The sequence below is a fragment of the Amycolatopsis sp. NPDC049868 genome, assembly GCF_044461365.1.
Classification (GTDB): Bacteria; Actinomycetota; Actinomycetes; order Mycobacteriales; family Pseudonocardiaceae; genus Amycolatopsis.
Window position 1 is genome coordinate 950207 of record NZ_JBITKV010000001.1, and the last position, 57671, is coordinate 1007877.

The following is a 57671-nucleotide window of genomic DNA, read 5'->3' on the forward strand; positions in this document are numbered from 1 at the left end:
TGTTCGGCAGCTCGTTCGTCGGGTTCGGACTCCTCGCGGAGTTCCGCTCGGGCGTGGTCGAACGCCTGCGGGTCACCCCAGTGAGCCGGGTGGCGTTGTTGCTGGGCAAGGTGCTCGCCAACGCGCTGCAGACCGTCGTCCAGGCCTTGCTCATCATCGCGCTGGCGTATCTGGTCTTCGACCTGAACGCGCCGTTCAGCGGTGTCGTGCTCAGCCTGGTGATCGTCTTCCTTCTGTCGGTCACGTTGGCGTCGTGCTCGTACGCGCTGGCGCTGACCCTCAAGAGCGAAGACGCCTTCCCGGCTTTGCTCAACGCGGTTCTCATGCCGCTGCTGCTGCTTTCCGGAATCCTGATCCCGATCACCGCGGGCTCGGCGCCGGATTGGCTGTACACGATTTCCCGCATCAATCCGTTCCGGCATGTGGTGGATGTCGAGCGGAACAGTTTCCGCGGAGACTTCTCGATGGACGCGCTGTTCACGGGGAGCGTCGTGGTGCTGGTCATGGCCGTTCTGGCCATCTGGTGGGGCTCGCGGACCTTCCAACGCGAAAACGCCTGAGACACGCTGTACCGAAAGGTCACCTTGCGGCCGCTCCGCGGACGTATGGTGACCTTTCGGTCGTACTGGGGCGAAATTCGAGGCAGGTGGGTTCGATAGATCCGGAAGGCGAGCACGGCGTCACCCTGTCCCACCGTGAGACGGTGACGGACTGGGCGGCGGTGCGCGGCGCCGACATCCGGTTCGCGTCGGTCACCATCACCGAAAACACCAACTGGCGGGACGCCGCGGCGGAACGCAATCTGACCGGCGCGCAGCACGCCGGTATCCACACCGGCGCGCGGCACTACGCACGCCCTGGCGCCGTCCATGACCAAGCCGACCATTTCGTGCGGACGGCGAGCGCGCTCGGTGCCTTCGCACCCGGCTCTCTCGCGCCCGCGCTCGAAGTGGAGGCACCCAGCGTCGACGACCGGTTCATCAAGGCTTGGATCAAACACGTCAGGAACGCGGCGCGCGTCGAACGCGTCCTGGTGTACGCGGGGCTCGACTGCTGGACGAACCGGTTGAGGCCGGACAAGTGGGCGGACAGCGAAGTGGTGCTGTGGCTGGTCAGGCACAACGAAATCCCAGGAAGACCGGGATGGTTCCACTCGCGGCTGGGATTGCATCAGCACGGTTTCGGCGCCGGGCTGCCCGGTGTGGACGGGCCGATCGCGCAGGACGCGGTGGTCTATCCCTTCAAACTGACCGACGTGCTTTTGTAGTTTTCGCTGCGTGACGAGGGATGTGCACGACGTGACCAGGTGGTCGCGGATCTCACTTTCCGGCGGGCGCGGGTTGCGTTTCCGGCCACTCGAACGGCGACAATGTCGCGTGCGGTTGATGTGCCGGAAGCTGCGGACCGACGCCGGGCCCGAAGGGGCGCTGGCGGTCCTCGGTGCACGCGCTGAGAAGCTCGGGCTCGCACCGCCCGCCGCGCTTTGCGGAGAGTGGTTCTCGTCGCGCGCCGTCATCGCGCTGAGCGCTTCCCTGACCCCGGTCCGTGAGGTGACAGAAGCGTTCTCGATCCCCACCCGGATGCCTGCCGTTCGTGACGCGGTGCCCGGTGCGGTCGGCGGCGGCTGGTTCGGTTACCTGGGTTACGACCTGACCGATCCCTCGGGCCGTTCCGGAGCGCTTCCGCCCGCCGCGTGGGGCTGGGTCGACCGGGTTCTCCGGCTGGACGCGGACGGGTCGTGGTGGTTCGAAGCCCTGGTTCCCGACGGCGGTCCGGATCCGGTCGATGAGATGTCCGCGGTGGAAGCCGCGCTCGCCGAACTTCCCGAGGCGACGACCTGGAGTTCCGGTCCGTTGTCACGGCCGCTGCCTTCGGAGCACTACGACGCCGTCAAGGCGTGTGTGCACGCGATCGAAGCCGGTGAGCTTTTCCAGGCGAACATCTGCGCCCGCTTCGGCGGCAGGTTCACGGGCGATCCGATCGCGTTGTTCGCCGAAGGCGTGCGTCGCCTGGGAGCCCGCCGAGCGGCGTTCCTCGCCGGAGACTGGGGCTCGGTCGTCTCGTTCTCCCCTGAGCTTTTCCTTGCCAGGCAAGGGCGACGCGTCCGGTCGACGCCGATCAAGGGCACCCTGCCGCGGCGGAACGCCGCTGACGAACACCTCGCGCGACGGCTTCGGGAATCCACCAAGGACGTCGCCGAGAACGTGATGATCACCGATCTCGTCCGCAACGATCTAGGCCGGGTGTGCGCCACCGGCAGTGTGCGTGTCCCCGAACTGCTCGCGGTCCGGCCCGCGCCGGGGGTCTGGCATCTGGAGTCCACTGTGGAGGGATCGCTCGCCGACGGGATCGACGACGCGGCACTGCTCTCGGCCACGTTCCCGCCAGGTTCGGTGACAGGCGCGCCGAAGATCCGGGCGCTGGACCTGATCGCCGAGCTGGAGCCCACCGCGCGCGGCGTCTACACCGGCGCGATCGGGCTCGCTTCGCCGATCGCCGGCCTGGAACTGAACGTCGCGATCAGAACCTTCGAGATCCACGAAGGCACGATCGAGCTCGGAGTCGGCGGCGGGATCACCGCCGACTCCGACAGCGACGCGGAATGGCAGGAATGCCTGCACAAGTCCGCTCCGCTGGAGCGCCTGCTCGGCTAGCTACTTGGCGGGGTCCAGCAGGAGTTTGCCCATCGTGCCGCGCGAGCGCAGGGCCTCGTGGGCGACGCGCGCGTCGGACAGCGCGTACTCGCCCCCGGCGACAGCGCGGATCCGGCCGGCGAGGGCCAGCTCGAAAAGCTCGTCGAGTGCGCGGCCGAAGACGTTGCCGGGAAGTTTGAACGCGTGCGGCAACCACATCCCGACCACGGCGGTGCTGTGCCCGAGGAGGTTGCGGGCTTCGATCGGCTTCGGGCTCTTGCGGCTGGCCATGCCGTAGAACGCGAGACGGCCGAACGGCGCGAGGGCCGCGATGCTCTGGTCCGTGACCGTGCCGCCGGTCATGTCGAGCACGATGTCGACGCGTTTGCCGCCGTTCGCCTCGCGGAGGGCGTCGGTCATGTTCTCGGCTCGGGAATCGATGGCGACGTCGGCGCCCAGTTCGAGGGCGAGGGCGCGCTTTTCGTCGCTGCTGGCGGTCGCGATGACCCGGCCCGCTCCCCAGGCTTTCGCGAGCTGGACGGCGATGGAACCGACCCCGCCCGCGGCCGCGTGCACGACGACGGATTCGCCGGGTTCGAGATGCGCGTTCTTGCGCAGCAGGAGCGAGGCGGTGGTGCCCTGGACGATGAAGGAAAGCGCGGTCAGGTCGTCGACGCCGTCGGGAACGTCGAAGCTGGTGACGTCGTCTGCCACCGCACGCTCGGCATAGCCGCCACCGCCGTTGAGCAGCGCGACCACCCGCTTGCCGTCGGCGGTGCGGCCGACGACCTCTCCACCCGGGACGAGCGGGAGCTTGCTCGGCGCGAGGTACGAGTTTTCGGCCTGATGCGTGTCGGCGTAGTTGATGCCGATCCGGTCGACCTCGACCAGCCGCTGACCTGGGCCGGGGACGGGTTCGGGAAGGTCGACGAGGTTGAGCACCTCGGGTCCGCCGAACTCGGTCACCTGTACTGCGCGCATCCGCATCCTCCTCGTCGGGATGAGACATTCTTGCATATGTCTCATGCATGAGACATCGCCTGATATGTTTCACGCATCGAAACCGCACTCGAACGCCAGTTGACTTCGCCGCGCCCGGACGCCCTGCGCGCGTTCACGATCGCGCGCGCCCGCTTTTTGGAAGGGCGCCGGGTGGACATGGGCGAACTGGCGAACGAGCTGGGGATCAGCCGGGCGACCCTGCACCGCTGGGTCGGCGGCCGGGATCAGCTACTCGGCGAGATCCTGTGGTCGATGACCGTCGAGGTCTTCGAAGCGCGGTCTTCCGGCAAGCTCGGACGCGGCGCGGAAGGGATCGCGGAACTCGTCGGCACGTTCGTCCGGACCGTGAACGGCTCGAAACCGTTCCGGGAGTTCCTGCGCAACGAGCCCGAGCGGGCGTTGCGGATCCTGACGACGAAGGCCAGCGTGGTGCAGAGCCGCGCGATCGCGAAGATGCGCGAGTTCCTGGACGAAGAGGTCGAGGCCGGGCGGCTCACTCCACCACTGCCGGTCGAAGACCTGGCTTATCTGCTGGTGCGGATCGGCGAGTCCTTCATCTACACCGATGTCATCACCGGCGACGAACCCGACGCCGGGAAGGCGCACGCGGCCGTGACCGCCTTGCTGTCCTAGCGCTTGCGGGAAGCGAGAACAGCGTCGTAGAGCTCCTTCTTCGACACCCCTGCCGCCTCGGCCACCTCGGCGGCGGCGGACTTGAGGCGTTCACCCGCCGAGACCCGCGAAGAGACCTCCGAGACCAGGTCCTCGACGCTCACCGAGCGCGGCGGCGCACCCGCCAGAACGACGGTGATCTCGCCCTTGACCCCCTCGGCGGCCCAAGCGGCCAAATCCGGCAGATTGCCGCGTTTGACCTCTTCGTAGGTTTTGGTCAGTTCGCGGCAGACGGCGGCACGACGCTCGGGGCCCAGGACGTCGGCGGCGTCGGCGAGCGTGCTCGCGAGGCGATGCGGAGACTCGAAGAACACGGCTGTGCGGGGCTCGTCCTTCAACGAACCGAGCCATTTCGCCCGTTCACCGGGCTTGCGCGGAGCGAAACCTTCGAAACAGAAACGGTCGCAGGGCAGGCCGGACAACGCGAGGGCCGTGGTCACCGCGGACGGGCCGGGCAGGCAGGTCACCGGCACCTCCGCCTCAACGCAGGCCGCCACCAGGCGGAACCCGGGATCCGAGACGCTCGGCATCCCCGCGTCGGTCACCAGGAGCACCGTCTCACCGGCTTGAAGCGATTCGAGCAGTTTCGGCAGTCGGGCGGTCTCGACATCCTCGTAGAAGCTGACGACGCGTCCGACCGGCGAGACATCGAGAGCCGAGGTGAGGGAGCGCAGGCGCCGGGTGTCTTCGGCGGCGATCACGTCGGCCGTCGCGAGGGCTTCGGACAGGCGCGGCGAAGCGTCACGGACGTCTCCGAGCGGGGTGGCTGCCAGCACGAGGCGTCCTTCGGTCATTCCCGAAGGTTAACCGGTTCGCAGATCCGGACACCGAGTTCACTCTTCCGCCCGTAGGATCATGCCCCGTGACCGCGCTGCTGACCCGTGACAACGAGAGCGTGCGGCCGGATCCGGTCGACGCGCTCAGGCCACCGAACGACCGGGAGGCCACCCTCCTCGGTCGCGGCATGCCGACGGACCGCCTGCGCGGCTGGATCGTCACGCTGGTGCTGACGCTCGTCGGCGGCATCGTCCGGATCCAGAACCTGGGAACGCCCACGGACAAGGGCACCCCGGTCTTCGACGAGAAGCACTACGTCCCGCAGGCGTGGCAGATGCTGCGCAACGGCGGTTACGAGGACAACTACGGTTACGAGCTGATCGTCCACCCGCCGTTGGCGAAGCATCTCATCGCGATCGGCGAATGGCTGTTCGGCTACAACGCCTGGGGCTGGCGGATCATGCCGGCGCTGGCGGGCACGCTGATCGTGTTCCTCACCATCCGGATCGCCCGGCGGCTCACGCGGTCGACGCTGCTCGGCGCGGTCGCCGGGATCCTGGTGATCAGCGACGGCGTCCTGCACCTGCAGTCACGCATGGGCATGCTCGACATCTTCATCGCGTTGTTCGTCCTCGCCGCGTTCGCCTGTCTGCTGTGCGACCGCGACCAGGTGCGGCGACGGCTCGCCGTGGCCGTCCGCGAAGGCTGGATCGACGAATCCCGGTTCGGCCCGAAGCTGGGTTTCCGGTGGTGGAGGTTCGCCGGCGGCCTGATGATCGGGCTGACCTTCGGCGTCAAATGGTCGGCGCTCTACTACATCGCCGCGTTCGGTCTGCTCACCGTCTTCTTCGACGTGGCCGCACGCCGGGCCGCCGGGGTGCGGCGGCCTTGGGTCGGCACGTTGCGCCGCGACGTGCTGCCCGCGCTGTGGGCGATCGTCGTCATCCCGATCCTGGTGTACCTCGCCTGCTACTGGGCCTGGTTCGCGAGCGAGACCGCGACCGACCGCAACTACGTGGCGATCAAGAACATCGATCCCGGTTTCTGGGCCTGGATGCCGCCCGCGTTGCGGTCGCTCGGCGACTATTCGATGAACGTGCTCGACTTCCACGCGAACCTGGTGACGCCCAAGGACAAACCGCATCCATGGGAGTCGAAGCCGTGGACCTGGCCGATGGGGCTACGGCCGATGCTCTACGCGTACGCGGGCGGCACCGACGCGACCGGCTGTGGCGAGTCGACCTGTGTGCGGGCGACGATGCTGATCGGGACGCCGGCGATGTGGTGGCTGGCGCTGCCGATGCTCGGCTGGAGCGTGTGGCGATCGGTCTTCCGCGCGGACTGGCGCTACGCCGCCGTGCTCGTCGGCTACCTCGCCGGGTTCCTGCCGTGGTTCACCAACCTCGACCGCCAGATGTACTACTTCTACGCGACGCCGCTGGCGCCGTTCCTGGTTCTCGGGCTGACACTGGTCCTCGGGCAGATCCTCGGGAGCGCGAAACGCGGATTCGAACGGCGGGGTACCGGACTGCTCGTCGTCGCCCTCTACGTGGGGCTCGTCGTGGCCAACTTCGCCTGGTTGTGGCCGATCCTGAACGGCAACGCGATCACGAACGAGCACTGGAACGCCGAGTTGTGGCTTCCGTCCTGGAAGTGACCACGATCGGTTGAACCAAGACCCGGCGAGGTGCCCGGAAGCGGCTTAGACTCCCGTCCGAATTGAGGACTACTGGGGGTCGTCATGTCTCGCTGGCCGTTTCTCCTGGCCGTTGCCCTGCTGCTCACCGGATGTTCCAGCGCCATCGACGGGAAGGCTTTCCGCGAGGGCTCGGCACCGGGTGCGAGCGAGGCGAAGTATCCGCGATACGAACCGCCCGCCGACGGGTCGGGTTTCAGTGATCAGGTGCTCGACCAGCCGTTGGCCCTGCCCGCGAAGCGAGGCGAAGAGGGCTGCGACTGGCTCGAGTCGATCAAACCGGACCTGCAGCCGCTCGGCCTCACGAGCGCCAAGGGCGTGCTGAGCGGCTGCCAGTTCGAATTTCCGAACAACAAGGGCGCGCAGGTGCACGCCTATAATCCGTACGGCTGGATCACGCAGGATTCGGCGGTGATGGAGCCGGTGGAGATCGCCGGGATCAAAGGCCGGACCTACGCCTTCGATCCGGAGCCGGTGACGTTCTGCTCGGTCAACATGGACGTCCGCGCCTACGCCTCGATCGCTGTCGACGCCTATGACGTCGACAGCGACGAAGCCGGCACTCGCGCCGAGCACTGCGAGCTGGCGAAGAAGGTCGCCGAAGTGGTGCTGAAGAAATTCGTTCCGCTCGCCGGTGGCAAACCGGCGCCGAGCACCGTCCAGGAGCCGACGGCCGACGTACTGAAGAACGCGGACATCTGCGAAGTCGTCAAGTTCACCCACACGAACTACGCCGGGGTGAACGCGGGCCGCGAAGGCGCGCAGAAGGGCGAGGGGCCGCTCGGGCCGACCTGTACCCACGAGGTGCCGTACGCGAAGGCCGTCGGGATGTATACGAACGGCACGGGCGGTCTCGAAGCCGTGCCGCCGAAGCCGGGAGCGGATGTGCGAAACGGACGGTTCGGCACGCTGAAGGCCAGGTTCGAGCAGACCGCGGATGCCTGCGCCTTGAGCGTCCAGCTGAGCAACGGTCAGGTCGTTCAGGTCGACTTCGTCGGCAAGAAGAAGGAAGCGATGCCGCGGACCTGCGTCTCGGCTCGGCTCATCTTGTCGGTGTCGATGCTGGGCCTGATCACCGGAGACTCGTGATTTTCCCGATTCAAGTGTGACACTTGCCCCCTAGTTGTTACTCTTCCCTGGTCAACAGCAGCTCTACAGGGGGCATCATGACGATCCGACCGCTCGGAGCGGCCTGCGCGGCCGCGGCGTTGTTCTTGATCGCGGGGTGCGAAGAGCAGACGCCGGGGACCGCGTCGCCGCAGTCCTCGGCCGTTCCGAGCACCTCCGCAGCGCCGGCCACCAGCACGACACAAACCAGTGCTTCGCAGCCTTCGACGACCGTCTCCGAAGCCAGCAAGCCCGCCACCGGCGGCGCCGTGGCGCATACCCCGGACGGGGCCGCGAGCGTGATGGAGGAGTACCACCACGCGCTGGGCGAGAAGGACCTCGAAACCGTATGCCGGATCACCGGACCTGCGTTCGACGGCGGGATGAAGGAATGCCGTCAGCTCACCCCGATGCAGTTCGGGATGCTCTCGGCAGACGACGTGAAGAAGCTGAAGGCCACGCGCGTGGACCGGGCGAAGCTGCAGAGCAAGGGGCCGGACAAGGTCGTCGTCCCGCCGGGCGCGATCGCGCCGCAGATCGCGATGATGGCGGCTCAGCCCAAGACGTTCACCATGGCCTGGCAGGGCGGGACCTGGGTCGTCGTCGACTGAGGGAGAGCAAGGGACCTTTGCTACCACTTATCTCAACGTCGAGGTAAGTGGTAGCAAAGGTCCCTTGCTCCCTTTTCGCAGGTCAGCGCGGGTGGCGTTGCGGCTGCGGCTGCTGATGGGGCTGCGGTTGCTGCTGCGGAGGGCGGCGCGTCACGATCTGCGTCACCGGGCCGTCCGGCGACTTGCCGGCGCGGGCGAGCCAGCCTTCGACGTCGCGCCGCACGGCGGTCAGCGTCGGGCGGCGGCGGGGCTCCTGGTCGAGCGACGCGATGAGGATCCGGGCGTGAGCGCTGCGGTTCGGCAGCTTCGACACCGGTTCGGCGCGGGCGGCGGCCATCAGCGCGGCCATCGGGGTCTCCCGGGTGCCGCGCGGCGGTTGACCCGACAGCGCGTAGCTGACCGTCGCAGCGAGCTGCCAGGCGTCCGACGCCGGGCTGGCCGCCGAGCCCATCGCCTGCTCGGGGGCGACGAAGTCCGGCGTGCCGATCATCATCCCGGTCGCGGTCATCTTCGAGTCGCCCTGGCTGCGGGCGATGCCGAAGTCGATCAGGTGGGCGAGCCCGTTGCGGTCGAGGATGATGTTCGACGGCTTCAGGTCCCGGTGCAGCACACCCTTCTCGTGCGCCGCCGCGAGCGCGCCCGCCATGGTCGACCAGAGCCGTCCGGCGGCGATGTCGTCGAGCGGGCCCTGCGAGTCGACGATCTCGGCCAGCGAGCGACCTTCGAGGTACTCCATCACCAGTGCGAGCCCGTCGGGTTCCTCGACGAGGTCGTACACCTTGACGCAGTTGGGGTGGTTCACCACGGCCAGCGCACGGGCCTCGCGCTGCATCCGTTCCTCGGTGTCCCGGTCCGGCGCGTGCGCGATCTTCAGCGCGACCGTGCGGTTGAGCTGCGTGTCGACCGCTTCCCAGACGGTGCCGAAGCCACCGTGGCCGAGCCGCCGGACGCGCTTGTAGCGGCTGCCGCCGGAGTTGCGGGAACCCGGCGGAGGTGGGATCGGGCCAGGGGCCGCGGCCAGCGCGGGAGGTTCGGGCGCCTGTGCCAGCGCGGTCGCCGGGTACTGCTTGGCGGGCGGGGGCGGCAGCTGCTGCTGCGGCTTCGGGGCGGGCGGCTCCGGGCGGTACGGCTCGACCTTCTGCCGGGGCTGCGGGTCCGGACGGTTGATCACCGACCACGGCGGCGGGCCGACCAGCGCGACCGGGATCAGTCCCAGCACGCTGAACGGCAGGAACCCGAGCCAGAAGTGCACGGCGGTGTTCGCGCCCATGCCAACACTCGCCAGCACCATCAGCACGAACGGGATCCAGAAGAACCGCGAAGGCCACTTCGGTCCCCGGCGGAACGCGGTGCGTGCCTGCAGCATCACGAACAGCAACGACAGCGCCGGCAGCCCGACCAGCAGGATCAGGTAGAAGACGTAACCCAGCTGCATCCCGTTCGGGTAGAACAGGACCTCGTACACGTTCTGGCCGCGGCCGAGGTACGCGCTCTGCGCGCCGATCAGCGGGTTGTACTCTGTGTTGAAGGTCGCCAGATCGCTGCTGGAGAAGCCGGATTGGCCGCCCGACTTGGAGGCGGCCTCCTGGTACACCTGCGAAACGCCGGTGGCCAGCAGCCACGGCAGCAGGAAGACGGCGACGACGCCGATCCCGCCGAAGACGGACAGGGTCACCACGTCGTAGCGGTTGCCGGTGCCTTTGCGGATGATCGCGACGATCATCGCTCCCAGTGCGGGCAGCAGCGCGACCAGCGCTCCCGCGGTGCTCGTCGCCCACACCCAGTCCCCAGGCCAGATCCCTGGCCCGAACAGGCTGTGCGCGAACGAAAGCAGCGCGCTCGCTAGTCCCATGGACCCTGCTCCCCTCGCTCGTCGAGGCCGTTTCCGGCGGTTTTCCCCCTAGTCCAGCTTAGGACGCTCGACAGGGCGGAGGGGTTGCCGGGTTATATGCCGTGTCTCCAAATGACCGGTGTGACACGTTCGGCATCGATCTGCCAGCGCTGCTTGCGGCGAGCGAAGACGACAGCCGCCAAGCCGACGCTTCCGAGCACCCCGGCCACCACGACCACCGAAAGGCTTCCTGACAGGGCGCCCATCACGACGATCGCCAGCCCGGCGACCACGATGACGACCATCAACGCCAGGGAGAGGTGACGATTCCGCCACATCCACTCCTCTCCCGCTCTGAGCTCCGCCTGCAGCGTCCTCGCCGATGTCTGGACGGCTTCACCGCCCACGCCCAGCTCGATCAGTCTTCCCGCCGCATACATGCAGAACTCGCGCTGCCGGGTGGAAGTGAAGACCGGGGTCCGATCCCTGGTGAGACTGCGAACGTCGACGGTCAGCGCGACGAGTTCGCCAGCGAGCCTGTCTTTCACTTCGATGTCGTCCGGCCTGGTCGCGAGCTCCGCCTCAAGGCGGGAAACCTCCGCCAGCCTGTCTCCAGGCGTCCTGTCCATCTTCGCCCCCTCAAAACCCGGTCATCGAGTCCGCGAATCATGCTACGCTCTGTGCCCGTTTGAATACCTGCTCATTGTTCGCACCGTGCCTGGGGAGGGCCACGAATGTCGGCGAGCAACGCGCGGTTCGCGCTGGTCGCGGCCGCCGCGAATTTGACCTTGTGCGCGCTCGTCGGCGCCACTTTACTGATCACCACGGCGAATGAACCGCCGGCAATGGAGCGAGTCGCGGAATCGGCGATCTCGTCGCCGGTCCCCGCATCGATTTCGCAGTCCTCCTCCGCAAGATCAACGGTGGCGACAAGCACGACACCGCCGCCCGATTTCGATCATGCGAGCGGCGTCGGCGATTTCCGGACCGTAGTCCCGCCGGGCTGGAAACCCGAACCGATCAAAACCCAGCCCGGTTCCTTCCAGGCCACCGATCCCACCCGATCGAGCCACTATGTCCGATTCGGAAGCTACACCGCCACGGGCGAGATCGGGCAGTTCCGTGCCGCCGCGGAACAAGAAGCGAAAACCCGGCTCCCCGGCCTCAGCAGGCTCCGGATGGAGCCGCGCACCGTCCGGAACTTCGAAGGAGTGGACTGGGAATTCACCTGGGACGGCAGGGACGGACAACAGCGGCGAGTGCGGGCGGTCTACTGGCGTGCCGGCGGAATCGAGAATTTCGTCTACGTCTCGGTGCCCGCTTCCGACTGGACGGCCTGGGAACCGTTCGTCGCCGTGATGCTCGACAACTCCACACCTTGAACGCACAAACGGAGACCCGATGACGAACTGGGCCGCTTTGGCGGCTTCGCACCACGTTCCCCCCGATGACAGCACCAGATATCTCGCCGCCGCACCCCATCTCGATTCGTCCTACGCGGATGACGCCATCCGCGAATATTTAGTGGAACCGACGAGGCCGGTACCGCCGTCACCGGGTTTTCACGCGCCGACGGTACTCGCCGAGGCGATCTCGGCTCGCTCGCGGCGTAAATACCGGGACGCCCTCCTCGGTGTGCTCACCTTGCCGTTCCTGTATTTCTCGATCGGATCGGTTCTCCTCGTCAGTTGGGTTTCCCTCGCGGCACTGCTGTCCATCAGGCCGATCTGGAGGAAAATGCGAACGGGCAGGCCAGGCGCGGCGCTCCGCGGATTCGGCAGGCTGTTCGCGCTGGCCGTGTTGCTCGTCTTCGCCACGACGATCTCTCTCGGCGAGCTGGTTTTCGAAGACCTGGGTCTCGGCAAGTCGTCTTCGTCCTCCTACGGCCGCTACAGCAGTGATTATTACGGTGACGGAGCGCCGGTTTCGGATCCGTCGCTGGCCTACATCGGCGCGATCGTCGCCGCGGTGATGCTGCTGATCGTGGTCGCCGACCGGGTCACCGTGTGGCGGCTGTTGACCGTCCGGTACGGCCGCCGGGCGAGAACCCGCCCGTTCGACGGCAAGTCCCTCGACGAACGCCCGTCCATCGCGGCCGCGCCACCACGATTCCGTACGGAACTGCAACGCCATCGCCACGATCGGCAGGTCCACAGCGGCGACGGCGTGGTGCCCTTGGTCGTCTATCGCGGCTACAACCCGTTCGTCGGCGCCGGCATCGCCCGGCAGCCCTGGTCGATGGTGCTCCCGCTCGAGAAGCTCGACGAGACGGCCAAACCCGATGGCGCTCCCTTCGACGAACTCACCACGGTGGCCTTCTACCAGCGGATCCGTGCCGCGATGCAGGTCTTGCAGCGAAGCGACGCGCTGACGCCGGACAGGCGGCTGCGCGAGCTGCGGATCCAGGACGTCGTCTACGCCTCAGCCGACGAACTCGTGGACCACGCCCACGAACCCGTCTCCCTCCCGTACCTGCCCCGCCACGACGGACCGCCGTCGTACCTGCTTCCCGCCGCCGAAGCCGAGCAAGTGCGCCGCCAGCCGAGGGAATGGGCGAGGCACTACCTCACCTTCCAGGTCGAGACCTGGGACAGGGACCTGATGATGTCGGCGTTCCTGCACGCCGCGGTCGACAGCAGCACGCTCTACCTGGAGTGGACGCCGTACGTACTTCCCCCGATCCGCGACGAGTACCGCGTGGTCGACCGAATGACGATGAGCTACCCGGCCGCGATCGGGCAGGGCATCCTGCGTTGGCTCAAGCTGCCGGTCACCACGCCTGGCCGGGTCTGGCACGCGATACGGACGATCCGGGCTCTGCCGTACGACCTCGACACCCCGAACCCCGAGCGGTACGGCTCGGCGGAAACGCTGCGGGAACTGGCCGCGGCGGATGAGGTGCGCGACTACTTCCAGCTCGTCGACGTCGAACGGTACGAGAAGATCCTCGAAAGCAGGCTCGTCCCCGCGATCAGCCAGGTGATGCGGGACTGTGGCTATTCCACCGCCCAGTTCGAACGCCAGGTCGCCACCGTGATCACCAACGACATCACCATCACCGGCACCAACAACGCGCCCATCGTGACCGGAGGCGTGAACCAGGGAACGATCTCCGGCGGCACCGTCCAGCAGCCGAGGAACGAGGAGAAATGACGAGGGAACCCACCAACCGCATCGAGATCTCCGGCGTCAGCAACGCGCCGATCGTCACCGGCGGCAAGAACCGCGGCACGATCAGCGGCGGAACGATCCAGTATGGCGCCACACCGGAACAGCTCGGCGACCTCGTCGGGCTGCTCACCCGGTTGAAGGCTGAGGTCGGCAGGTCCGGTGTCGAGAAGCGCGAGATCATCGAGGACAACCTCGACGACTTGGCGGAGGACGTCCGGAATCCGGCCGAGGCGAACCCCGCCGTCGCGTTGAGCCGCTGGGAAAAGGTCAAGAGGCTGCTGGCGGGCGCCGGCGACTTCACCGAGCTGATCGGCAAGATCTCGGAGAGTGTCGGCAAGATCTTCGCGTGATGGGCGCTCGCGTCACGGCCGGGACATGATGGTCCGGTACCCGAACGTGAAGGAGCATTCGATGCACGCCGAGTCGTACCAGCGGAGCCTCGAAGACCCGGAGGGCTTCTGGCTCGAAGCCGCGCAGGCGATCGAGTGGACCCGCACGCCGACGCAGGCACTCGACGCGTCGAAAGCGCCCTTCTACCGCTGGTTCCCGGACGGGGAGCTGAACACGGCGTTCAACGCGCTCGACCGGCACGTGCGGGACGGCCGCGGCGGGCAGACCGCGCTGATCTGGGATTCGCCCGTCACCGATTCGGTTCGCCGGTTCACCTACGCGGAACTTCTGGACGACGTCGCGCGCTTCGCCGGCGCGCTCGCCTCGCTCGGCGTCGGGAAGGGCGACCGCGTCATCGTGTACATGCCGATGGTCCCCGAGGCCGCGGTCGCGATGCTCGCGTGCGCCCGGCTCGGCGCGGTGCATTCGGTCGTTTTCGGCGGCTTCGCGCCCAAGGAACTCGCGGCGCGGATCGAGGACGCGAAACCCAAGGTCATCGTCGCGGCGTCGTGCGGGATCGAGCCGACGCGGATCGTCGAGTACAAGCCGATCATCGACGAGGCTCTCGCGGGAACCGCCCATCAGCCGGACAAGGTCGTGGTGCTGCAGCGGGAGCGCGCTCGCGCCGAGCTGGGTGAGCGCGACGCCGACTGGGCCGAACTGGTCGCGAAGGCCTCCCCCGCCGACCCGGTGCCGGTCGCGGCCACCGACCCGCTGTACATCCTGTACACCTCCGGCACCACGGGGAAGCCGAAGGGCGTCGTGCGCGACACCGGCGGGCACGCGGTCGCGCTGGCCTGGTCGATGAGCGCGATCTACGACATCCGGCCCGGCGACGTGTGGTGGACGGCGTCCGACGTCGGCTGGGTCGTCGGCCATTCCTACATCGTCTACGCGCCGCTCCTGATCGGGGCTACGACGGTCATGTACGAGGGCAAACCGGTCGGGACCCCGGACGCGGGCGCGTTCTGGCGCGTCATCTCCGAGCACGGGGTGAAGGCGTTGTTCACGGCACCGACCGCGCTGCGGGCGATCAAGAAGATCGATCCGGACGGCACCGAAATCGGGAAATACCAGCTCAGCGGATTCAAGACGTTGTTCATGGCCGGTGAACGACTCGATCCGGAGACCTATCACTGGGCGCACGACAAGCTCGGCGTGCCGGTGATCGACCACTGGTGGCAGACCGAGACCGGCTGGCCGATCGCGGCGAACCCGCGCGGACTGGAGCCGATGCCGGTGAAACCCGGTTCCGCGACGAAACCGGTGCCGGGCTGGGACGTGCGGATCCTGGACCAGGCGGGCGACCCGCTGCCCGCCGGGCGTGAGGGTGCCATCGCCATCAAACTGCCGCTCCCGCCGGGATCGCTGCCGACGTTGTGGCAGGACGACGAGCGGTATCGCGAGGCGTACCTTTCGCGGTATGAAGGCCACTACCTGACGGGTGACTCCGGGTACGTCGATGAAGACGGCTACCTGTTCGTCATGGGCCGCACGGACGACGTCATCAACGTCGCGGGTCACCGGCTTTCGACCGGTTCCATGGAGGCCGTGCTGGCGTCGCACCCCGCCGTCGCCGAATGCGCCGTGATCGGGGTCCGGGATCAGCTCAAGGGGCAGCTTCCGCGCGGGTTCGTGGTGCTGAAGTCGGGCGCCGACATCGACGCGGAAACGCTCAAGGCCGAATTGGTCGCGCTGGTGCGGCGCGACATCGGCCCGGTCGCCGCGTTCCGCGACGTGTCCATTGTGGACGCGTTGCCGAAGACGCGATCGGGGAAGATCCTGCGCAAGACCATGCGCGGCATCGCCGACGGCCGCGACGAGCAGGTGCCCTCGACGATCGAGGACGCGAGTGTTCTCGATGCCCTGAAAGCGGTTCTGCGCGGCGAGTGACCGATGATCGGTACGGCGTACTGGTCCGATCGGGTGTTGTCGCCTTTGCCCTATTGGTCTATACCTTCTCAGGGGAAGAGAGTCTCCAGTTATCCGACCGGAGGTGCTCCATGAGTAAACGCCTGTCCAGAACCGTGCTCGGCGTGGCCGTCCTGAGCCTCGTGACGCTCGGACTGCCCGCCACGGCGAGCGCGGGACAGCACGCGAAGGCCGAACGGACCGTCACCGATGTCATCCCCGCGCCGGTCGACGCGAAACCCGACCCTCGCGCGAACTTCCGCCTCGGCCCCGCGACCGTCATCCGCACCGACCGCGAAGGCAAGCAGGTCGCCGAGTACCTGGCGGGCCTGCTCCGGCCGGCCACCGGCTACCGGCTGCCCGTCGTCAGCGGCCACCGCGGCGGCGGTCCGGCCATCTCGCTCGAAACCGGTCACGCGAGCGGCAGCGTCGGCAGCGAGGGTTACCAGCTCAAGGTGTCGCCCTCCGGCGTGACCTTGAAGGCGAACACCGACGAGGGCCTGTTCCTCGGCGTGCAGACGCTGCGTCAGCTGCTCCCGTCCGACATCGAGTCGAAGACCGTCAAGAAGCGTTCCTGGGTGGTCTCGGGCGGCACGGTGCTCGACTACCCGCGCTTCGGCTACCGCAGCGCGATGCTCGACGTCGCCCGGCATTTCTTCACGCCGGAGCAGGTCAAGCTGTACATCGACCAGATCGCGCAATACAAGATCAACAACCTCCACCTCCACCTGACCGACGACCAGGGCTGGCGGATCGAGATCAAGAGCTGGCCGAAGCTGGCGACCGTGGGCGGCCAGACGGCCGTCGGTGGCGGTCCCGGCGGCTACTACACGCAGGAGCAGTACAAGGACCTGGTGCGCTACGCGGCTTCGCGGCACGTCACGATCGTTCCCGAGATCGACATGCCGGGCCACACCAACGCGGCCCAGCACTCCTACGCCGAACTGAACTGCGACGGCAAGGCCGTGCCGCCGCGCACGGATATCGAGGTCGGCTACAGCTCGCTGTGCATCGGCAAGGACATCACCTACAAGTTCGTCGACGACGTCATCCGTGAGCTGTCGGCGATCACCCCGGGGAAGTACGTCAACATCGGTGGCGACGAGGCACACGCGACCACCCCGGAGGACTACCAGACATTCGCCTCGAAGGTGCAGCCGATCGTCGCCAAGTACGGCAAGACGATCACCGGCTGGCACGACATCGCCAAGACGAACCCGCCGGTTTCGGCCGTCCCGCAGTTCTGGGGCACGACGGGCACCGACGCGAACGTCGCCGCGGCCGCGGCCCGGGGCAACAAGATCCTGATGTCGCCCGCTAACAAGGCCTACATGGACATGAAGTACCACCCGCAGACGCCGCTCGGGCTGAGCTGGGCAGGCCTGATCGAGGTCAAGACCGGGTACGACTGGGATCCGGCCACGTACCTGCAGGGCGTGACGGAGAAGAACGTCATCGGCGTCGAGGCGCCGCTCTGGTCGGAAACGCTCGTGACCAGTGAGCACATCGAGTTCATGGCGTTCCCGAGGCTGCCGGGTTACGCCGAGATCGGGTGGTCGCCGAAGGACTCCCGCACCTGGGACGCCTATCGGCTCCGGCTGGCGAAGCAGAGCCCGCGGTGGGTTCAGCAGGGCATCGACTTCTACCGGTCCACGCAGGTCGACTGGAAGTAGCGTGCAATGAACGGGCCGTTCCTTGCGAATTTTGCAAGGAACGGCCCGTTCATTGCACGGCCGCGGCGTCGAGGCGGGCGGCGATGGCGGCCCGAGCCAGCGCGTAGGGCTCGGTACCGCCGAACATCACCGAATCGGCGTTCGCGGCCCGCCCCAGCGCGTTCAGTTCGAAGGCCAGCCGGTTGACGTCGACGGACTCACGCAGGTGCCCGGCCTTCCGCGCCTCGACCGCGGTGGACCGGATGAACTGGGCGAAGGCCCGGCTCGCGTTCGCGACCGCGTCGTGCACCCGGCCGGTCCGCGCGTCGAATTCGGCGCCGGTGTTGAAGAAGAAACAGCCGCCCGGGAACACGCGGCGTTCCGAGTAGTCGAGCCAGTTCGCGCACAACGCGCGCAGCCGCGCGATCCCCTGCTCGACCTTCAGCGTCGGCTCGACGACGTTCTCCGCGAAGATCGCGCTCGCCGTCTCGACCGCCGCGAGCTGCAGTTCCTCTTTGGAACCGAACAGGGCGAACACCCCGGATTTGCTCAATTCGAGTTCGGTGGCGAGCCTGCCGAGGGACAACCCGTCGAGCCCCTCGACGGACGCGATGTCGACGGCGCGCCGAAGGACGATCCGCCTCGTCGCGTCACCGCGGGCCACCCGGCCGTCAACCGGCATTCCGTTCCTCTCGCCGCCTCTTCGCCGATGCCAGGCCGTCACGGTACTGCCGGGAAAGCGACGGCGCCGCGAGCACCCGGTCAAGCAGCGCCCAGTAGGCGTCACGGCGCTCGTCGTCGAGCTGGGCGACATTGGTGAACGACGCGACGTACACCTCGGCGATCGTCGGGCTCACCGGATCGCGTTCTTCGAGCGTCATGCGTCCCGACGTGGGAACCTCGCCCGTCCGGAGGACCCGCAGGTACCAGCCGCTGCGACCGGAATCGATCATCGCCGGGATGACGTCCTTGCGCCCGGTCTTCATCGCGAGCTTGAAGCACGGCGTCCGCGGCTGCGAGACCTGGACCAGCGCGTCTCCCCAGGCCCAGACATCGCCGACCCGGACGTCGTACTCGTCGGCGCCCGTCACCGAGGCGTTCTCCCCGAAATCACCCGCCGACACCGGGAAACCCTGCTCCGACCAGGCCGCGTAGTGCGTGGCCGGATAGACATAGACCGCCTTGTCGACGCCGCCGTGGACAGTGCGATCGGCCTGGTCGTCACCGGCCAGATTGATCTCGCCCAAGTTCAGGAAGGGCGTCTCCACCCGCGATTTCGCGATGGCGCTGTATACCGGGACATCACGCTTCGTCCCCAGCACGGACGGCCGCCCGACGAAGACCTCGTTCACTTCGAGAGTGCTCACACCCTAGAAGATAGCACGATCGTTCGTATACATTGCCGCCATGGATCTCATCGCACTCACCGCCAGGGCCCATCAAGCCACCAGGACCACGATCGCCGGAATCGGCGCGGACGACTGGGACCGCTCGACCCCCTGCGCCGAGTGGACCGTCCGCGACATCGTGAAACACCTGATCGAGGGGCACGATTCCCGCACCGCGCAGGCGACCGGCCACCCGCGGAAGACCCGGCCGTCGGCCGACGACGAACTCGCCAGGTCCTATGAAGAAAGTTCCGCCGAGTTCCTCACGGCCTTCGACGCCGAAGCGCTGGAGAAGACCTTCGATTTCGGGAGCTTCGGCCCGCTCCCCGGGAAGAACGCGCTGGCCGTGCTGTTCGTCGACACGCTCACCCACGACTGGGACCTCAACACTGCCCTGGGCCGCGAACACCACTGGGACGACGAACTCGCGATGGCCGCGTTGGGTGTCGCGAGCCGCTATCCCGACGTCTCGCCGGTGCGCGGGCCCGGCGGTGCCTTCGACCACGCTGTCGAGGCACCGCCGGACGCCGGGCCTGGCGCACGGCTCATCGCGTTGCTGGGCCGTTCAGCTCAGCCGATTCCTCGTCGCTGAACAACCGGGACCGGACCAGGAAACGGACCCCTTCGGGCGCCTCCAAGGAGAATCCGCTCCCCCGGCCGGGGACGACGTCGATGGTCAGATGCGTGTGCTTCCAGTACTCGAACTGGGGGCCCGACATCCACACCGGAACGTCGTCGACGCCATCGACGCTCAGGTCACCAAGGTGGACGTCGGACGCCCCGGTGCGGAATTCGCCCGCCGGGTAGCACATCGGGGCGCTCCCGTCGCAGCATCCGCCGGACTGGTGGAACATCACCGGTCCATGGAGCGACACCAGCCGCCGCAGCAGATCCGCGGCGGCCGGTGTCAAGCCGACCCGCTCGGTCATCAGAAGAACCCGAGCGCACTGTCCGAATAGGACACCAGCATGTTCTTGGTCTGCTGGTAGTGGTCCAGCATCATCTTGTGGTTCTCGCGCCCGATCCCGGAAGCCTTGTAGCCGCCGAAGGCCGCGTGCGCCGGGTACGCGTGGTAGTTGTTGACCCACACCCGGCCCGCCTGGATGTCGCGGCCGGCGCGGTAGGCGGTGTTGCCGTCGCGCGACCAGACACCGGCGCCGAGGCCGTACAGCGTGTCGTTCGCGATCTTCAGCGCGTCGGCGTAGTCGTCGAACCTGGCCACCGAGACGACCGGGCCGAAGATCTCCTCCTGGAAGATCCGCATCTTGTTGTCACCCTCGAAAACCGTCGGCTGCACGTAGTACCCGCCGGACAGTTCGCCGCCGAGGTCGCTGCGCTCGCCGCCGGTGAGGATCTTCGCGCCTTCCTTCTGACCGATGTCGATGTAGGAAAGGATCTTCTCCAGCTGGTCGTTGGAGGCCTGCGCGCCGATCTGCGTCTCGGTGTCGAGCGGGTGCCCCTGCTTGATCTTCTTGACCCGCTCGACGGCGTCGCCGAGGAACCGGTCGTAGATGCCGGACTGGATGAGCGCCCGCGACGGGCAGGTGCAGACCTCGCCCTGGTTCAGCGCGAAGAGCGCGAACCCTTCCTGCGCCTTGTCGTAGAACGCGTCGTTGGCGGCGGCGACGTCGTCGAAGAAGATGTTCGGGCTCTTGCCGCCGAGTTCGACGGTGACCGGGATGATGTTCTCGCTGGCGTACTGCAGGATCAGCCGCCCGGTGGTGGTCTCGCCGGTGAAGGCGACCTTCCGCACGCGGTTGCTCGACGCGAGCGGCTTGCCCGCCTCGACGCCGAAACCGTTGACGATGTTCAGTACGCCCGGCGGGATCAGGTCGCCGATGAGCGACATCAGCAGGTGGATCGACGCCGGGGTCTGCTCGGCGGGTTTGAGCACGATCGCGTTGCCCGCGGCCAGCGCGGGCGCGAGCTTCCAAACCGCCATCAGCAGCGGGAAGTTCCACGGGATGATCTGGCCGACGACACCGAGCGGCTCGTGGAAGTGGTACGCGACGGTGTTGTCGTCGATCTGGGAGATGCCGCCCTCCTGGGCGCGCAGGGCGCCGGCGAAGTAGCGGAAGTGGTCGATGGCCAGCGGGATGTCGGCGGCGAGGGTTTCGCGGACCGGTTTGCCGTTCTCCCACGATTCGGCGACGGCGATCGCTTCGAGGTTCTGTTCCATCCGGTCGGCGATCCGGAGCAGCACGTTCGCCCGCTCGTCCACCGACGTCCGGCCCCAGGCCGCGGCCGCGCCTTCGGCCGCGTCGAGCGCGCGGTCGATGTCGGCGGCGGTACCGCGGGCGACCTCGGTGAACACCTGTCCGGTCACCGGGGTCGGGTTCTCGAAGTACTGACCGCTCGCGGGCGGTACGTACTCGCCTCCGATGTAGTGGTCGTAGCGCGACTCGTAGCTGACGACGCTGCCTTCGGTGTTCGGTGCCGCGTACTTGGCCATCTTTCCTGCCTCATCGCTAGGGGTGGCGGTTGACGGCGAAACTAGGGCGGGTGAGGTTGCACGCACGTTGCAACGAAGTGAGCGCGGTCACCTATTCTCGGAAACGTGGCGGAGCTGCCCGGAGGTGAAGCGTCGCCGCGTGACCCTCAGGCGTACGCGCGGCTGCTGAAGGACGTCCACGACGCCGTCCTTTCCGGGGTTCCCGCGCCGCGTTCCCCCAGGTCGATCGTGTCCGCTTCGTGGAATCGCTCGCTCGCCGCGCATGTCGATCCGGACACCGGCGTCGCCCCGCTGGTCTACGACTCCGGCGAAGTGACCGGGCTTCGCGACGAGCATCCGCTGGCCCCGGTGCTGCCGATCCTGCGGCAGACGCTGGTGAGCATCGCCGACGACGCCGAGCACATGATGATCGTGACCGACGCGGCCGGGCACATCCTGTGGCGAGAAGGCGCCGCGGACGTGCTGCGGCGCGCGGACGGCGTGATGCTCGCCGAAGGCACGCGCTGGAGCGAGGACGTCATCGGGACGAACGCGATGGGCACCACGCTCGCCACCGGGGAGCCGGTGCAGATCTACTCGGCCGAGCACCTGGTGCGGACCTATCACGGGTGGACCTGCGCGGCGGCGCCCGTGCGCGATCCGGAGACCGGCGCGCTGCTCGGCTCGATCGACGTCAGCGGCCCGCTGCGGACGGTCCATCCCGCGATGCTCGCGCTGGTCACGGCGGCCGCCCAGCTCGCCGAAGGCCAGCTGCGGGCCCGGCTCGCGATGCGCGACGAACGGCTGCGTGCCGCGAACATGACTCACCTGGAAGCGTTGCGCGGCGCGCCGGGCGCCCTGCTCTCGGCGAAAGGCCGCGTGCTGGCGGCCGAATCCTGCGGTGACCTTCCCCCCACTGTGGACATCCGGCCCGGCGGCGGCGCGGTCACCCTGCCCGACGGGCGGCTGGGCACGGTGGAGCCGTTGCGCGAGGGCTACCTGCTGCGCCTGCGGAACCGGCGTGCGGCGCGGCGGCCGCGGCTCGCGCTGGAGTTCCTCACCGACGGGCCACCATCGACCACAGTGGACGGTCGCGAGGTGCCGTTCACCTTGCGGCACGGGGAGATCCTCACCCTGCTCGCACTGAACCCGGGCGGTCTCTCGGCGGAGCGGCTGGCCTTGCTGCTCTACGGCGAGAGCGGCAATCCGGTGACCGTGCGCGCGGAGATCCACCGGCTTCGGACGCAGCTCGGATCGGAGATCGTCCAGACGCGGCCGTACCGGCTTTCCGCCGAGGTGGACGCCGACTTCCTGCGCGTCCGCGCGGCGCTCAAACGAGGCGACGTCACGGCCGCCGCGGACGCGTTCCGCGGCCCGCTGCTGGCCGAATCGGAGTCACCCGCCGTACGCGAGGAGCGCGAGGCCGTCACCGCGTCGGTCCGGCGGGTCGTACTCGGCAGCGGGGACGCGTCGGCGCTGTGGTCGTACTGGGAGACCCCATGCGGGGCCGACGACCTGGAGATCGTCGACGCGCTGTGCCGGGTACTCCCGGACGGCGACCCCCGGCGTGCCGTCGCCTTCACCCATCGGAGCCGTCTCGACCGCTGAGTAGACAGCGTCTACATCAGTTTGATAGACAGTGTCTACAAGGTGAACTCGCGGTTACGGAGATCTGGATGGGCTACCAACGTTTCGTCGCGCTCGGCGACAGCTGCGCCGAAGGGCTGGCCGATCCGCATCCGTCAGGCGGTTTCTACCGGGGCTGGGCCGACTTCGTCGCGGCACGTCTCGCCGAGGAAGAGCCCGGTTTCCGCTACGCCAATCTCGCGGTCCGCGGGCGCAGGCTCGACCAGATCCACGCCGAGCAGACCCCGGCGGCGACCAGGCTCCGGCCGGATCTGATCGCCTTGTTCGGCGGCGGCAACGACGTGATGAGCCGCGGCTGGGACGCGCGCACGGTCGCCCGCCGTGTCGACACCGCCGTCCGCGCCTGCACCGAGATCGCGCCGCGGGTCGTCACCTTCACCCTCAGCGACATCTCCCACCGCATGCCGATGGGGCACCGCATGCGCCCGCGCATCGTCGCGCTGAACGACGCCGTCCGCGAGGCGTCCGTCAGCTACGGCGCGACACTGGTCGACCTCTGGCCGGACGACGCCGCGCACGATTCCCGCTACTTCGGCCCGGATCGGCTGCACCTGTCCGAGCATGGCCACCGGCGCCTGGCCGGGCACGTGCTCGGCAAACTCGACGTCACCCACGACCCGGCGTGGCTCGCCCCGCTGCCCGGGCCGGCCGGACGTCCCGGCCTGCGCGCGGATCTGCGCTGGCTGACCAGGGAGGTCCTCCCGGTCGCGGTCAGCCGGTTCCGCAACCGGCTCATCGGCCGCCAGCCGGGCGACGGCTTCCTGCCGAAACGTCCCGACCTCCTGCCCGTTCTCGAGGAGACCCGGTCGTGGGCGCCCGAACCCGCCTGATCGACACCGCCGCGAACCTGCTGGCCGAAGAAGGCGTCGGCGCCGTGACGCTGCGCGGGATCGCCAAGGCCGCGGGCGTCTCGCACGGCGCTCCGCTGCGGCATTTCACCGGCCGCGCGGCCCTGCTTTCGGCGGTCGCCACCCGCGGTTACACCGAGCTGCTCGAGCGCGGTGCCGACCTTCCGGCCGGGACACCCCGCGAGCGGCTCATCGCGGCCTGCCACGGCTATCTCGACTTCGCGCTGGCCAATCCGGCGATGTTCGAGCTGATGTTCCGCCGCGATCTCATCGATCCGGACGATCCCGAACTCACGCGGGTGAGCAGCGCGGTGTTCGACTTCTTCGCCGCGTTGGTCGCGGACGTGCAGGAAGGCGGCTGGCATCCCGCGACAGATCCGAGGCTGCTCGCGTCGTCGCTGTGGGCTTCGCTGCACGGCCTCGCCCAGCTGTGGCTCTGGGGCGGGCTGGCGGGAGCCAGCTTCGCGCCGTCACCGGAGCGGGCGCTGGCTGTCACGTTGGACGCCTATCTGGACTGAAGCACGCGTTCGAAGTCCTTCCCCAGCACGGATTTCGCGGCGTACCAGCCACCCATCCCGTGCACGCCGGGGCCCGGTGCCGTCGCGGCCGAACACAGGAACACACCGCCGAGCGGAGTCCGATGTGGATTCCACCGGGCGACCGGCCGCCCGAGCACCTGCCGCAGATTCACCGCGCCCGCCGCGACGTCACCGCCGGGATAATTCGCGTTGTAGGCCTCCAGTTCCGGTGCGGTGACACAACGGCTCGCCAGGATCGTGTCGGAGAAGCCGGGCGCGAACCGTTCGATCCGCCGCCGGACGAGCTCGGTGACGTCGCGCGGATCCCCGTGCGGCACATGGCAATACGCCCACACCGGCCGCTTGCCCGGCAGTCCGCGGGACGGGTCGATCGCCATCGGATCCGACACGAGCACGAACCGGTCGTCCGGATCTTCCCCGCGCACGATGGCGTTTTCGGCGGCGTACACCGCGTCTCGCGTCCCTCCGAGATGGACGGTGCCCGCCTTGCCGACCTCCGGCGCCGCCCACGGAACCGGTTCGGAAACCAGGAAGTCGACCTTCGCCGCGCCGGGTCCGTAGCGGTAGGCCTCCAGCGCCTTCCGGTATCGCGTCGGCAGCAGCTCGCCGGCGATTTCGAGGAAACCGCGCGGGGCGATGTCGAGGATCACCGTGCGCGACTTCGCCAGTCGCCGCAGATCGGTGATGCGGCTGCCGGTGTGGATCCGTCCGCCGCGGGCGCGGAGATCGGCGGCGAGAGCCTCGGTGATCGCCTGGCTTCCGCCGCGGGCGATCGGCCAGCCCGTCGAGTGCGCGAGGTGGCTGAGCAGCAGTGTCGCGCCGGCCGCGGCGAGCGAGGGCTGACGGCTCATCACGTGCGCGGAGACTCCGGAGAGCAGCGCGGGCGCCTCCGGGCCGGTGAACAAGCGGCGCTCCGAACCGGACGCGAGCAGCGCGATCCTGGCCGGGAGGAGGGCGGCGGCACGAGGGTCGCGAGGCGGATGGCGAAGGTCTCCGAGCAGGAGATCGGCCAGCTCGCGGCTGCGTTCGGCCAGCGGGCCCAGCAGGCGGCGCCACCGGGGGCCGTCCGCGCCGAGGGCGTCACAGGTCCGGTCGAGATCTTCGTACGCGAGACCGGCCCGGTCGCCGCCGAGGGGATGCGCGTACGCGATCTCCGGTCGCAGAAGGTCGACACCGTGCTCGGCGAGGCCGAACCAGCGGAAGAACGGAGAAGCCGCGGCCAGCGGATGCCCGGTGGCGCAGATGTCGTGACGGACCTCGTCGTCGAACAGCGAAGCCGTGCGCGTCCCGCCGCCGATCTCTTCCGCCGCCTCGTGCACTTCGACCGTCAGCCCCGCCCTGACCAGCAGGACCGCCGCCGCGAGCCCGTTCGGGCCGGAACCGACCACCGACACGTCGACCGACATACCGCCCCCTCACCGGGATCCGGACCTCTCGTCCGAATATTGTCGGACCTCTCTCCTAGATTGATCCGCTCCAACCCAATCAGGAAGGAGGACCATGCCCGACCATGACACGCTGCTCGCGCGCGTCCGGAAACTCCTCGCGAAGGCGGAGGACCCGGCGGTCACCGAAGCCGAAGCCGAGTCGTACAACACCAAGGCCGCCGAGCTGATCGCCCGGTACGGCATCGATCAGGCGTTGCTGGCCGCCTCCGGGGCGGCCGCCGACGAGATCACCCAGATCAAGATCCCGATCGACAACCCGTACAGCCGGGACAAGGCTGGGCTGCTCACGAACATCGCGCATCCGCTGCGCTGCCGGGCCCTGCTGCACCGGCTCGGCCAATCGGTCACCGCGGTGACCGTGTTCGGTTTCCGCTCCGATCTGGAGCGGACGGAACTGCTGTACACGAGCCTGCTGCTGCAGGCGACCACCCAGCTGACCAGGGTCCGCCCGGAGAACCGGGTGTTCGCGGGCGAATCACTGGCCGCGTACCGGCGGACGTGGCTGCACGGATTCTCCGGCGCGGTCTACGAACGGCTCCGCAACAGTGAGGACACCGCGGCCAGGACCCATACGACCGCCGCCGGTCATCGCTCCGCCGAACTGGTGATCCAGGATCGGACGGCGATGGTCAAGCAGGCGTACGACGAGCAATACGGCGACCTGCGTTCGGCGCCGCCGAGGCGGCTGTCCGGCAGCGGCTATCTCGACGGCCACTCCGCCGGTGAGCGCGCCAACCTCAACACCACCGGGATCACCGGACGGCGCCGCGCGCTGCCCGTGCGCTAGCCCGCTCGCACCACCCCGCACGGATGACGCCGTGCGGCGAAAACCACCTCGTGAGAATCGCGTGTCCCGGGTCTACTGAGGACATGATCGTGATCGAAGACCTGGCGACCAGGCCCGAATTGCGCGAGCCCGCGCTCGGCCTCGGCGGCGTCGGCGGCGAGTTCCTCCAGCACGGTCTGGCCGGCCTGCTGGCGAAGTCGTCCCACCTGGCCGCCCGCTGGCCGGAATACTTCCTCGTGCTGCTGGAAGACGGCGTTCCCGTGGCGAGAACCGCCGCCGTCCCGGTCGGTTTCCCGACCGCCGAACGCCCGGAATTGCCGGACCACGGCTGGGACGCCGCCCTGATCTGGGCCGCGGAAGACCTGCTGAGCTCCCGTGAGACGAATACGTTGATCGCACTCGAAGTGATGGTCGCGCCAGGCCGCCGTGGCGGCGGCCTGGCCACAAAAGCGTTGGAAGCGTTGAAAAAGCGCGCTTCGGAAACAGGTATGTGCAAACTCGTCGTGCCGGTCCGCCCGGCCGGGAAGGAGAACGAACCAGGACTGTCCTTTGAGGACTACGTCGCCCGCCGTCGCGCGGACGGGCTGCCGGAGGATCCGTGGCTGCGCACGCACGAACGGCTCGGCGCCCGGTTCGTGAAAGTGGCGCCGTTCGCGATGACGGTCACCGGCACCTTCGCCCAGTGGAAGGCGTGGACCGGCGTCGAACTCCGGGACGGTCTCACGGCCGTGCCGGGCGGGATAGCGCCGGTGCTCGCCTCCTCGGCGCTGGACGTCGGCGTCTACACGGAGCCGAACGCCTGGCTCGAGCACCTGGTAGACGGAGCCAGCACCTGCTAGGTTTCTTTGGCATGTGCAGGAGCTCGGCATGACCGCCACCGGACCGTCCGGCGACGAGCTGCTGCGGCTGCTGGGGGCGCTGGCCAATCCGCACCGGCTGCGGATCGTCGCGGCGCTGCGTGCGGAGCGCGCGTATGTCAGCCAGCTGGCGCGGGAGCTCGGCATCAGCCGGGCGTTGCTGCAGCTCCACCTGCGCAAACTGGAGGCGGCCGGGCTCGTGTCGGCCGCACTGGAGCTGTCGGAGGACGGGAAGGCGATGAAGTTCTACGAGGTGAAACCGTTCCTGGTCGAGCTGAGCCCGGACACCATCGCCGCCGCGGCGCCGACGCTGAGCACACCGGCACCGGGTGACGAGGGGGAACGATCGTGAACTGGCATCAATGGCAGGAGGTCGCCGGGCTGATCGGCATCTTCGTGTTCCTCACCGTGGTGATCACGGTGGTCGTGTGGCAGTTCGGCGCGACCATCCGGGCCAGGGGCGCGCTCGCGCGCGAGCAGGAATACCGCAGGCTCGCCGAGAAAGCCGTCCAGGCGCAGGAAGAGACCGAACGCAAACTGACCGAACTCGACGGACGTCTCGCGGATCTGCGGAAGAGCGTGGGCACGGTCGAGCGGATCCTCAAGGAGGTCGACTGACCACCGGTGAAAGACCCTGGGCCGCCGAGCGGCAACTCGACGGCCCAGGAAAGAAGAAGCAAAAACCTCGCCCGAGGCATCTCACTCCTTCAGGTAAAGGACTGTAGTTCATGCTGCCCGAAAAGATCGCCGCCTGGTCCATGCGGCACCGCGCGGTCACGCTCGTCGGCTGGGTCGCCCTAGTCGTCGTCGCCCTGCTGTCGGGAATGCTGCTGGACGGTGAAAGCCGCCGGAGCACCGATCCCGGCGAATCCGGCCGCGCCCAGACCGCTTTGAACGCCCAAAACACCTTCGCCCCGTTACGCGAAAACGTCCTCATCCAGGCGAAGGAACCCGGCTCGCCGCCGTTCGCCGCGAACGAAGAACTCCGGCGGGCAACCGAAGACCTGGTCACCACGCTCACCCGGTCCGGCTCGGTCGCCGACGTCCGCTCGCCGCTGGCCGACGGCGGTGCCGAGCGGATCTCCGCCGACGGCGCGTCCGGACTCGTCGGGTTCTCGATCGCGGGCGGGGAGAAGGACATCCGCCCGAATTTCGAGACCGCGACGGCGCGAGTGGACGAGGTCGCCGCCCGGCATCCTTCGGTCAGGGTGAGCCAGTCCGGAGATCTGAGCCTGTCGTCCGTGGTCGACAAGGGCATCCGGGAGGACGTCAAACGATCGGAGCTCCTCTCCCTGCCGCTGACGCTGGTGATCCTGCTGATCGTCTTCGGGGCGCTGGTCGCCGCGTCGGTCCCGCTACTGCTGGCGGGCACGAGTGTCGCGGCGACGTTCGGCTTCCTGTCCGTCGTCGACGACTTCACCCCGATCAACAGCGCGACGACGGTGATCACCCTGCTCATCGGGATGGCGGTGGGCGTCGACTACTCGCTGTTCTTCCTCAGGCGGCAACGGGAAGAACGCGCACAAGGGCACTCGATCGACGCCGCGACCCGGATCGCGGCACGGACCTCCGGGCACGTCGTGGTCGTTTCCGGGGTCACGGTCGTCCTGTGCGTGAGCGGGCTGGTGCTCACCGGGCTCGACAACTTCACCGGTCTCGCGATCAGCACGGCGTTCGTGGTCGGCCTCGCCGTGCTCGGCTCGGTCACCGTGCTGCCCGCACTGCTCTCGCTGCTGGGCGACAAGGTCGATCGCGGCCGGATTCCCTGGCTGGGCAAGCGGCGCACCACGGCGGAGAAGTCACGGTTCTGGTCCGCGACCGCCCGCGTGGTCACCCGGCGGCCGGCGTTGTGGGGCGGGCTGGCGGCCGCGTTGCTGATCCTGCTCACGCTGCCCGCGCTCGGCATGCGCCTGCAGGATCCGACACCGGCGGAGAGCCTGCCGCGCTCGATGCCCGCGATCGACGCCGCCGTCCGCACCCAGGAGGCCTTCCCGGGCGTGGTCTACCCCGCCACGGTGGTGCTGACGGCCGGGCACGGAGGCCCGGTCGACAGCCCGGCCCTGCGGTCGGCGATCACGGATCTCGAACGGCGGATCGGGGAAACCTCCGGTGTGCTGAACAAACCCATCGCCGTCGGAGGCGTCGACGAGGCCGTCGTCGTCCGGGTCCCGCTCTCCGGCGCCGGCGGCGACGCGGAAGCCGATGCGGCGCTCGCGAAACTGCGCACCGAGGTACTCCCCGAGACGATCGGGAAGGTGGACGGCGTCCAGTACGCGGTGTCCGGCCGGACGGCTAACGCCCGCGACTTCGCCGACCGGGTCGTCGAGCGGATGCCGCTGGTCTTCGGGTTCGTCCTGCTGGCGGCGTTCGTGTTGCTGCTGCTGGCTTTCCGGTCGGTGCCGGTGGCGCTCGTGTCGATCGTGCTGAACCTGCTGTCGATCGGCGCGGCCTACGGTGTGCTCACCTGGATCTTCCAGGACGGCCATTTCGCTTCCCTGCTGGGATTCGCCCCGTACGGCGGGGTGGTCGGCTGGCTGCCGATGTTCATGTTCGTCCTGCTGCTCGGGCTGAGCATGGACTACCACATCTTCATCCTCAGCCGGATCCGTGAACGCCGGGCGGAAGGCGCCGTCGCCGCGATCGTCCGCGGCACCGGCACGAGCGCCGGAGTGGTCAGTGGCGCGGCGGTGATCATGGTCGGCGTGTTCAGCGTCTTCATCACGCTGAGCGCGATCGAGTACAAGATGATGGGGGTCGGGATGGCGGTCGCCGTCCTGATCGACGCCACGCTGGTCCGCGGGGTGCTGCTGCCCGCTTTCCTGGCGTTGCTGGGAGAACGCGCTTGGCGGCGCGACCGTAAATCCGTGGCTCCCGAACGCGTACCGGAACTATCGTCGCCGAATGCCTGACGCGCTCTTCGCCCACGCCCGGCTCGCACCGATCTACGACGCCTTCGACGGCGCTCGTGACGACCTGGACCACTACCTCGCCATCATCGGCGAACTCGGGGCGAAGAGAGTGCTCGACGTCGGCTGTGGCACCGGTTGCCTGGCCGTTCTTCTGGCCGCGCGCGGGATCGAGGTCGTCGGTGTCGATCCCGCGCAGGCGTCACTGGAGGTCGCGAAGGCCAAGGACCCGGAAGGGAAGATCACCTGGATCCACGGTGACGCGAAAGCGGCGGGTGACGCGGGAGCCGATCTCGCGGTGATGACCGGGAACGTGGCCCAGGTCTTCCTGACCGACGACGAATGGAGCCGGACCCTCGAAGGCGTCCACGCCGCGCTGGTGCCGGGTGGTCATCTGGTCTTCGAGATCCGGCGCCCCGGGCGCCGGGCGTGGGAAGACTGGGCCGCCGACACGGCACACGAGATCATCGACGTCCCCGGCGTCGGCGAGGTCGAGCAATGGCGCGAGGTCACCGAGGTGAACCTCCCGTTCGTGTCGTTCCGGTACAGCTACCGGTTCTCCGACGGCGAGGTCGTCACCTCGGACTCGACGTTGTGGTTCCGCGAACGCGAAGACCTGGAATCCTTGCTGGCGAAACACGGTTTCCGCGTCCTGGACGTCCGGGACGCCCCCGACCGTCCAGGGCGCGAGTACGTGTTCATCGCCCAGCGGCTCTAGAGGACTTCGCCGTCCGCGATGGTTTTCGGCCCGGTGATCTTCACATCGCCCCGGACGACGACGTTCTTCCCGAAGGTGACGTCGCCGTCCACCGCGAGGCTCGTGCACTCCTTGAGCGAAGGCGCGGAAGGGATACGCGCGTCGAAGTCCGGTAGGAGCTTGTAGAACTCCTTGCTCAGCGAAACGACCGGCGGGGTGGTGGTGAACTCCGGAACCATCTCCCCGCCGTCGTCGAGCACGTACGCGTCGGAGCGGACGACCAGCAGATCGTCGGTGGTCTTGACCGGCGCGAACCGGGTCCGCGGGATCTCGATGGCCCGCGCGCCCTCGACCGAGCCGATCGCCGCGCCCATCGCCGTTTCGAGCTGGATCACCGGTGTGCTGGCGGCGTCGGCGGGATCGACGGTCTTCCGGTTCACGATCAGCGGCAGCAGCGGCGCGGCGGGATCGGCGTCCTGCAGCGCTTTCAGTCGTTCGAGATCGAACCAGATGTTGTTGGTGTTGAAGAAACGCCACTTGGCGACGTCGCCGAACGAGTCGTCGCCGTCGGGGACCTGCGCGGATTCACGCAGGACGATCCGGCCCGCGCGCCGCGCGAGATGCCCGCCCTTGCGGTCGGCGGCGGTACCGAGCACCGTCTCCATCGCGAACGGGATGTCCTCGTTCGCGAGCCACGCGGCGATCCGGGCGTCCGGGAGCGCGCCGAGGTTGTCGGAGTTGGACACGAAACACCAGCGGATTCCCTCCGACAACAGGGTTTCGAGCATCCCGCTCACCGCGAGCGCGACGTAGATGTCGCCGTGCCCCGGCGGGCACCATTCGAGTTCCGGGTTCGCGGGCCAGGCGGCGGGCCGTCCATCGGCAGTGATCTTCGGTTCGCGCCCCTGCAGGAAGTCGGCCGGGATGACGTCGTCGGCGAGATCGGGATACTTCTTCAGCAACTCAAGCGAAGGTTCGCGAGTACCCGCCGAATTCATCAGGATCAGCGGAAGACGCGCGTCGTACTTCTCACGAGTCGAAAGCACCTGCATGGCGATGACGTCGAGGAACGTCTTGCCCGGTTTGATCTCCAGCAGCGATTTCGGCCCGGTGAGCCCCATACTCGTACCGAGCCCGCCGTTGAGCTTCAGAACGGCGGTGCGGTCCAGCACCCGGCGCGCTTCTCCGGCGTCCGGCTCCGGCAGATCCACGAGCCTGCTGATGTCATCCAGAGGTTCGAGTTCGTTTCCCGGTAATTCACCGGCGCCGGGTTCGGTCAGCTGCTCGAGACGCCGTCGCAGGGCGGCCAGCTCCATGGCGTGGGCGCCCGCGGAACGCATTTTCGACAGCGTTTCGGCGAAATGATCGGACAGGTGCGCGTCAGAGCTCATTGTGCCCTTTCTGAACCACTGCGTCGGGGCGTCAGTGTATTACCGGGCGCGGCGCCAGGCCGTGCTCCGGGGTCAGTACCCCGGTCATGCGGATGTCATGCGGTTCCGCGGGCAACTCGCGCACGAGTTCGGTGTCCCGGACGACGGCGATCAGCGCCGCTCCTGGTGCGGCGAAGGAGAGCGACCGGTCGTAGTACCCGGCGCCGCGGCCGAGCCGGACCCCCGCGTCGTCGACGGCGAGCGCCGGGATCAGCACCAGATCGGCCGTCCCCAGCGTGTCGGGACCGAGGCGGCGTCCGGTGGGCTCGCGCAACCCCCGCAGCCGCCCCGGCCCGAGGCTCGACGGGTCCTCGTAGGCGGCCCATTCCAGCGGGCCCGGCGTGTCGGGGACGATCGGCAGCAGCACCCGTTTGCCCTGGTCGAGAAGTTGATCAAGTAGTGACGCCGAACCTGGTTCGGTACCGAACGGAACATAAGCGCACACGACCTCACCGGGCAGCCGAGCGGCGGCGGCGGCGAGCGCCACGGCCTCCCGCGCGTGCTCTTCCGACACCTGCGAACGCCGTTCGGCGGTTATCCGGTAACGCCACTCCGCTTTACTAAGGTGTTCATTGCCGGGCTCGACCACGTGGTCAGGTTAGGCTTCACGCCTATGACAGGCGCAGCGACCACCCCGGCGGTACGGATCACGAGGAGCTTGCCCGATCGGGCGATTTCCGCGGCTTCGGACCGCATCACTCCTGGTAACGGTGGTGAACTTCAGTTCACCGACGGGCCTTCATCGCGTGCCTGGTCGAACGAACGGATCGAGATCCCCCAGTCATGACGGACCCCATCGCCGAAGCGGCCGAGACCGAAGACGCGGGACAGTTCCGTTCCGTCGAGGATCAGATCTCCCTGACTCTGGACGCGGCGGTACGCCCGCGCCCGGTCCGGGTCGCCATCTCCGAGGCCCAGGGCCTCCTGTGTGCCGAAGAGGTCGTCGCCGAACACGCGCTGCCCGGTTTCGACCAGGCCGCCGTCGACGGCTACGCGGTACGAAGCGTCGACGTCCGCTCCGCGGGCCAGGAGCCGGTGCAGTTGCCGGTGGTCGGCGAGATCGCCGCCGGTTCCCGCCAGCCGCGGCGGCTGCAGCCGGGACAGGCCGTGCGGGTCGACACCGGCGCGCCGCTGCCCACACTCGCCGACGCCGTCGTCCCGACCGCGTACACCGACGGTCACCAGGCCAAGGTCACCGTGCACAGGTCGGTGCCGTCGGCGGGTTACGTGCGCCGGACCGGTGAAGACGTGCAGATCGGCGACGTCGCCGTGCGCAAGGGCGACACCATCGGCTCGGCCCAGGTCGGCCTGCTCGCCGCGGTCGGCCGCGCGAAGGTCCTGGTCTACCCCCGGCCCCGGGTCTCGATCGTTTCCGTCGGCGACGAACTGGTCGACATCGACCGCACCCCGTCGGTCGGGCAGGTCTACGACGTCAACTCCTACGCGCTGTCTGCGGCCGCGCGGGACGCGGGCGCCGAGGTGAGCCGCGTCGGCATCGTCCCCGGCGATCCGAAACGCCTGCGAGAGATCGTCGAAGGCCGCCTGCTGATGTCGGAGATCGTCGTCGTCGCGGGCGGCGCCGGCGGAAGCGCGGGCGACGAAGTGCACGCGGCGCTGTCCGATCTCGGCCACATCGACATGACCCGCGTCGCCATGCACCCCGGCTCCGTTCAGGGTTTCGGCAGGCTCGGTCCCGACTCGGTTCCGACGTTCCTGATCCCCGGCAACCCGATGAGCGCGCTGGTCGTGTTCGAGGTGCTGGTGCGCCCGCTGATCCGCGCCGCGCGCGGCACCCGCAATCCGCACCGCCGGATCGTCGGCGCGCGGCTGCTCTCCCCGATCACCTCGACCAAGGGCCGGAAAGGCTTCCTGCGCGGGCAACTGCTGCGCGACGAGGGCAACGGCGAGTATCTGGTGCAGCCGCTCGGCACCTCAGGCGCGCATCTGCTCGCGTCGCTGGCCGAGGCGAACTGCCTGATCAACATCGACGAAGACCTCACCGAGGTCGCCGCGGGCGAACAGGTCAAGGTGACCTTCCTGGCCCAGCGGGCGTAATGGGCGCACCGATTTCCGGCGTCGCGTATCCGATCGAGAGCAGGCATCCGGGCTGGCCCGCGAAGCTGGGCCCGCTCCGGGTGCCCGCCGGGATCCTCGCCGTCCGGCCGGTCCGCCTCCGCGACGCCGGCGATTGGAGCCGCGTCCGGCTGCGCGACCGAGAGCACCTGGAAATGTGGGAACCGACCGGCATCGGACCCTGGCCGGATCGCAACGCGTACTGGTCGTGGCCGTCCCAGTGGCTGGCACTGCGCGGCCTGGCCAGGCGCGGCCAGTGCCTCCCGTTCACCATCACGGTGGACGGACGCTTCGCCGGGCAGATCACTGTGGGTAACGTCATCCGAGCGTCGCTCCGATCCGCTTGGATCGGCTACTGGGTGTCATCGGACATCGTCCGCGGCGGCGTCGCGACCGGCGCCGTCGCCCTCGTCACCGACCATGTCTTCGACTTCGGCGGACTGCACCGCCTCGAAGCGACCGTCCGCCCCGAAAACGCTCCCAGCCTGCGGGTTCTCGCCAAGGCGGGCTATCGGCAAGAGGGACTTTTCGAGCGCTATCTCGATGTCGCGGGTGGCTGGCGGGACCATTTCTGCTACGCCGTCACCAAGGAGGAGACCGGTGACGGACTGGTCTCACGGCTCGTCTCGAAGGGCCTCGCGGAGCGCGTTTGACCCCGTCACGGGACCGTTCCAGTAACCGCGTTACCACAAGCTGTGAGATTCACCTAATTTGGTGATGCATTTTCCGTGATCGAAACCGGCGAGTCTGCGCGGCGTGTGTGACTGTTGTGGCTAGCGTGACTACAGCAGTGGATCGGGGGAGGTGACGGGAGATGCCCAGTTCGGTGATCATCGTCGCGCTCGCAGCGGCATGGCTCGTCGTTCTCGTGCCCATGGTCGCCCGCAAGCGCCAGCAGGTCGCACGGACGACGGACTCGGCCTTGGCGGCGCGAGTCGTGCGGAGCGGGAGCACACGCCACGAGGGACCGGAGGAGTTCGCGATGGCGGAAAACACGGAACCATCGGTAGAAGACGACCTGGCCGAACTCGAGGCGGAGCTCGACGCCGACCTTGAGGACGAGGTGCCGGAAGCCGAACCGCTTCCCCAGCCCTCGCACACGGCCCGCCCGGAAAGAGAACGCCAAGGCGCGGGCTACCGTCCCGGCCGGGGCGGATTCGACCCCGAGGCGGCAGATATCGCTGCCCGCGCCAAGTACGCGTTCCGGCAGCGGGTCGTCATCGCCCTCCTGGTGCTGGTGGTCACCACCGCGGCCGTCGCCGGCTTCCTGACCCCGACGGTCTGGTGGGCCAACGGTGTCGTCGACGCCGTCCTCATCGGCTACCTGGCGTACTTGCGCCGCCAGGTCCGCATCGAGAACGACATCCGGCAGCGCCGCCTCGCCCGCTTCAACAACACCCGCGCCCCGCGCCGCCCGGCGATCGACGACGAAGACGACGAAACCCACGACTCCCGTGAGGACATCGAGGTCGTCGCCACCGAACGTCCGGCCGTCGTGGAACGCAAGCCGTCCCCGATGTCCCGCCTCCGGCGCCAAGCCGTCGTCGTCGACCTCGACGACGAGGATCCGGCCTTCCACGAGCTCGACGAGCCCGGGACCAGGCCTTTCCGCCGGGCCGCCGGAGAGTGACCCCCGCGTTTCGGGGCTCCATGAGCCACTGATAGGCTCATGGAGCTCCAAACGAGGGGCAAGCTTCACCAGGGGCTGTAGCGCAGTTGGTAGCGCGTCTCGTTCGCATCGAGAAGGTCAGGGGTTCGATTCCCCTCAGCTCCACACTTCTTCACCGCCCGGCCCCCGGCCGGGTTTTTTCATGTCCGCCGGGATGCCGTCCGTTATCGACCGCCGCCGGAAGGACGCCGGCGATGGGGCGACCGCGGGTCACCCCGCCGCCAGCCCCGCTTCGTCCGGTTCGAACCGGACTGGCAGATAAGACATTCCGGTCATGAAGTTGGAGTGAATGGGACGAGGTGTCCCGGTTATCTCAAACCCGGCGCTGAAGCAGCGAAGGGCGTCGAGAACCTCACGTACCTCGACCCGCCCCAAGAAGGCGCCGAGGCAGAAGTGCGGGCCGTAGCCGAAGGTGACGTGCTTGTTGGGCTCACGGTCCAGCGCGAACTCGTAGGGGTCGGCGAAGACCGCCTCGTCCCGATTCGCCGAGATGTTCCACACCGTCACGATGTCTCCCGCGCGAATCGACCGTCCGCCGATCTCGGTGTCGTGAACAGCGGTGCGCCCGAAGTGCATCGCCGGGGTGGACCAGCGCAGAATCTCTTCCGTGGCCTTGGCCAGATCGACCTCGCCCGCACGCAGCCTCCGCCACTGCTCCGGATGGCGGGTCAGGGTCAGCACCAGGTCGAGCATGGCCAGCCTGCTGGTCTCGTCCCCGCCGAGGATGAGGCTGTAGCAGTTGAACGCGATGTCCACATCGGACAGTAGTTGTCCATTCACCTCGGTACGCGTCAACGTGGTGATGACGTCCTCGCCAGGGGCGCGCCGTTTGTCCACGATGAGTTCGGTGAAGTACTTGAGGATCTCGTTACGGGCCAGCCATGCCTGCTCCGGACTCTGATCGGCCTCGTCCGAGCTGAGCGCCGACTTCGACCACGCCAGCAGTGTGGCGCGGTCGGACTCGGGGACACCGAGCAGGCTTGAGATGGTCGCGTTCGGAATCCGCGAAGCGACCTGTTCGGCGAACTCGCACTCGCCACCGCGAATCGTCTCGGCGACCAGGCGGCGGGTGGCGGCCCGCACGTCGGCGCCGATCCGGCTCAACGCCCGTGGCGAGAACGCTTTGAGCATCACGTTCCGCAGATCCTTGTGCCGTTTGCCGTCGGTGACCGGCAGCATCTGCCCTGCCGCGGAATCGCCGCCTGCCAGCAGGGTGACCAGTACATTGCCACGCTCGGAGGTCAGCTTGACGTTGTCCCGCAACACCGTCAACACGTCGGCATGGCGGCTGAACACCCAGAAACCGGGATTCCCGCCGACGGGCGGGTGCCAGTAGACGGGGAAGTCCTCGCGTAGTCGTCGCCAGTATTCGGTGAGATCCTGCTCGGCGTGTGTTCGCGGATCAGCCAGGTCGATCTCCAGCATCTCGTCGGACATCCTGCGACGGCGTGAACCCATACTCCCCGCCCCTTCCTGTCATGCGAGCTCAGTGGCGCCCGACCGGCGCTCCGGCGTCAAATGGTGAGTTCGGCCGCCAGGATCCGGCCGATCTCCGCGGCCGAGGGCGCGCGCAGGAGGTCGTGGTGCGCACCGGGGAGACGGTGTACTTCGATCGGCCCGTCGACCTGGTTCTTCCACAGTTCGGCGGAAAACCGGCCATCCGCGCCTTCGTCCGCGGCGAGGAACACGAGACGCCCGTCGTACCGCGGTCCTTCGTGACCCGCGAGCAGCGCGACGGTCCGCAGAGCCGTGTCGACGAGCTGGGCGGCCCGTTCGACGGGCAGGCCCAGCACAGCCGCGAGACGATCCGCCACGTCGTGTGGCCGGGGCGCGCCCTCCCCGGCCACGCCGACGCTGCGCAGCAGTTCCGACAGAACCCCGTCTTCGTGCACCACCTGGTCGGCCATGGGGTAGCTGTCGATCAAGGCCAGTAGCTCGACCTGCTCACCGTCGCGCCGCAACGACGCGGCCACGGCGTGGGCGATGACCCCGCCGAGCGACCATCCGACGAGACGGTACGGCCCACTGGCCTGATGACGCCGGACCTGCGCCGTGTAGTAGCGCACCAGAGTGTCCGCAGTGCCGAACCGCTCGGTGAGGGCGGCTTGGACGCCGTACACCGGCCCGTCCGCTCCCAGATGTGGCAGGAGCGCCGCATAACTCCAGCTGAGACCGGTGATCGGATGGAAACAGAACACCGGCCGCCCGCACTCCCCCGCGGCCAGCCGGATCACCGGATCCAGCAGGTCCCCGCCTTGGGCACCGTCGAGGCGCCGAGCCAGTTCGCGGACGGTGGGAGCGGTGAACAACGCACGCAGGGACACTCGCGCACCCAACACCTTCCCGATCCGTTCGACGAGCCGGACGATCAGCAGCGAATGGCCACCGATGTCGAAGAAGTTGTCGTCCAAGGCGACTTCAGGTAGATCGAGCACCTCGGCGAACAGCCCGCACAATGCCTGCTCGCGCGGGCTGCGTGGATACCCGCCGGCGCCCGAGGCGAACGTCGCGGGTGGTAGCGCGGCACGATCGAGCTTGCCGCTGGTGGTCAAGGGGAACGCGCCGAGGACCATCACCGTCGCGGGTACCTCGTGAGCGGGCAGGATCGTCGCCACGAAGGCCCGGAGGTCCGCCTCGATCGGCCCGTCGGACGGCACGACGTACCCGACCAGCTGGTTGTTACCGGCATGATCCTTCTGTGCCACCACAGCCGCCTGCGCGACCCCGGGGTGCCCGGTGAGTGCGGCCTCGACCGTGCCCGGTTCGACGCGGAATCCGCGGACCTTGACCTGATGGTCTCCGCGCCCGAGATAGCTCAGTTCCCCGTTCGCGGCACGGCGGACGAGGTCCCCGGTGCGGTACATACGCTCGCCCGCGGCACCGAACGGATCCGGCAGGAACCGTTGCGCGGTGAGCCCGGGGCGCCCGAGATAGCCGAGCGCGACACCCGCTCCCGCGATGTACAGCTCGCCGGTGACACCGATGGGCACGGGCCGGAGCCCGCCGTCCAGCACGTAGCAACGGACACCGCGCACCGGTTCCCCGATCGGCGGGTTCCGCTCGCCCGGCACCGAAGTGGACCACACGGTGGCGTCGACGGTCGTCTCAGTGGGCCCGTAGACGTTGTACACGACGTCAGCCGACATCGCCTTGGACACGGCCTCGGCGATTTCGACCGGCAAGGCCTCTCCGCCGAAGACGATCGTCCCGGCCGTGAACCCCGGCGATCCGGCCGCGGTGATCTGTGCCAGCAGTGACGGCACCCCTTGGACAAGCGATGGCTTCGGGGCGTCGGAACCTCGTTCGGCCAGGGCGATCAGGTCGCGCAGCACCTCCACGGTCCCGCCGCGGACCAGTGGCGCGAACACTTCGAAGACCGAAGCGTCAAAGCCTATCGAGGCCGTGGCCAGGACATGGGAAAGCTGGTCCTGGTCGAAACACCGGGAGGACCACTCGAGCAGGTTGGCCACGTTGCCTTGACTGACGACGACGCCCTTCGGCTGTCCCGTGGTACCTGAGGTGAACATCGCGTACGCCGGGAGCAGCGGATGTGACGGCACGGTGGGATCGTCCACGGGCCGGGAGCTCACGGAATCGCGTACCTCGGGCGCGTTCAGCCGCAGCCAGGTGACGTCACCACCGACCGGTACCGGATCACCGTCGATCAGGCCGACTTCGGGCCGGGCCTGTTCGAGCATGTACTCGATACGGGCCGCGGGGTAGGCCGGATCGATCGGCACATATGCGGCGCCGGACTTCGCCACGGCCAGCATCGCCACGACGAGCCTCACGTCGCGGGGCAGCGCGATGGCGACGAACCGGCCCGAGCCGGCGCCCGCCGCGATCAGTTCGTGCGCGAGGCGGTTCGCCCGGTGATTCAACTCGGCGTAGGTCAGCGACTCGCCCCCCGACACCGCGATGCGATGGGGCGTCTCCGCCACCTGCCGCTCGAACATCGCCGTCAGCGAGGGACCGGCGGTCGTCCCGGCGGGACCACCGAGGACGACCGCACGTTCGGCGTCGTCCAGAATTTCCAGCGAGGTGACCGCCCGGTCGGGTTCCCGCGCCGCCGCTTCGAGCAGCCGCAGCAGATAGCCGGCGATCCGATCCACTGTGGACTTGTCGAACAGGCCTCGGTTGAAGATCAGTTCACCGCTGATGCCGTTCGGGCCGTCTTCGTCGTCGAGGAGCTCCTGCCAGGACAGGACCAGGTCGAATTTCGAGTTGTCGAGTTCGACCGGAACATCCTCGGTGGTGATGCCGGGGAAAGCCGCGCTGCCGTCCGGAAGGTTCTGAAGCACCATCGAAACCTGGAACAAGGGGTGCCGTGACAGGGATCGTCGCGGGTTGAGCACTTCCACCAGGCGATCGAACGGGACGTCTTGGTGGGCGTACGCCGCCAGCGCCGTCTCGCGGACCCGTGCCACCAATTCGGCGAAGGTGGGGTCGCCTGCCGAATCGACCCGGACCACCAAGGTGTTCAGGAACAGGCCCACCACATCGTCGAGCGCGACGTCCGAGCGTCCCGAGACCGGTACGCCGATCGGGATGGCCGTCCCGGCTCCGAGCCGGGACAACAAGGCGCCGAACCCGGCTTGCAGGACCATGAACAAGGTCGCCTTGCTCCGCCGGGCCACCCGCCGCAGCCCGGCGTGAAGCGCCGGCGGAACGGTGAGGCGCACCAGGCCACCCCGGTGATCCATCACCTGGCCACGTTCCCGGTCGTACGGCAGCGCCAATTCGGCGGGTACCTCTTGGAGGGCTTCACGCCAGTACGCCACCTGACGGGCGGCGACACTGTCCGGGTCGGACTCCTCGCCCAGCAAGGCGCGTTGCCACAACGTGTGATCCGCGCACTGGACCGGCAGTAATTCCCAAACGGGGGCCCGCCCCACCAGCCGGGCGGTATACGCGCGGGACAGGTCCCGCAGCACCACGCCCGCCGACCAGCCGTCGGCCGCGATGTGATGCAGCACCAGCATCAGCACATGCGAGTCCGTACCGAGTTCGAACAGTACGGGGCGGATCGGGAGGTCCACGGCGAGATCGAAGCGCAGGGAGGCGACTTCGCTCATGGTCGCGGCCAAGTCCTCCTCCCGCACCTCCCGCACCGGAAGTTCCGGTAACGGCGCGGAATCCTCGACGATCACTTGGAAGAGCTCGCCGTCGATGTTGTGGTACAACGTCCGCAACGCTTCGTGGCGAGCCACCACGTCGAGCACCGCCGCACCCAGCGCCTTCCGGTCGAGCGGCCCGGTCAGTCTCCAGGCGACAGGCATGTTGTAAACAGCGCCGGAACCGTCCAGTTGCTCGATGAACCAAAGCCGCTGCTGCCCGAAGCTGGCGGGAACACGACCGCCCCTGGGGACCCTCCGCAACGCGGGCCGAGTCTCTCCCCCGACTTCGAGACGGTCCGCCAACGCACGGACCGTCGGCCGCTCGAACACGTCGCGCACCACCAACTCGACGTCGAGCACCGACCGGATCCGGCTGACCAGTCTCGTGGCCAGCAACGAATGCCCTCCGAGGTCGAAGAAGTCCTCGTCCACGGCGACGGAAGGCAGGTCGAGCACCGCGGCGAAAAGCTCGCACAACAACTCCTCCTGCGGCGAGCGCGGCACGCCGCGCAGCTGCGGCTTCGGCAACGCCGCGTGGTCCACCTCCCCGGAATCGGTCTTCGGCAACTCGGTCAGCAGCACGACCGCGTCGACCGCGCCGAAGTCGGGGAGCCCCTCGTCGAGATGGGCGGTCAGCTCCTGGGACGTCGGGGGCAGGCCACCGCCTGCAGGCACCACATAGGCGACCAGCAGTTCGTACTCGTCGTCGTTTTCCACCGTGAGCGCGAGGGCCGTCGCCACATTCGGATGCGCGGCGAGGCATTCCTCGATCATCCGCAGCTCGGCCGCCTGAGCGGGTGGCACGGTGTCGTCCGGGCGTTCGGTCATAACGGTCCCCCAGCTCTACGAATTCGCGGTCGGTACGGCGGGACCGCCCCGGCGGCGTGCCACCCTGGAGCCCCTGCGGCGGCCGGGCACATCACGTTCCGGGGACGGCAGCGCGGCGCGGTCGACCTTGCCGTTCGGGGTGAGCGGCAGCGCGGCCAGGGGCACCACGACGTCCGGGATCATGTAGTCGGGCAACGATTCGGCGAGGCGCGCGCGTATTCCTTCCGGCAGGGTGGTCTGGGCCTCGGGAACGACATAGGCCACCAACCGGCGCGCGCCATGGCGATCGGGGATGGCGACCACCACCGCGCGGCTGACTCCCGGCAACGTGCCGAGCACCGTCTCCACCTCGCCGACCTCGACCCGGAACCCTCGGATCTTCACCTGCCCATCGTCCCGGCCGAGGAATTCCAACTCCCTGTCCGAGCCGACGCGCACGACGTCACCGGTGCGGTACATGCGACTTCCCGGAGGTCCGAACGGATCGGGTACGAATCGCTCGGCCGTCAGTCCCGTGTGGTCGAGGTAGCCACGTGCCACGCCGCTTCCCGCGATGTACAACTCACCGAAGTCGGCCTTTTCCAGGCGCTCGTCGAGGACATGGACGCGCATCGCGTCGCGAGGCCGCCCCAACGGCAACCGACGGCCACTGTCCCAGGCTCCGTCCACCAGCAGATGGGTGGCGAACAGGGTGATCTCGGTGGGGCCGTAGAGGTGCCGGACACGGATGCCAGGGCAGGCCGCGAGCACCCGGCTCACGGCGGACGGCGGCACCACGTCCCCGCCGGTGAGCACCTCACGCACCGAAGCGACGGACTCGGGCAGCTCGTCGGCGACCACGCCGAAGACGCCCGCGGTCAGGTGCACGGCGGTGATCTCGTGGCGCAGCAGCAGATCCCGCAGGGTCACGGCATCGAGGTGCCGCTGTGGGGCGACCACGACGCGTCCGCCGTTGAGCAGGGGCACCCACAGTTCGTAGGTGGAGATGTCGAAGGCGTACGGCGCGTGCAACAGGACTGCGCGCTGCGCGTCGTCAGCCCAGCATCCGTCGGTGGCGAGGTCGACCACGCCGCGGTGGGTCACGGCGACGCCCTTGGGCTTTCCGGTCGACCCCGAGGTGTGGATGACGTAGGCGAGTCCCTCGCCGCTGACGGGCACGGCGGGATTGTGCGTCGGCTGCGCGGCCAGTTCCGGATCGTCCACCAGCAGCACCCTGGCACCGTGCTCGAACCCGACCGGGTGCCAGGCGTGGTCGACGAGCAGTACCTGAGCACCCGCGTCGGCCAGCGCCAGTCCTTGCCGGTCGGCCGGGTGGCCGGAATGCAGCGGCACATACGCCGCACCGGCCTTGAGCACCGCCAGCAGCGACACGACGAGGTCGATCGACCGCTCCTGGAGCACCGCGACCTTCGACTCCGCGCGTACGCCGAGGCCGATCAGCCGATGCGCCAAACGGTTGGCGAGCGAGTTCAGCTCGGCATAGGTCACCACCTCTTCGCCGCACTCGACCGCGTCGGCGTCGGGCTCGCGCTCGACCTGGTCTTCGAACCTGCCCTGGATCGTCCACTGGGACACGGCGGTCACCTCCTCGACATTCCCGAATTGTCTAAAGTGGACTGTCTCCGGTGTTCCAGCCGGTGAAGGCGGGGTTCGTGTAGAGCTTCTGTTCGGACCAGATGTAACGAGTGCCACCCCATTTCGCGGCTGATTCCACATCGGGGAAGAAGCCACTGCCGTTGAGGTTCGCACTCGTATTGCACAGCACCGGGATACCGCTGATCCGCTCGTAGGCTTCGAGGATCCGGCCGGTCGCGCTGCCCGCCGAAGAGTCGATGGTCTGCAACCGGGCGGTGCCGTCCAGATGCACCACGGCCGGCACCCGTTCCGCCCAGCCCGGACGCATATGGTGCTCGAACAGCATGTACGGGTCCGCGCCTCCGGGATCGAATACCTCGGCCGCCCGCGAAGTGAGGCAGATCGGTGCCACCGGCCGGTAATGCGCGCGATCCTTGATCCGGTTGAGCCGCTCCTTCATCACCAGGCCGGTGGCGGGCGCCAGGATGCTGCGGTTGCCGAGCGCCCTGGGGCCGATCTCGGCACGGCCGTCGAGTACGACGACCGGTTCCCCTTCGGTGTGCAGGAGCCCGGCGAGCTGATATTCGTCGAACGGGCGGACCTCCCAGCCAGCGGGCACGGGACCTCGCCGCAGTCGCGGTCCACTGTAGACATCCCACTCCAACGCGAGATGACCGCCTTCGCGGAACATTTCGCAGCAGGCGGTGCCTAGCGCGGCACCGGAGTCGTTGGGGAACGGCGGCACCCAGACATCGTCGAACAGCCCGCTTCCGCGTAACAGATTGTTCCACTTGATGTTCAGCCCGCAGCCGCCGCCGAGTACCAGATTCGGCCGCTTGCCCAGTCTTCCGCCGAGCAGTTTGGTCAGCACCCTGCTGGGTGCGCGGCGCAGTCGGAGGATGAGGCTGTGCAACAGCGCCTCGCCGAGGTACGCCTGAAAGGACGCGATCAGGTCGGCGTTGCTCAGCCCAGGGAACAACTGCTCACGGTTGACCGCGACCTTCTCCCCCACCAGTTTGGCGTTGTCGGTGGACACCGACGGGAAGCCTGTGACGAGTTCGCCGAAGATCGGGAACGAGTCCGGTTCCACCCGGCCCAACGCGGCGTAGGCCATCGCCTTGCCGGCGATGGACAAATGGTGCCGCATGACTTCGTCGGCGGTGAACCCCTCGGTGGGACGGTCGAACGGTTCGAAGCGCGAACTGAAATCGGCGAAGCTGTTACCGGTGATCGGCAGCAGGGAGGCGATCGGCGTGACCGTTCTGGTGCCCGCCTGTACGTGATAGAGACGGGGAACCATGCTGCCGTCCCAGACCAGCACCAGCGCGTCCTCGCCGCGAGCGGCGAACGGGCTCGAGCAGTAGGCGCCGAGCAGATGGTTGCTGACGTGGTGATAGCTGGCGTATCCCTCGCGGCCCGGGGCGAAGTCGTATCCGTCGAACGTGTACCGCTCCAATGGGTCTTGTTTGCCCCGGTCCTGGTAAGGCGCGACGGTCAGGTCCAGCGGGTCACCGCCGTCGGTGCTGGCGATCACCGACACCGGATTCTGTTCGTCGCCTTCGGTGAACCAGCCGTCGACCACGTAACGGTCCACTTCGGACGGATCAATGCCTTCCGAGCGCAGAATGCGCGCCACTCGCCGGAGGTCACCGAGCGAACTGTAGCGTTCGGCGTTGTCCAATTTCTCAAGCTCGATGCTGAACAACAGGCGGTTGTCGCGGATCACCGCGACCCCGCCATCGTGCGAGACTTTGACTCCGCAGATCAACATTGCCGCAAACCCTTCTAGCGCAGGAGCGTTGCTGGGCGGACAGATCGGATTACGCGGACACCTCGGCCTCGGGGACGGGGGCCCCGGGGAGTGCGCTGGGCCGCGACAACCGCTGACAGAGCACCCCGGCCCCGGTCAGCAGGAGGCCACCCAGTCCAGCGGCGGCGAAACCCCAAACGGGAGATGTGCTGTCGATGACGAAGCCGACGACCGGGCTGCCCAGCGCGATGCCCAGCCTGGTCGCGGAATCCTGCAGCCCCATGGCCTCCCCGCGCACCCTCGGCGGGGCGAGTTTGCTGACGGTCTCCGCGCACGCGGCCAGGGCCGGCGTGCACATCAGGTTCATCGGGATCAACGCTATTCCCAGCAGCCACCACGGGTGGCCGAGCAGGCCCACCGGTACCACCAGCAGGCCGAGCAGTCCGGCGAGGACTGCCTGGCTGAGCGATTTCCGGACCGCGCCGTGGATGAGGCCGCCGATGATGGAGGCGATGGACATCATCGCGAACACCACACCCGTCCAGCCGGATTCCCCAGTGGAGCCGAGTGCCGCGATCAAGGCCAGTTCGGTGCCGATCAAGGTGAACAGCACGCCGACCGAGATCAAGAGCGCGGCGAGCAGGCCCCCGGTCAGCCAGGTACGCGTCTTGGGCCGGGCTTTCCGGTTGTCCGGCTTGGCCTCTGCGGCGGCGCGAACCGGAAGGTTCGTGATCCACAACGCCAGCGACGTCAGTCCGATGCAGCAGCCGATACCGGTCAAGGCCACCGCCGAGGTGAGCTGGGTCGTCACCAAGACGACCAGCGCCGGGCCGAAGATGAATGAGGCCTCGGCGAGGATCGTGTCCAGGCTGAACACCGCGCGCCGCTGCTCCTCCGGTACCAGCGCGGTGAGGAACTGCCGGGTCAGCGAGTTCGCCGGCACCGCGAGCATGCCGGCGGGCGCGGCGAACACCACCAAGACCAAGTACGGCAGATGCGGCGCGCTCACCCAGTACAGAGTCGAACAGATACCGCAGACGGCGACGACCCCGCGCAGGCCGAACCGATCGATCATCCGGCCCACCGCGGGGGCGCCGATCGCTCCGCCGATCGTCGTCGCCGTCCCGACGAGCCCGGCCTCGGCGTACCCCTTGCCGAGTGTGTGCACCACGTGCAGGGTCATCAGGATGCCCATTGCGGTCATCGGTAAGCGGGCTACGAACATCATCAGGATGGTCGTGCGGACGCGCGGTAGTGCCAGCACGCGCCGGTAAACTCGGGGAAGCATGTCGCGATCGGATCCTTCGTCGGTCTGTATCGGGCTTCGGAAGACGCACCCTTTCAGTGCGCCGGGTCACGCCCGCCCGCGGGCTCTGGCCCTCCTCGATGTCTGTGGCCTGCTCTTCGCCGGTATCCGGACCGCCGGTTCGATGACGCCGTCGGGCCGCCATCGGACGGATTCACCCGTCGAGTGGAACTCCGTGGAGTCGCCGAGCAGGTTCTGCCCCGGACGCCCCGGAACGGCGAGGAACAGCGTCCCCACCGCACCGATCGGTACCGGCCTCAGCCGGGAGTCGAGTACGAGCGCGTGCACATCACGCAGCGGCCTGCCCAGCGCCGGCTCCCCGTCGCGCGCGTCGTGCACCAGCGCGGAACGGAACTCGGTGCGGACCTCGGCCTGGCTCTCCCTCCGGAACCGCGCCAGCGCCGCCGGATCCGGCGGAGTACCGGTCACGACCAGCCTCCGCAGGGTGGGGACACCGGTGAGATCGGCCTTGGCGAATTGTTCCGCGGTGAGAACGAGGTGGGTCACGCCGTCGGCCCGCAGCCGCGGGGCGAGGTCGACGGCCTCCGACGGCGAGAGCACGGTGTGACCGTGCACCAGTGCCAGGGCGAGCGGACCACTTTCCCCGGTCAGGTCACAGACGACCTCGGGGCCGTCGGAGCCGAAGTCGTACTCGATCGCCGCCGCGAGTGCGTAAGCGGCGGCCGCCGCGTGCTGTCCCACGTTCCGCTCGATCCATGCCTGTTCCGTCAGTTCCCGATAGGTCAGCTGTAGGCCGTCCCGCACCATCGCGATCTTGTCCGGTATCCGGGCGGCCTGTTCCCGGACGAGTTCGATGAGGTCTCCGGTCCGTTCCAGCCGCTCCGCCCTGCCCAGGTCGATCAGGTCGTCCTGTTGCTCCGGCGTGGTGAAGCTCAGTTCGGACACGGTCCGCGGCGGCCGGTCCGCAAGCTGCGTCAGTATCAGGTGGTAGGCGTCGACCAGCCGTCGCACGGTGGAGGGGTCGAACAGGCTGACCGCGTAGGTGAAGGTGCCGACCAGGCTTTCCTCGCTGTCCTTGATCTCCGCGCTGAGATCGAACCGGGTCACGATCTCCTGCCCTTCGACGGCACGCCGTTCGTCGAGCGGATGTGTGCGCAACGGCGCGTCGGGGCCTCTTCCTCCGTCGCCCTCGTGATCCGCCGCGGTCTCCGCGAAGGAATGCACGTCGAACCACACCTGGAACAACGGGTGGCGGCCAGGGTCGCGGGACAGTCCCAGCGCGGCCACCAGCCGGTCGAAGGGCAGGTCCTGGTTCTCTTGGGCCAGCCGGACACGGTCGGCGACCTTGCCGATCGTGGTCGCGGTGTCCTCGTTCTGTTCGACGCGGAAGTCGAGAGCCAGTGAGTTGACGAAACATCCGATCAGATCGTGCGTCTGTACCTGCCCTCGGTTGAACACCGGTACACCGACGACCAGGTCTTCCTGACCACTGAACCTGGCCAGTACCAGGTACCACCCGGTGAGCAGCAGGCTGAACAGGCTCACCCCCAGTTCCTTGGCCCGTTCACGCAAGGCGAAGGACAGTTCCGGATCGAACTCCGTGGTGACGAATCCGCCGCGATGGTCCACCGCCACGGGACGAGGCCGGTCGATGGCCAGTTCGAGCGGCCGCGCCCCGGACAGCCGGGATCGCCAATGGCCGAGGAGTTCGGCGAGCCGATCTTCGCTGATCTCGCGACGCTGCCAGGCCGCGAAGTCACGGTACTGGACGCTCAGCTCCGGCAGGTTCGTCGTGACCGGCCCCTCCTCGGCACGCCGCGAGAAGGCGTCGTAGAACTCGCCCAGTTCCGTCAGCAGCAGATCGGCCGACCAGCCGTCGAAGGCGATGTGGTGCACGAAAATACCGAGTGCCGCCTGCTGGTGCTCGCCGGTACCGGTGAGGTAGAGCCGGGCCCGGAACGGGACCTGGGTCGCGAGATCGAACGGCCTCGCGACGTCTTCCGCCACCACGGCGCGCAGACCTTCGAAGTCCTCGACCACCACTCGATCGACGCTCAGTGGCGCCTCGGAGACCGGCAGGACGCTTTGATACGGCTCGCCTTCGGCGTCTTCCTTGATCAGCGTCCGCAACACCTCGTGGCGCTCGTACACCGCGGACACACCGCGCCGCAACGAGTCGAGGTCCGTCCCGGGCAGCACCTCGTAGATGAGGTGGATGTTGTAGGCGGTGGTCCCCGATTCGTAACGGTCGATGAACCACAACCGCTGTTGGGCAAAGGACAGCACCTGCTCGGTTTCGGAGCACGGCGTCGACTTCGTTATCTCGTTCTCCCCGCGGAGCCCCTCCGCCGAAACGGCGACCAGTTCGGCGATGGTCCGGTGCTTGAACAGGGTGGCGATACTGATGCCGGGGTCCAGTTCCTTGCTCAGCCTGCCGACCAGCTTGATCGAGAGGATGCTGTTGCCGCCGAGCGCGAAGAAGTCGTCGTTCACTCCGATCCGGTCCTCCGGGACGCCCAGCACCTCGGCCACGAGGCTCCGTGCCTTGGCCTCCGAGGGATTGCGGGGGGCCACGAAGTCTTCGGTGACGGCCAGCTCCGGTGCGGGCAGCGCCTTGGTGTCCAGTTTGCCGCTGATCGTTCGAGGCAGCCGATCCAGCCTGACCAGCGCGACCGGGACCATGTACTCGGGCAGCTTCTTCCGCAGGTGTTCGAAGACCTCCGCCTGTTCGACGGCCTCCGCGGAGACGAAGTAGCCGACAAGGTCGGTGCCGTCGGGCTCGTTCCCGCGTTCGCGCGCCACCACGACGGCCTGCCGGACGAGCGGATGGCTCGCCAGCACGGTCTCCACTTCACCGAGTTCGATGCGATGGCCTCGCACCTTGACCTGGAGATCATTGCGGCCGACGAATTCCAGGCCGCGATCGGGCAACCAGCGCACGAGGTCGCCACTGCGGTAGAGCCGGTCGTTGCGGGCCGTCGGCGCTCCCGCGTTCCGTTCCCCCGCGAACGGATTGGGCACGAAGCGCTCTTCGGTCAGGTCCGGCCGGTTGAGATACCCGGGGGCCAGCCCCTCACCGCCGATGAACAACTCGCCCACCGCGCCGACCGGGAGCGGACGAAGGTGTGCGTTGAGCACATAGCCGGCGACGTCGGGCAGCAACCGGCCGATGTCGGTGGAACTGGTGTCCGTGCTGTCGTAGAGCTTGGCGCAGGTGAACACCGTGGTTTCGGTGGTGCCGTAACCCGCGGCGAGGCGCGGGCTTTCATCGCCGTACCGGGCGAACCACGGTGCGAGCCGCGGAACGTTCAGCGCTTCCCCGCCGAAGAACACGTAACGCAGGTCTTCGATCCGGTGTCCTTCTTCCTTGTCCAGTGCGACTTCGGCGAACTGGAAGAAGGCCGTCGGCGTCTGGCAGAGCACGGTCACGCCCTCGCGGCGGCAGAGTGCGTGAAACAGGTGCGGGTCGCGCGTCTCCTCGAAGGTCGGCACCACCAGCCGCCCGCCGTAGAGGAAGGCACCCCACTGCTCCCAGACGGTGAAGTCGAAGACGTAGTTGTGGAACAGCGTCCACACGTCGTCCTCGCGCAGGTCGTACACCGGCTCGGTGGTGCGGAAGAGGCGCACGACGTTGGCGTGTGACTGCGGAACCCCCTTCGGGGTGCCGGTGGTACCTGAAGTGAACAGGACGTAGGCGATGTCCGCGCTGGTGACCTCTGTCTCCGGGGCGTGCGCCGGCTGCTCGTCGAGCTCGTCCTGTACCGCCGGATCGTCGACGGCCAGCACCCGGATCCGCGGTTCCCGGCCGGCCACGAGCGCGGCGAGTCGTCCGGCATGCCTCCGGTTGGTGATGATCGTCCGCGCGCCGGTGTCGTCCAGGATGAAGGCGACACGATCGTCGGGATAGCCCGGGTCTACGGGTACGTAACCCGCTCCGGCCTTGAGCACGCCCAAAATCGAGACGGGGACATGATCGCCGCGGTCCAGGCACAACGCGACCAGGCCGCCGCCCACCATCTCCTCGCCGTCGAGGAGGTGATGCGCGAGCTGGTTGGCCGCCTCATCGACGTCCTGATAGGTCAGGCGACGTCCCTTCCACACCAGGGCTTCCTTGTCGGGCAGACGCTTGGCCTGTTCCTCAAAAAGCTTGTGCAGCAAGGCCTCGGACTCGTACGAGGCGCGCGGCGCGCTCCACTCGCACACGATCTCGTGGTGACGGGCCTCGTCGAGGTAGGTCAGGTCCGCCACCCGCGTCGGGTCGTCCTCGGCCAGCTCGGCGAACTGCCGCAGCAGGTGCAGGAACGTCTCACCGAAGTTCGTCACCGTGGACTCGGAGAACAGGCTGGTGGCGTAGTTCAAATCGCATCGGAGCCGATCACGCGAGTCGTCGACGAAGACGCTGAGATCGAACCTCGCGACCGTGTAGAGCATCGCGGTCTCCTCGGAGATCCCCAGCACCGCGGTCTCGTCCTGTGCCCGGCCCGCGGGGGCGCCGAAGCTCTGCACTCCGAAAGCCACCTGGAAGAGGGGATGCCTGCCGGTGTCGCGAGGCACGTCGAGTTCGTCGACCAGCCGTTCGAAGGGCAGTTCCTGATGCCGCAGCGCGTCCAGTACCTCCGCGGCGGTGTTGCGTACGTGGTCCAGCACCGTGTGGCCGGGGTCGATCCGCGAACGCAACGGCAGCGTGTTCACGAAGAAGCCGACCAGACGCTCCAGCTGAGGGTGGTCCCGGTTGGCGAAGGGGACGCCGACCAGGACGTCGTCCTGGTTCGCGAAACAGCGCAGCGTCAGGTGATAGCCGCTGAGCAGCAGGCTGAACAAGCTGACTTTCATCCGCCTGGCGAGGGCCCGCAGCGCCTCGGACAGCCTTTCGTCCAGCTCCAGATGCAGGTTGGCGCCGCGGTAGTCGGTGCGTTCCGGACGAGGATGGTCGGTGATCAGGTCCAGCGTGACCGAGTCGGCGAGCTTCTCCCGCCAGAACCGCAGCAGCTCCTCGGTACGTTCTCCGTCCAGCCGTTCACGCTGCCATACGGCGAAGTCCCGGTATTGCAGAGGTGGCGCGGGCAACGCGCCCACCGGATCCGTGCCCGGGGCGGCTTGTTCGTTCAGCGTGTAGAAGGTGGACAGGTCGTCGAGCACCACATCGGTCGACCAGCCGTCGAAAGCCACATGGTGGATGACGAAGGCCAGATACCGGTCGGCGGTGTCCGCCACCAGGTACAGATGTGCCCGCACCGGGGCCTGCGTGGCGAGGTCGAACGCGACCCGGGAGTGTTCGCGCATGTGATCGTGCATTTCGGCGCGGTCGGCGACCCGCACCGGTTCCAGCGAGAGGTCGACCTCGTCCGCTCCGAGCACGACCTGGCGGCCGGTACCGTCCTCGCCTTCCCGGATGACCGTGCGGAGGATCTCGTGCCGCCGCACCACGTCGGCCACGCTCTTGGCCAGGATCCCGCGGTCCACCCGGTCGGCGACGGTGAAGACCAGTGGCAGGTTGTACGCGTTGGTACCGTCTTCGAACTTTTCGATGAACCACAGCCGCTCCTGCGCGAAAGAGAGCACCTGTCCCTCTGGCGGCTCCGCGGTGGCCGGGGTGATCCTCTGCTCCCGGGAACGGCCGTCGAGTCCGTCCACGAAACCGCGCACGGTCCGGTACCGCAGCAGATGTTCGACGGTCGCCGGCAACCCGAGTACGCGGTTCAGCGCGGCGACCAGCTTGATCGAGAGGATGCTGTTGCCACCCAGTTCGAAGAAGTCGTCGTCGATTCCGACGTCGCCCGCGTCGAGTCCGAGTATCCCGGCGATGACCTCGCACACCCGTCGATCGGTCTCGTTCCGCGGCCGGGCGGGCGCCCGCGATCCGGGACGCACCGGGTCGGGAAGCGCGGCACGGTCGAGTTTGCCGCTGATGGTCAGCGGCAGCTGTTCGAGTGCCACGAAGCTCGCGGGAACCAGGTGGCCGGGCAGGATCCGCCGCAATTGCCGGTCCAGGTCGGCCGGATCGATCCGCCGCACGCCGACGTAGTAGCCGACCAATGCCGGCTGCCCGAGGTCCTTGACGACCACCGCGCACTGCCGGATGCCGTCGCACCGCGACAGCGCGGCCTCAACCTCGCCCAGTTCGATCCGGTGCCCCCGGATCTTGACCTGGAAATCGTTTCGCCCCAGGTACTCCAGTTCTCCGTCGGCGCGTACACGGGCCAGGTCGCCGGTGCGGTAGAGCCGGTCCTCACCGCGGTACACGAACCGCTCGGCGGTCAGCGCCGGCTGGTTCAGGTAACCGCGCGCCAGACCGGCACCGCCGATCAGCAACTCGCCGACCGCCCCCACCGGGAGTGCGCGGAGGTGCCCGTCCAGCACCTGCGCCGTTTCTCCCGGCAGCGCCGTCCCGAGCCCGACCCCTTGCCGGGTGCCGTCCTCGTCGTGCCGGTACAGCCGCGAAGTCGACCAGATCGTCGTCTCCGTGGGCCCGTAGACGTTGACGACGTCCATGCGACGGGCCAAGGCGCGATCGAGCAACGCCGGGCTCAGCGGCTCGCCGCCGATCAGCAGCAACGTCGATTCCGTACCGGTCAACCGGTCGAGGAGTACATCGCAGACGCTGGGTGTGGCCTGCACGAAGTCAAGGTCTCGACAGTCCAGCGTCTCCGGCAGGACGGCGGCGAGGTCCACCCTGCCACCGGTGAGCAAGGGCAACCCGTACTCGAGACCGAAGATGTCGAACACGTGATTGGTCAGCGCACAGGTGCTGACCGACGTGTGACCGGGGAAGTGCCGCGACTTGACCGCGTCCAGCAGAGCGCAGAACGCCCGGTGCTCGACCATGACGCCCTTGGGAGTCCCTGTGGTACCGGACGTGTAGAGCACATAAGCCAGGTCCGCCGCGCCGACCGGCTCACGGGGACCGTCCCCGCCTGATCCGCTCTCGTCGAGGGCCGTCACGTCCACGGCGACGGGGAACCTGCCCAGATGCTCACCTGTCGTGAGCACCACCTGGGTCGAAGTGTCCTCGACGACATAGGAAACACGGTCGGCCGGATAGGCCGGGTCCACCGGCACGTAGGCGGCTCCTGCCTTCATCACCGCGAGCATCGACACGACGAGTTCGAGCCGCTTTTCCATGCACAGCACCACCAGATCTCCGCGCCGTACACCGTGCTCCGCGACGAGCAGGCCGGCCAGCCGCTCGGCACGCCGATCCAGCTCGCCGTAGGTCAGGCTGTCGCCGCCATGGGTGACGGCCGTCCGCTCCGGTGTCGCCGTCGCCTGCGCCGCGAACCGATCGGCGAAGGAGTGGGGCATGGTTCGCTGGTCGGACGGTGTGGCAGGCCGCGTCTCCTCCACCAGCGCCAGTTCGGCGGTCGGGCGTTCGACGTCGGCGAGCACCTGCTCCAGCATGGTCCGCTGCACCGCGAGCATCTCTTCGACGTAAGCCTTGTCGAACGATTCCTCGGCATAGCTGAGCCGGAAGCCGATCGCCGCCGAAGTCTCCGACACGATCACGGCGAGCGGGTAGTCCAGCTTCTCGTACTCACCGTCGAAACTCGTGCGCAGCCTGGCCTGCCAACCGTCCTGCGCGAGCTTGGGCCAGTTCTCGTAGATGAAGAGGGTGTCGAACAATCTGCTGTCGCCCTTGTGCAGGCTGGAGAGTTCGACAGCGCTGTGGGCATTGAGCTCGTTGATCTGCCGCTGGATCGCCTTGACGTCGCCCAGCACGGTGTCCGCGGGCTCGTCGTGGTCGACGATCAGCGGCAGTGTGTTGATGAACAGGCCGACCGAATTCTCGACGTCGTTGACCGGGATCCCGCGGCCCGACAACACGACACCGGAGATCGTCCGTGTGCTGCCGCCGTAGAGCCGCAGGACCTGATGCCACAGGTGCAGGAACAACGCGTTGGCGGTGATGCCTCGCTCCTGGATGAGGTCCTTGAGCGTCGCGTGGCGATCACCGTCGAGCTCGAACCCGATCTCCCGCATCCGCTTCGTGGCGCGGATGCGCGCCACCTGGACCCCCTCGGCCCGCGCCTCCGGGGTCAGCAGTCCCTGCAGGTCCATATGCCGGTCGAGCCCGGCGAGATAGCCATTCCAGAATTCGGCGTGTTCGCCGCGGTGCTCCTGCAGGTAGCGCTGTCCCGCCGCATAGCCGGCGTCCGGGACGACATCCACCGGCCTTCCCGCGAGAAGGTCCTGATACGCCTCGTGCACGAAGTTGAACAGGACCGTGTTGCTCCAGCCGTCGAGGATCGCGTGGTGGCTGCTGAACAGGCAGGTCCACCGGCTGCTGCCGCGTTTGACCAGGTACACACGGAACAACGAGCCGTCGGCGAGGTCATACGGTTCGGCGCGATCAGCCTCGAGCAGCAGGGTGATCGCGCGTTCCTGCTCGGACGGCGACCGGTCCCCGTGGTCCAGCTCGGTCCAGCGCAAGTCACCCCGCGCGTCGACGATCTGGACCAGTTCCTCCTGCCAGCCGAAGCGCAGCCGGAGGCTGGCGAACCGGCGTTGCGCGCATTCCCAAGCCTCGCGCAGCAGCGCTGCATCCATCTCGACGTGATAGCTCCAGACGGTCTGCACCGTGTAGGCGTCATCGATCCGGCCCCGGGTGACGGCCTGGTAGATGAAACCCTGTTGCAGGCTGTTGGCGAGATGGACGCTCTCCACCTCACGTTCACGCTGGATCTCGTCCAGGTACTCGCCCGAAACCACGTTGTCCACATCGGACGGGGTGAGAAAGCCTCGATCGGCGGTGACCAGTTCCTCGACGAGCGCGACGAGGTTGCGCCGATAGGATTCGGCGATCCGCTCACCGGTCTCGGCGTCAAGCTTGCTGACGATGGTGAAACTCAGCCTGCCGTCGAGCACCATGCCGTTGACGGTCATGATGTTGGTGTCCCGGTTGTCCGCGTGGACCGGCTCACCGGCGGGCTCACGGGTGATGCGCCACGACCGCGCCGCCGCGTCGGCCGCCCCGAACTGCCCGAGATAGTTGAAGTTGACGCGCGGCAGCCGGGTGTTGTCGTAACCGCGGAAGGCGCCGTACCCGATCCCCTTGCCCGGCACGGCCCGCAGCGTGTCCTTCACCGTCCGCAGACTGTCCTGCAGATGCCGAGCCGCCTCGATGCGGACCGGGAACATCGTCGTGAACCAGCCGACCGTACGCGACACGTCCAGTGCCGGGTCGATCTCCTCGCGGCCGTGACCTTCCAGGACGACGTGGTTGACGCGTTGCCCCGTGACCTCGGCCAGCGCGTGCGCGAACGCGGTCAGGAGCAGGTCGTTGATCTGTGTCCGATGGACCTGGTGACAGCCACTGATCAAATCGCCGGTGGTGTCGCGGTCGAGTTCGAACCCGGTCACGGTCCTGGTGTTCTCACTCCGCACCAGCGCCCGCAGCGCGCTGTCGCCGACGCGTGCGAACTCCTCGTCGACCGCGAGCCAATAGGCCTCCTCACCGGGGTGGGCCCGGCCGTACTCCGAGACCGCGCGCGTCCACTGGCGGTAGCTGCTCCCCGGGTCGGCGAGCCGCTCTCCGTCGTACAACGCCCGCAGGTCCTCCGCGAGGATGCGCCAGCTGACCGTGTCCACCATCAGGTGGTGACAGGCGATCAGGATCCGCGCCGTACCGTCGGCACGGCCATCGAGGTAACCCACCCGGTAGACCGGACCGTCGGCGAGGTCGAAATCGCCCTGCCACTCCGTCAGCAGTTCACCCGGGTCCCGGCCGGAGCCGACGACGAGCTCACTGGGCGTGAATTCCTCGGTGTAATACTGTTCCTGCTCACCCGATTCGCCCGGACGGTATCTGAGCCGGAACGCCGCGTGGTGGTCGCCCAGTGCCCGTACGGCGGCTCGGAGCCGGTCGGATTCGAGTTCCGGCGTGGCGATCAGGAACGCCTGGTTCCAGTGATCCGGACGCGGGAAGTCGTTGTCGAAGAACCATCGCTGGATGGGCAGGAGCGGCACGGTACCGGTCAGCTCGCCCGATTCCGCGCTGATCTTCCTCGCTCCGCCTTCTGTATCCGGCTCCTGGACCGCCAGGAACTCGCACTGCTTCTCGATCGTGCCGCGGTTGAGTACCTCGTCGACCGGGATGTGCACGCCCAGCCGCCGCCGAAGCCTGCTCAGCAGTTGGATGGCCACGATGCTGTCGCCGCCGAGTTTGAAGAACTCGTCGGTGACACCGAATTTCCGGTCCCCGGTGTCGAGCAGCTCCGACCACACCTCATGGACGACGCTCTCCAGGCCGGTACGCGGCGCCACGTACTCGTCGATCGGATCGAGCCGCGGCTTGGGGAGGGCGGCGCGATCGATCTTGCCGTTCCCGGTCAGCGGCAAGGAATCAAGGAACAAGTAGGCGCTCGGCACCATGTACTCCGGCAGCGCCTGCCTCAGGAATTCGTCGAGCTCGGCGTCGGAACACCCGAACTCACCCGCCACGACGTAGGCGACCAGGCCCTTGACCTGCTTTTCGACCCCTTCGGTGACCGGGAGGACGACCGCCCGCTCGACGTCGCCGTGCTCCTCGATCGCCTCGCTGACCTCGCTCGGTTCGACCCGGTACCCGTGCACCTTGACCTGATCGTCGCCGCGGCCCACGTACTCCAGAGTGCCGTCGGGCAGCCGGCGCACGAGATCCCCGGTCCGGTAGAGCCGCTCGCCGGCCGATCGCCCTGTTCCCTCGCGGAACGGGTTGGCCGGGAACCGCTCCGCGGTCAGGTCAGGACGATCGAGATAGCCCCTGGCCAGCCCCGCACCACCGATGAAAAGCTCGCCGACCACACCGGCCGGGACCGGCTCGAACCGCTCGTCGAGTACGTAACCCGTGACATTGCCGTAGAGCCTGCCGATGTTGGGATGCGCCCCGGTGTCGGGGAACACGGTGCCCAGCGAAGCACCGACGGTCGCTTCGGTCGGCCCGTATTCGTCGAACACGGTCAACGCCTGCCCCGGGCGTGTCCTGA

General features: G+C 68.1%; 43 protein-coding genes and 1 tRNA gene (2 of these 44 running past the window's edge). 26 read left to right on the forward strand and 18 right to left on the reverse strand.

Translation table 11 applies throughout. The features are described from left to right. From ACIBTM_RS04685 to ACIBTM_RS04695, 3 genes are all read left to right on the forward strand, one after another. A protein-coding gene (locus tag ACIBTM_RS04685) for an ABC transporter permease (RefSeq protein WP_395875180.1) crosses the window boundary here: on the forward strand, window positions 1–560 show its 3' portion. Its footprint begins 205 nt before the window's first position; the window shows 560 of its 765 coding nt (coding positions 206–765); its start codon lies beyond the left edge, outside the window; it ends in the stop codon at window positions 558–560. Window positions 561–646: 86 nt separating this feature from the next. Continuing rightward, entirely contained in the window at window positions 647–1267 is a 621-nt protein-coding gene (locus ACIBTM_RS04690) for a glycoside hydrolase family 25 protein (RefSeq protein WP_395875181.1), read from the forward strand. Window positions 1268–1376: 109 nt separating this feature from the next. Beyond that, window positions 1377–2654 carry an aminodeoxychorismate synthase component I gene (locus ACIBTM_RS04695; RefSeq protein WP_395875793.1) on the forward strand — a complete coding sequence of 426 codons (1278 nt, stop codon included), beginning with the start codon at window positions 1377–1379 and terminating at the stop codon, window positions 2652–2654. Here ACIBTM_RS04695 and ACIBTM_RS04700 read toward each other — a convergent pair whose 3' ends face one another. Then, window positions 2655–3614, reverse strand: coding sequence for a zinc-binding alcohol dehydrogenase family protein (locus ACIBTM_RS04700; RefSeq protein WP_395875182.1), 960 nt, complete (start codon window positions 3612–3614; stop codon window positions 2655–2657). A gap of 99 nt (window positions 3615–3713) precedes the next feature. On the opposite strand from ACIBTM_RS04700, the gene ACIBTM_RS04705 reads away from it, so the two are divergent. Next, window positions 3714–4268, forward strand: coding sequence for a QsdR family transcriptional regulator (locus tag ACIBTM_RS04705; protein ID WP_043848396.1), 555 nt, complete (start codon window positions 3714–3716; stop codon window positions 4266–4268). Here the strand turns inward: ACIBTM_RS04705 and rsmI are convergent. Continuing rightward, window positions 4265–5101, reverse strand: a complete 837-nt coding sequence (gene rsmI, locus ACIBTM_RS04710) for a 16S rRNA (cytidine(1402)-2'-O)-methyltransferase (protein WP_395875183.1) — start codon at window positions 5099–5101, stop codon at window positions 4265–4267. The genes ACIBTM_RS04705 and rsmI overlap by 4 nt on opposite strands. Window positions 5102–5169: 68 nt before the next feature. Here rsmI and ACIBTM_RS04715 point away from each other — a divergent pair, with 68 nt between their 5' ends. The 3 genes from ACIBTM_RS04715 (at window position 5170) to ACIBTM_RS04725 (ending at window position 8498) form a co-directional block, all read left to right on the forward strand. Then, window positions 5170–6741, forward strand: a complete 1572-nt coding sequence (locus ACIBTM_RS04715) for a dolichyl-phosphate-mannose--protein mannosyltransferase (RefSeq protein WP_395875184.1) — start codon at window positions 5170–5172, stop codon at window positions 6739–6741. Between the two features lie 84 nt (window positions 6742–6825). Beyond that, window positions 6826–7869, forward strand: a complete 1044-nt coding sequence (locus ACIBTM_RS04720) for a hypothetical protein (RefSeq protein ID WP_395875185.1) — start codon at window positions 6826–6828, stop codon at window positions 7867–7869. Between the two features lie 77 nt (window positions 7870–7946). Then, a complete protein-coding gene (locus tag ACIBTM_RS04725; RefSeq protein ID WP_395875186.1) occupies window positions 7947–8498 on the forward strand; it encodes a hypothetical protein in 552 nt (183 codons plus the stop codon). An 82-nt stretch (window positions 8499–8580) separates the two neighbouring features. Here the strand turns inward: ACIBTM_RS04725 and ACIBTM_RS04730 are convergent, their stop codons facing one another. The 3 genes from ACIBTM_RS04730 to ACIBTM_RS04740 all read right to left on the reverse strand — a co-directional run bounded on the left by ACIBTM_RS04730 (window position 8581) and on the right by ACIBTM_RS04740 (window position 11266). Then, window positions 8581–10350 (reverse strand): serine/threonine-protein kinase, encoded by a 1770-nt coding sequence (locus tag ACIBTM_RS04730; RefSeq protein WP_395875187.1) that lies wholly within the window; start codon window positions 10348–10350, stop codon window positions 8581–8583. A gap of 92 nt (window positions 10351–10442) precedes the next feature. Beyond that, complete coding sequence (locus ACIBTM_RS04735) at window positions 10443–10958, reverse strand: hypothetical protein (RefSeq protein ID WP_395875188.1); 516 nt, start codon at window positions 10956–10958, stop codon at window positions 10443–10445. Window positions 10959–11029: 71 nt separating this feature from the next. Then, the gene (locus tag ACIBTM_RS04740; protein WP_395875189.1) at window positions 11030–11266 is read right to left on the reverse strand and encodes a hypothetical protein; all 237 of its coding nucleotides are present in this window, start codon (window positions 11264–11266) and stop codon (window positions 11030–11032) included. Between ACIBTM_RS04740 and ACIBTM_RS04745 the strand changes: the two genes are divergently transcribed. From ACIBTM_RS04745 to ACIBTM_RS04765, 5 genes are all read left to right on the forward strand, one after another. Further along, a complete protein-coding gene (locus ACIBTM_RS04745) occupies window positions 11253–11711 on the forward strand; it encodes a hypothetical protein (RefSeq protein ID WP_395875190.1) in 459 nt (152 codons plus the stop codon). The genes ACIBTM_RS04740 and ACIBTM_RS04745 overlap by 14 nt on opposite strands. Before the next feature lie 19 nt (window positions 11712–11730). Next, a complete protein-coding gene (locus tag ACIBTM_RS04750) occupies window positions 11731–13482 on the forward strand; it encodes a hypothetical protein (RefSeq protein WP_395875191.1) in 1752 nt (583 codons plus the stop codon). After that, window positions 13479–13850 (forward strand): hypothetical protein, encoded by a 372-nt coding sequence (locus ACIBTM_RS04755; protein ID WP_395875192.1) that lies wholly within the window; start codon window positions 13479–13481, stop codon window positions 13848–13850. Before ACIBTM_RS04750 ends, ACIBTM_RS04755 begins: the two co-directional genes overlap by 4 nt. Window positions 13851–13875: 25 nt before the next feature. Beyond that, window positions 13876–15783, forward strand: a complete 1908-nt coding sequence (locus ACIBTM_RS04760) for a propionyl-CoA synthetase (protein WP_395875193.1) — start codon at window positions 13876–13878, stop codon at window positions 15781–15783. A 110-nt stretch (window positions 15784–15893) separates the two neighbouring features. After that, on the forward strand, window positions 15894–17474 hold the full coding sequence (locus ACIBTM_RS04765) for a beta-N-acetylhexosaminidase (RefSeq protein ID WP_395875194.1): 1581 nt from the start codon (window positions 15894–15896) through the stop codon (window positions 17472–17474). 49 nt (window positions 17475–17523) lie between these two features. Here ACIBTM_RS04765 and ACIBTM_RS04770 read toward each other — a convergent pair whose 3' ends face one another. Both ACIBTM_RS04770 and ACIBTM_RS04775 read right to left on the reverse strand, forming a co-directional pair. After that, on the reverse strand, window positions 17524–18135 hold the full coding sequence (locus ACIBTM_RS04770) for a TetR/AcrR family transcriptional regulator (protein ID WP_395875195.1): 612 nt from the start codon (window positions 18133–18135) through the stop codon (window positions 17524–17526). Next, on the reverse strand, window positions 18125–18820 hold the full coding sequence (locus ACIBTM_RS04775) for an MOSC domain-containing protein (RefSeq protein WP_395875196.1): 696 nt from the start codon (window positions 18818–18820) through the stop codon (window positions 18125–18127). The genes ACIBTM_RS04770 and ACIBTM_RS04775 overlap by 11 nt, the downstream gene beginning before the upstream one ends. A gap of 40 nt (window positions 18821–18860) precedes the next feature. Here ACIBTM_RS04775 and ACIBTM_RS04780 point away from each other — a divergent pair, with 40 nt between their 5' ends. Then, window positions 18861–19433: a TIGR03086 family metal-binding protein gene (locus ACIBTM_RS04780; RefSeq protein WP_395875197.1), complete on the forward strand. Its 573-nt coding sequence runs from the start codon at window positions 18861–18863 to the stop codon at window positions 19431–19433. Here the strand turns inward: ACIBTM_RS04780 and ACIBTM_RS04785 are convergent. Both ACIBTM_RS04785 and ACIBTM_RS04790 read right to left on the reverse strand, forming a co-directional pair. Continuing rightward, complete coding sequence (locus ACIBTM_RS04785; RefSeq protein ID WP_395875198.1) at window positions 19387–19770, reverse strand: DUF779 domain-containing protein; 384 nt, start codon at window positions 19768–19770, stop codon at window positions 19387–19389. The two genes, ACIBTM_RS04780 and ACIBTM_RS04785, sit on opposite strands and share 47 nt — an antisense overlap. Then, complete coding sequence (locus tag ACIBTM_RS04790; protein WP_037340578.1) at window positions 19770–21293, reverse strand: aldehyde dehydrogenase family protein; 1524 nt, start codon at window positions 21291–21293, stop codon at window positions 19770–19772. Before ACIBTM_RS04790 ends, ACIBTM_RS04785 begins: the two co-directional genes overlap by 1 nt. 105 nt (window positions 21294–21398) lie before the next feature. Here ACIBTM_RS04790 and ACIBTM_RS04795 point away from each other — a divergent pair, with 105 nt between their 5' ends. From ACIBTM_RS04795 to ACIBTM_RS04805, 3 genes are all read left to right on the forward strand, one after another. Beyond that, the gene (locus ACIBTM_RS04795) at window positions 21399–22880 is read left to right on the forward strand and encodes a GAF domain-containing protein (RefSeq protein WP_395875199.1); all 1482 of its coding nucleotides are present in this window, start codon (window positions 21399–21401) and stop codon (window positions 22878–22880) included. Between the two features lie 68 nt (window positions 22881–22948). Further along, on the forward strand, window positions 22949–23749 hold the full coding sequence (locus tag ACIBTM_RS04800) for an SGNH/GDSL hydrolase family protein (protein WP_395875200.1): 801 nt from the start codon (window positions 22949–22951) through the stop codon (window positions 23747–23749). Beyond that, window positions 23728–24285, forward strand: coding sequence for a TetR/AcrR family transcriptional regulator (locus ACIBTM_RS04805; RefSeq protein WP_395875201.1), 558 nt, complete (start codon window positions 23728–23730; stop codon window positions 24283–24285). The genes ACIBTM_RS04800 and ACIBTM_RS04805 overlap by 22 nt, the downstream gene beginning before the upstream one ends. On the opposite strand, the gene ACIBTM_RS04810 is transcribed toward ACIBTM_RS04805, so the two are convergent. Next, complete coding sequence (locus ACIBTM_RS04810) at window positions 24273–25712, reverse strand: phytoene desaturase family protein (RefSeq protein WP_395875202.1); 1440 nt, start codon at window positions 25710–25712, stop codon at window positions 24273–24275. The genes ACIBTM_RS04805 and ACIBTM_RS04810 overlap by 13 nt on opposite strands. Before the next feature lie 94 nt (window positions 25713–25806). On the opposite strand from ACIBTM_RS04810, the gene ACIBTM_RS04815 reads away from it, so the two are divergent. The 6 genes from ACIBTM_RS04815 (at window position 25807) to ACIBTM_RS04840 (ending at window position 31022) form a co-directional block, all read left to right on the forward strand. Next, window positions 25807–26541, forward strand: a complete 735-nt coding sequence (locus tag ACIBTM_RS04815; RefSeq protein WP_395875203.1) for a DUF2786 domain-containing protein — start codon at window positions 25807–25809, stop codon at window positions 26539–26541. Window positions 26542–26624: 83 nt separating this feature from the next. Then, entirely contained in the window at window positions 26625–27380 is a 756-nt protein-coding gene (locus ACIBTM_RS04820) for a GNAT family N-acetyltransferase (protein ID WP_395875204.1), read from the forward strand. 28 nt (window positions 27381–27408) lie between these two features. Next, window positions 27409–27750: a helix-turn-helix domain-containing protein gene (locus ACIBTM_RS04825; RefSeq protein WP_038522344.1), complete on the forward strand. Its 342-nt coding sequence runs from the start codon at window positions 27409–27411 to the stop codon at window positions 27748–27750. Then, window positions 27747–28016, forward strand: coding sequence for a hypothetical protein (locus ACIBTM_RS04830; RefSeq protein ID WP_038508185.1), 270 nt, complete (start codon window positions 27747–27749; stop codon window positions 28014–28016). The genes ACIBTM_RS04825 and ACIBTM_RS04830 overlap by 4 nt, the downstream gene beginning before the upstream one ends. Window positions 28017–28126: 110 nt before the next feature. Next, window positions 28127–30307, forward strand: coding sequence for an MMPL family transporter (locus ACIBTM_RS04835; RefSeq protein ID WP_395875206.1), 2181 nt, complete (start codon window positions 28127–28129; stop codon window positions 30305–30307). Next, window positions 30300–31022, forward strand: coding sequence for a class I SAM-dependent methyltransferase (locus tag ACIBTM_RS04840; RefSeq protein ID WP_395875207.1), 723 nt, complete (start codon window positions 30300–30302; stop codon window positions 31020–31022). Before ACIBTM_RS04835 ends, ACIBTM_RS04840 begins: the two co-directional genes overlap by 8 nt. Here ACIBTM_RS04840 and ACIBTM_RS04845 read toward each other — a convergent pair. Then, entirely contained in the window at window positions 31019–32392 is a 1374-nt protein-coding gene (locus ACIBTM_RS04845) for a UTP--glucose-1-phosphate uridylyltransferase (RefSeq protein WP_395875208.1), read from the reverse strand. The genes ACIBTM_RS04840 and ACIBTM_RS04845 overlap by 4 nt on opposite strands. A gap of 31 nt (window positions 32393–32423) precedes the next feature. Continuing rightward, on the reverse strand, window positions 32424–33020 hold the full coding sequence (locus ACIBTM_RS04850) for a 5-formyltetrahydrofolate cyclo-ligase (RefSeq protein ID WP_395875209.1): 597 nt from the start codon (window positions 33018–33020) through the stop codon (window positions 32424–32426). 194 nt (window positions 33021–33214) lie between these two features. Here ACIBTM_RS04850 and glp point away from each other — a divergent pair, with 194 nt between their 5' ends. The 4 genes from glp to ACIBTM_RS04870 all read left to right on the forward strand — a co-directional run bounded on the left by glp (window position 33215) and on the right by ACIBTM_RS04870 (window position 36278). Further along, window positions 33215–34486 (forward strand): gephyrin-like molybdotransferase Glp, encoded by a 1272-nt coding sequence (gene glp, locus ACIBTM_RS04855; RefSeq protein WP_395875210.1) that lies wholly within the window; start codon window positions 33215–33217, stop codon window positions 34484–34486. Continuing rightward, window positions 34486–35157, forward strand: coding sequence for a GNAT family N-acetyltransferase (locus tag ACIBTM_RS04860; RefSeq protein ID WP_395875211.1), 672 nt, complete (start codon window positions 34486–34488; stop codon window positions 35155–35157). Before glp ends, ACIBTM_RS04860 begins: the two co-directional genes overlap by 1 nt. 161 nt (window positions 35158–35318) lie before the next feature. Further along, the gene (gene glpR / locus ACIBTM_RS04865; RefSeq protein ID WP_395875212.1) at window positions 35319–36134 is read left to right on the forward strand and encodes a gephyrin-like molybdotransferase receptor GlpR; all 816 of its coding nucleotides are present in this window, start codon (window positions 35319–35321) and stop codon (window positions 36132–36134) included. A gap of 71 nt (window positions 36135–36205) precedes the next feature. Continuing rightward, window positions 36206–36278: transfer RNA gene (locus tag ACIBTM_RS04870), tRNA-Ala, on the forward strand. A 105-nt stretch (window positions 36279–36383) separates the two neighbouring features. On the opposite strand, the gene ACIBTM_RS04875 is transcribed toward ACIBTM_RS04870, so the two are convergent. The 6 genes from ACIBTM_RS04875 to ACIBTM_RS04900 all read right to left on the reverse strand — a co-directional run. After that, on the reverse strand, window positions 36384–37610 hold the full coding sequence (locus tag ACIBTM_RS04875) for a cytochrome P450 (protein ID WP_395875213.1): 1227 nt from the start codon (window positions 37608–37610) through the stop codon (window positions 36384–36386). A gap of 77 nt (window positions 37611–37687) precedes the next feature. Beyond that, window positions 37688–42118: an amino acid adenylation domain-containing protein gene (locus tag ACIBTM_RS04880; RefSeq protein ID WP_395875214.1), complete on the reverse strand. Its 4431-nt coding sequence runs from the start codon at window positions 42116–42118 to the stop codon at window positions 37688–37690. Window positions 42119–42133: 15 nt separating this feature from the next. After that, window positions 42134–43702, reverse strand: a complete 1569-nt coding sequence (locus ACIBTM_RS04885; protein ID WP_395875215.1) for an amino acid adenylation domain-containing protein — start codon at window positions 43700–43702, stop codon at window positions 42134–42136. 22 nt (window positions 43703–43724) lie between these two features. Then, on the reverse strand, window positions 43725–45464 hold the full coding sequence (locus tag ACIBTM_RS04890) for a carbamoyltransferase N-terminal domain-containing protein (protein WP_395875216.1): 1740 nt from the start codon (window positions 45462–45464) through the stop codon (window positions 43725–43727). A 49-nt stretch (window positions 45465–45513) separates the two neighbouring features. Further along, window positions 45514–46668, reverse strand: coding sequence for an MFS transporter (locus ACIBTM_RS04895; protein WP_395875794.1), 1155 nt, complete (start codon window positions 46666–46668; stop codon window positions 45514–45516). 129 nt (window positions 46669–46797) lie between these two features. After that, window positions 46798–57671 carry the 3' portion of an amino acid adenylation domain-containing protein gene (locus ACIBTM_RS04900; RefSeq protein WP_395875217.1) on the reverse strand. 907 nt of this gene lie beyond the right edge of the window, so 10874 of the gene's 11781 nt are visible here — the last part of the coding sequence; its start codon lies beyond the right edge, outside the window; it ends in the stop codon at window positions 46798–46800.

What these genes read in the sequence shown, in the direction of transcription:
- ACIBTM_RS04820 (WP_395875204.1), top strand. Translation starts at nt 26,625, where the DNA reads ATGATCGTGATCGAAGACCTGGCGACCAGGCCCGAATTGCGCGAGCCC.
- glp (WP_395875210.1), top strand. Translation starts at nt 33,215, where the DNA reads ATGACGGACCCCATCGCCGAAGCGGCCGAGACCGAAGACGCGGGACAG.
- ACIBTM_RS04750 (WP_395875191.1), top strand. Translation starts at nt 11,731, where the DNA reads ATGACGAACTGGGCCGCTTTGGCGGCTTCGCACCACGTTCCCCCCGAT.
- ACIBTM_RS04880 (WP_395875214.1), bottom strand. Translation starts at nt 42,118, where the DNA reads ATGACCGAACGCCCGGACGACACCGTGCCACCCGCTCAGGCGGCCGAG.
- ACIBTM_RS04875 (WP_395875213.1), bottom strand. Translation starts at nt 37,610, where the DNA reads ATGTCCGACGAGATGCTGGAGATCGACCTGGCTGATCCGCGAACACAC.
- ACIBTM_RS04890 (WP_395875216.1), bottom strand. Translation starts at nt 45,464, where the DNA reads ATGTTGATCTGCGGAGTCAAAGTCTCGCACGATGGCGGGGTCGCGGTG.
- ACIBTM_RS04785 (WP_395875198.1), bottom strand. Translation starts at nt 19,770, where the DNA reads ATGACCGAGCGGGTCGGCTTGACACCGGCCGCCGCGGATCTGCTGCGG.
- ACIBTM_RS04800 (WP_395875200.1), top strand. Translation starts at nt 22,949, where the DNA reads ATGGGCTACCAACGTTTCGTCGCGCTCGGCGACAGCTGCGCCGAAGGG.
- ACIBTM_RS04845 (WP_395875208.1), bottom strand. Translation starts at nt 32,392, where the DNA reads ATGAGCTCTGACGCGCACCTGTCCGATCATTTCGCCGAAACGCTGTCG.
- ACIBTM_RS04770 (WP_395875195.1), bottom strand. Translation starts at nt 18,135, where the DNA reads ATGCCGGTTGACGGCCGGGTGGCCCGCGGTGACGCGACGAGGCGGATC.
- ACIBTM_RS04730 (WP_395875187.1), bottom strand. Translation starts at nt 10,350, where the DNA reads ATGGGACTAGCGAGCGCGCTGCTTTCGTTCGCGCACAGCCTGTTCGGG.
- ACIBTM_RS04810 (WP_395875202.1), bottom strand. Translation starts at nt 25,712, where the DNA reads ATGTCGGTCGACGTGTCGGTGGTCGGTTCCGGCCCGAACGGGCTCGCG.
- ACIBTM_RS04760 (WP_395875193.1), top strand. Translation starts at nt 13,876, where the DNA reads ATGATGGTCCGGTACCCGAACGTGAAGGAGCATTCGATGCACGCCGAG.
- ACIBTM_RS04720 (WP_395875185.1), top strand. Translation starts at nt 6,826, where the DNA reads ATGTCTCGCTGGCCGTTTCTCCTGGCCGTTGCCCTGCTGCTCACCGGA.
- glpR (WP_395875212.1), top strand. Translation starts at nt 35,319, where the DNA reads ATGCCCAGTTCGGTGATCATCGTCGCGCTCGCAGCGGCATGGCTCGTC.
- ACIBTM_RS04765 (WP_395875194.1), top strand. Translation starts at nt 15,894, where the DNA reads ATGAGTAAACGCCTGTCCAGAACCGTGCTCGGCGTGGCCGTCCTGAGC.
- ACIBTM_RS04755 (WP_395875192.1), top strand. Translation starts at nt 13,479, where the DNA reads ATGACGAGGGAACCCACCAACCGCATCGAGATCTCCGGCGTCAGCAAC.
- ACIBTM_RS04860 (WP_395875211.1), top strand. Translation starts at nt 34,486, where the DNA reads ATGGGCGCACCGATTTCCGGCGTCGCGTATCCGATCGAGAGCAGGCAT.
- ACIBTM_RS04825 (WP_038522344.1), top strand. Translation starts at nt 27,409, where the DNA reads ATGACCGCCACCGGACCGTCCGGCGACGAGCTGCTGCGGCTGCTGGGG.
- ACIBTM_RS04790 (WP_037340578.1), bottom strand. Translation starts at nt 21,293, where the DNA reads ATGGCCAAGTACGCGGCACCGAACACCGAAGGCAGCGTCGTCAGCTAC.
- ACIBTM_RS04735 (WP_395875188.1), bottom strand. Translation starts at nt 10,958, where the DNA reads ATGGACAGGACGCCTGGAGACAGGCTGGCGGAGGTTTCCCGCCTTGAG.
- ACIBTM_RS04780 (WP_395875197.1), top strand. Translation starts at nt 18,861, where the DNA reads ATGGATCTCATCGCACTCACCGCCAGGGCCCATCAAGCCACCAGGACC.
- ACIBTM_RS04815 (WP_395875203.1), top strand. Translation starts at nt 25,807, where the DNA reads ATGCCCGACCATGACACGCTGCTCGCGCGCGTCCGGAAACTCCTCGCG.
- ACIBTM_RS04700 (WP_395875182.1), bottom strand. Translation starts at nt 3,614, where the DNA reads ATGCGCGCAGTACAGGTGACCGAGTTCGGCGGACCCGAGGTGCTCAAC.
- ACIBTM_RS04725 (WP_395875186.1), top strand. Translation starts at nt 7,947, where the DNA reads ATGACGATCCGACCGCTCGGAGCGGCCTGCGCGGCCGCGGCGTTGTTC.
- ACIBTM_RS04835 (WP_395875206.1), top strand. Translation starts at nt 28,127, where the DNA reads ATGCTGCCCGAAAAGATCGCCGCCTGGTCCATGCGGCACCGCGCGGTC.
- rsmI (WP_395875183.1), bottom strand. Translation starts at nt 5,101, where the DNA reads ATGACCGAAGGACGCCTCGTGCTGGCAGCCACCCCGCTCGGAGACGTC.
- ACIBTM_RS04840 (WP_395875207.1), top strand. Translation starts at nt 30,300, where the DNA reads ATGCCTGACGCGCTCTTCGCCCACGCCCGGCTCGCACCGATCTACGAC.
- ACIBTM_RS04895 (WP_395875794.1), bottom strand. Translation starts at nt 46,668, where the DNA reads ATGTTCGTAGCCCGCTTACCGATGACCGCAATGGGCATCCTGATGACC.